58 protein-coding genes (1 of these 58 running past the window's edge) are annotated in these 57671 nt (G+C 49.4%); 12 read left to right on the top strand and 46 right to left on the bottom strand.

Going from position 1 to position 57671, the window contains the following annotated elements:
* From ACE41H_RS18080 to ACE41H_RS18055, 6 genes are all read right to left on the bottom strand, one after another.
* Window positions 1-1127, bottom strand: partial view of a glycoside-pentoside-hexuronide (GPH):cation symporter gene (locus ACE41H_RS18080; RefSeq protein WP_375356926.1) — the 5' portion only. 286 nt of this gene lie to the left of the window's left edge; 1127 of the gene's 1413 nt are visible here — the first part of the coding sequence; it begins with the start codon at window positions 1125-1127; its stop codon lies beyond the left edge, outside the window.
* Window positions 1128-1357: 230 nt separating this feature from the next.
* Window positions 1358-2344, bottom strand: coding sequence for an AraC family transcriptional regulator (locus ACE41H_RS18075; protein WP_375356925.1), 987 nt, complete (start codon window positions 2342-2344; stop codon window positions 1358-1360).
* A gap of 144 nt (window positions 2345-2488) precedes the next feature.
* Window positions 2489-3178 carry an ABC transporter permease gene (locus ACE41H_RS18070; RefSeq protein WP_375356923.1) on the bottom strand — a complete coding sequence of 230 codons (690 nt, stop codon included), beginning with the start codon at window positions 3176-3178 and terminating at the stop codon, window positions 2489-2491.
* Complete coding sequence (locus tag ACE41H_RS18065; RefSeq protein WP_375356922.1) at window positions 3162-4094, bottom strand: ATP-binding cassette domain-containing protein; 933 nt, start codon at window positions 4092-4094, stop codon at window positions 3162-3164. Before ACE41H_RS18065 ends, ACE41H_RS18070 begins: the two co-directional genes overlap by 17 nt.
* A gap of 86 nt (window positions 4095-4180) precedes the next feature.
* On the bottom strand, window positions 4181-5116 hold the full coding sequence (locus tag ACE41H_RS18060; protein WP_375356920.1) for a sensor histidine kinase: 936 nt from the start codon (window positions 5114-5116) through the stop codon (window positions 4181-4183).
* Window position 5117: 1 nt separating this feature from the next.
* Entirely contained in the window at window positions 5118-5828 is a 711-nt protein-coding gene (locus ACE41H_RS18055; RefSeq protein WP_375356919.1) for a response regulator transcription factor, read from the bottom strand.
* A gap of 197 nt (window positions 5829-6025) precedes the next feature.
* Here ACE41H_RS18055 and ACE41H_RS18050 point away from each other — a divergent pair, with 197 nt between their 5' ends.
* Window positions 6026-6346, top strand: coding sequence for a type II toxin-antitoxin system Phd/YefM family antitoxin (locus ACE41H_RS18050; protein WP_375356917.1), 321 nt, complete (start codon window positions 6026-6028; stop codon window positions 6344-6346).
* A 183-nt stretch (window positions 6347-6529) separates the two neighbouring features.
* Here ACE41H_RS18050 and ACE41H_RS18045 read toward each other — a convergent pair whose 3' ends face one another.
* The 10 genes from ACE41H_RS18045 to ACE41H_RS18000 all read right to left on the bottom strand — a co-directional run bounded on the left by ACE41H_RS18045 (window position 6530) and on the right by ACE41H_RS18000 (window position 17649).
* Window positions 6530-6973, bottom strand: coding sequence for an NUDIX hydrolase (locus ACE41H_RS18045; protein WP_375356916.1), 444 nt, complete (start codon window positions 6971-6973; stop codon window positions 6530-6532).
* A 9-nt stretch (window positions 6974-6982) separates the two neighbouring features.
* Entirely contained in the window at window positions 6983-8188 is a 1206-nt protein-coding gene (locus ACE41H_RS18040) for an MFS transporter (protein WP_375356915.1), read from the bottom strand.
* Window positions 8189-9226, bottom strand: coding sequence for a radical SAM protein (locus ACE41H_RS18035; RefSeq protein WP_375356914.1), 1038 nt, complete (start codon window positions 9224-9226; stop codon window positions 8189-8191).
* A gap of 607 nt (window positions 9227-9833) precedes the next feature.
* Window positions 9834-11714, bottom strand: a complete 1881-nt coding sequence (htpG, locus tag ACE41H_RS18030; protein WP_375356913.1) for a molecular chaperone HtpG — start codon at window positions 11712-11714, stop codon at window positions 9834-9836.
* Between the two features lie 174 nt (window positions 11715-11888).
* The gene (locus ACE41H_RS18025) at window positions 11889-12200 is read right to left on the bottom strand and encodes a DMT family transporter (RefSeq protein WP_375356912.1); all 312 of its coding nucleotides are present in this window, start codon (window positions 12198-12200) and stop codon (window positions 11889-11891) included.
* Between the two features lie 55 nt (window positions 12201-12255).
* The gene (locus tag ACE41H_RS18020; protein ID WP_375356911.1) at window positions 12256-13029 is read right to left on the bottom strand and encodes an HAD family hydrolase; all 774 of its coding nucleotides are present in this window, start codon (window positions 13027-13029) and stop codon (window positions 12256-12258) included.
* Between the two features lie 42 nt (window positions 13030-13071).
* A complete protein-coding gene (locus tag ACE41H_RS18015) occupies window positions 13072-14583 on the bottom strand; it encodes a CehA/McbA family metallohydrolase (RefSeq protein WP_375356910.1) in 1512 nt (503 codons plus the stop codon).
* 6 nt (window positions 14584-14589) lie between these two features.
* Window positions 14590-15927 carry an ABC transporter substrate-binding protein gene (locus tag ACE41H_RS18010; RefSeq protein WP_375356908.1) on the bottom strand — a complete coding sequence of 446 codons (1338 nt, stop codon included), beginning with the start codon at window positions 15925-15927 and terminating at the stop codon, window positions 14590-14592.
* Between the two features lie 39 nt (window positions 15928-15966).
* Complete coding sequence (locus ACE41H_RS18005; protein WP_375356907.1) at window positions 15967-16809, bottom strand: carbohydrate ABC transporter permease; 843 nt, start codon at window positions 16807-16809, stop codon at window positions 15967-15969.
* A gap of 12 nt (window positions 16810-16821) precedes the next feature.
* Entirely contained in the window at window positions 16822-17649 is an 828-nt protein-coding gene (locus ACE41H_RS18000; RefSeq protein ID WP_375356963.1) for a carbohydrate ABC transporter permease, read from the bottom strand.
* Window positions 17650-17990: 341 nt separating this feature from the next.
* On the opposite strand from ACE41H_RS18000, the gene ACE41H_RS17995 reads away from it, so the two are divergent.
* A complete protein-coding gene (locus ACE41H_RS17995) occupies window positions 17991-18581 on the top strand; it encodes a GbsR/MarR family transcriptional regulator (RefSeq protein ID WP_375356906.1) in 591 nt (196 codons plus the stop codon).
* A 39-nt stretch (window positions 18582-18620) separates the two neighbouring features.
* On the opposite strand, the gene ACE41H_RS17990 is transcribed toward ACE41H_RS17995, so the two are convergent.
* The 7 genes from ACE41H_RS17990 to ACE41H_RS17960 all read right to left on the bottom strand — a co-directional run bounded on the left by ACE41H_RS17990 (window position 18621) and on the right by ACE41H_RS17960 (window position 25762).
* Window positions 18621-19523, bottom strand: coding sequence for a putative RNA methyltransferase (locus ACE41H_RS17990; protein WP_375356904.1), 903 nt, complete (start codon window positions 19521-19523; stop codon window positions 18621-18623).
* Window positions 19524-19793: 270 nt separating this feature from the next.
* A complete protein-coding gene (locus ACE41H_RS17985) occupies window positions 19794-20585 on the bottom strand; it encodes a sulfite exporter TauE/SafE family protein (RefSeq protein ID WP_375356902.1) in 792 nt (263 codons plus the stop codon).
* Window positions 20586-20607: 22 nt separating this feature from the next.
* Entirely contained in the window at window positions 20608-21351 is a 744-nt protein-coding gene (locus ACE41H_RS17980; RefSeq protein ID WP_375356901.1) for a spermidine synthase, read from the bottom strand.
* 90 nt (window positions 21352-21441) lie between these two features.
* Window positions 21442-22230 (bottom strand): class I SAM-dependent methyltransferase, encoded by a 789-nt coding sequence (locus tag ACE41H_RS17975; protein ID WP_375356900.1) that lies wholly within the window; start codon window positions 22228-22230, stop codon window positions 21442-21444.
* 173 nt (window positions 22231-22403) lie between these two features.
* Window positions 22404-22748 (bottom strand): hypothetical protein, encoded by a 345-nt coding sequence (locus ACE41H_RS17970; protein ID WP_375356899.1) that lies wholly within the window; start codon window positions 22746-22748, stop codon window positions 22404-22406.
* Between the two features lie 17 nt (window positions 22749-22765).
* Window positions 22766-23185 carry a hypothetical protein gene (locus tag ACE41H_RS17965; RefSeq protein WP_375356898.1) on the bottom strand — a complete coding sequence of 140 codons (420 nt, stop codon included), beginning with the start codon at window positions 23183-23185 and terminating at the stop codon, window positions 22766-22768.
* A gap of 291 nt (window positions 23186-23476) precedes the next feature.
* Entirely contained in the window at window positions 23477-25762 is a 2286-nt protein-coding gene (locus tag ACE41H_RS17960; RefSeq protein ID WP_375356897.1) for a stalk domain-containing protein, read from the bottom strand.
* A 378-nt stretch (window positions 25763-26140) separates the two neighbouring features.
* Here ACE41H_RS17960 and sstT point away from each other — a divergent pair, with 378 nt between their 5' ends.
* On the top strand, window positions 26141-27370 hold the full coding sequence (gene sstT, locus ACE41H_RS17955; protein WP_375356895.1) for a serine/threonine transporter SstT: 1230 nt from the start codon (window positions 26141-26143) through the stop codon (window positions 27368-27370).
* A 247-nt stretch (window positions 27371-27617) separates the two neighbouring features.
* On the opposite strand, the gene ACE41H_RS17950 is transcribed toward sstT, so the two are convergent.
* Entirely contained in the window at window positions 27618-27914 is a 297-nt protein-coding gene (locus ACE41H_RS17950; protein WP_375356893.1) for a PhzF family protein, read from the bottom strand.
* A 293-nt stretch (window positions 27915-28207) separates the two neighbouring features.
* Here ACE41H_RS17950 and ACE41H_RS17945 point away from each other — a divergent pair, with 293 nt between their 5' ends.
* Window positions 28208-28594 (top strand): hypothetical protein, encoded by a 387-nt coding sequence (locus tag ACE41H_RS17945; RefSeq protein ID WP_375356891.1) that lies wholly within the window; start codon window positions 28208-28210, stop codon window positions 28592-28594.
* A 216-nt stretch (window positions 28595-28810) separates the two neighbouring features.
* On the opposite strand, the gene ACE41H_RS17940 is transcribed toward ACE41H_RS17945, so the two are convergent.
* The 5 genes from ACE41H_RS17940 to ACE41H_RS17920 form a co-directional block, all read right to left on the bottom strand.
* The gene (locus ACE41H_RS17940; protein ID WP_375356889.1) at window positions 28811-29518 is read right to left on the bottom strand and encodes a stalk domain-containing protein; all 708 of its coding nucleotides are present in this window, start codon (window positions 29516-29518) and stop codon (window positions 28811-28813) included.
* 39 nt (window positions 29519-29557) lie between these two features.
* On the bottom strand, window positions 29558-30775 hold the full coding sequence (locus tag ACE41H_RS17935; RefSeq protein ID WP_375356888.1) for a WD40 repeat domain-containing protein: 1218 nt from the start codon (window positions 30773-30775) through the stop codon (window positions 29558-29560).
* 242 nt (window positions 30776-31017) lie between these two features.
* Window positions 31018-32556, bottom strand: a complete 1539-nt coding sequence (locus ACE41H_RS17930; protein WP_375356886.1) for a sensor histidine kinase — start codon at window positions 32554-32556, stop codon at window positions 31018-31020.
* Window positions 32553-33236 (bottom strand): response regulator transcription factor, encoded by a 684-nt coding sequence (locus ACE41H_RS17925; protein ID WP_375356885.1) that lies wholly within the window; start codon window positions 33234-33236, stop codon window positions 32553-32555. Before ACE41H_RS17925 ends, ACE41H_RS17930 begins: the two co-directional genes overlap by 4 nt.
* Window positions 33237-33314: 78 nt before the next feature.
* A complete protein-coding gene (locus ACE41H_RS17920) occupies window positions 33315-33683 on the bottom strand; it encodes a DUF1304 domain-containing protein (RefSeq protein WP_375356884.1) in 369 nt (122 codons plus the stop codon).
* A gap of 151 nt (window positions 33684-33834) precedes the next feature.
* Here ACE41H_RS17920 and ACE41H_RS17915 point away from each other — a divergent pair, with 151 nt between their 5' ends.
* Entirely contained in the window at window positions 33835-34329 is a 495-nt protein-coding gene (locus tag ACE41H_RS17915; protein WP_375356883.1) for an RNA polymerase sigma factor, read from the top strand.
* Window positions 34326-35309, top strand: coding sequence for a hypothetical protein (locus tag ACE41H_RS17910; RefSeq protein ID WP_375356881.1), 984 nt, complete (start codon window positions 34326-34328; stop codon window positions 35307-35309). The genes ACE41H_RS17915 and ACE41H_RS17910 overlap by 4 nt, the downstream gene beginning before the upstream one ends.
* Window positions 35310-35437: 128 nt before the next feature.
* Here the strand turns inward: ACE41H_RS17910 and ACE41H_RS17905 are convergent, their stop codons facing one another.
* The 4 genes from ACE41H_RS17905 to ACE41H_RS17890 form a co-directional block, all read right to left on the bottom strand.
* Complete coding sequence (locus ACE41H_RS17905) at window positions 35438-35755, bottom strand: type II toxin-antitoxin system RelE/ParE family toxin (RefSeq protein ID WP_375356880.1); 318 nt, start codon at window positions 35753-35755, stop codon at window positions 35438-35440.
* A complete protein-coding gene (locus ACE41H_RS17900) occupies window positions 35733-36026 on the bottom strand; it encodes a type II toxin-antitoxin system Phd/YefM family antitoxin (RefSeq protein WP_375356879.1) in 294 nt (97 codons plus the stop codon). The genes ACE41H_RS17905 and ACE41H_RS17900 overlap by 23 nt, the downstream gene beginning before the upstream one ends.
* A gap of 295 nt (window positions 36027-36321) precedes the next feature.
* A complete protein-coding gene (locus ACE41H_RS17895; protein WP_375356877.1) occupies window positions 36322-36621 on the bottom strand; it encodes a putative quinol monooxygenase in 300 nt (99 codons plus the stop codon).
* Window positions 36622-36760: 139 nt separating this feature from the next.
* Window positions 36761-37771 (bottom strand): NADP-dependent oxidoreductase, encoded by a 1011-nt coding sequence (locus ACE41H_RS17890; protein ID WP_375356875.1) that lies wholly within the window; start codon window positions 37769-37771, stop codon window positions 36761-36763.
* A gap of 121 nt (window positions 37772-37892) precedes the next feature.
* Here ACE41H_RS17890 and ACE41H_RS17885 point away from each other — a divergent pair, with 121 nt between their 5' ends.
* Together ACE41H_RS17885 and ACE41H_RS17880 are read left to right on the top strand one after the other, a co-directional pair.
* Window positions 37893-38474: a TetR/AcrR family transcriptional regulator gene (locus ACE41H_RS17885; RefSeq protein ID WP_375356874.1), complete on the top strand. Its 582-nt coding sequence runs from the start codon at window positions 37893-37895 to the stop codon at window positions 38472-38474.
* 14 nt (window positions 38475-38488) lie between these two features.
* Entirely contained in the window at window positions 38489-38653 is a 165-nt protein-coding gene (locus ACE41H_RS17880) for a hypothetical protein (RefSeq protein ID WP_375356873.1), read from the top strand.
* Window positions 38654-38675: 22 nt separating this feature from the next.
* Here the strand turns inward: ACE41H_RS17880 and ACE41H_RS17875 are convergent, their stop codons facing one another.
* The 10 genes from ACE41H_RS17875 to ACE41H_RS17830 all read right to left on the bottom strand — a co-directional run bounded on the left by ACE41H_RS17875 (window position 38676) and on the right by ACE41H_RS17830 (window position 52512).
* Window positions 38676-40205, bottom strand: coding sequence for an InlB B-repeat-containing protein (locus ACE41H_RS17875; protein ID WP_375356872.1), 1530 nt, complete (start codon window positions 40203-40205; stop codon window positions 38676-38678).
* Between the two features lie 94 nt (window positions 40206-40299).
* Entirely contained in the window at window positions 40300-43662 is a 3363-nt protein-coding gene (locus ACE41H_RS17870) for an S-layer homology domain-containing protein (protein WP_375356871.1), read from the bottom strand.
* A gap of 4 nt (window positions 43663-43666) precedes the next feature.
* Window positions 43667-45457, bottom strand: coding sequence for an InlB B-repeat-containing protein (locus ACE41H_RS17865; RefSeq protein WP_375356870.1), 1791 nt, complete (start codon window positions 45455-45457; stop codon window positions 43667-43669).
* A gap of 381 nt (window positions 45458-45838) precedes the next feature.
* Window positions 45839-48889, bottom strand: a complete 3051-nt coding sequence (locus tag ACE41H_RS17860) for an ATP-binding protein (RefSeq protein ID WP_375356869.1) — start codon at window positions 48887-48889, stop codon at window positions 45839-45841.
* Window positions 48886-50046: a response regulator gene (locus ACE41H_RS17855; protein ID WP_375356868.1), complete on the bottom strand. Its 1161-nt coding sequence runs from the start codon at window positions 50044-50046 to the stop codon at window positions 48886-48888. Before ACE41H_RS17855 ends, ACE41H_RS17860 begins: the two co-directional genes overlap by 4 nt.
* Window positions 50047-50438: 392 nt before the next feature.
* Entirely contained in the window at window positions 50439-51407 is a 969-nt protein-coding gene (locus ACE41H_RS17850) for an ROK family protein (protein WP_375356867.1), read from the bottom strand.
* Window positions 51400-51633 carry a hypothetical protein gene (locus ACE41H_RS17845; RefSeq protein WP_375356866.1) on the bottom strand — a complete coding sequence of 78 codons (234 nt, stop codon included), beginning with the start codon at window positions 51631-51633 and terminating at the stop codon, window positions 51400-51402. Before ACE41H_RS17845 ends, ACE41H_RS17850 begins: the two co-directional genes overlap by 8 nt.
* 27 nt (window positions 51634-51660) lie before the next feature.
* Complete coding sequence (locus ACE41H_RS17840; RefSeq protein ID WP_375356864.1) at window positions 51661-51801, bottom strand: hypothetical protein; 141 nt, start codon at window positions 51799-51801, stop codon at window positions 51661-51663.
* 206 nt (window positions 51802-52007) lie between these two features.
* Window positions 52008-52310, bottom strand: a complete 303-nt coding sequence (locus tag ACE41H_RS17835; RefSeq protein ID WP_375356862.1) for a hypothetical protein — start codon at window positions 52308-52310, stop codon at window positions 52008-52010.
* Entirely contained in the window at window positions 52288-52512 is a 225-nt protein-coding gene (locus ACE41H_RS17830; RefSeq protein ID WP_375356861.1) for an aspartyl-phosphate phosphatase Spo0E family protein, read from the bottom strand. The genes ACE41H_RS17835 and ACE41H_RS17830 overlap by 23 nt, the downstream gene beginning before the upstream one ends.
* 1080 nt (window positions 52513-53592) lie before the next feature.
* On the opposite strand from ACE41H_RS17830, the gene ACE41H_RS17825 reads away from it, so the two are divergent.
* On the top strand, window positions 53593-54018 hold the full coding sequence (locus ACE41H_RS17825) for a hypothetical protein (RefSeq protein ID WP_375356860.1): 426 nt from the start codon (window positions 53593-53595) through the stop codon (window positions 54016-54018).
* Between the two features lie 97 nt (window positions 54019-54115).
* Here the strand turns inward: ACE41H_RS17825 and ACE41H_RS17820 are convergent, their stop codons facing one another.
* The 3 genes from ACE41H_RS17820 to ACE41H_RS17810 form a co-directional block, all read right to left on the bottom strand.
* Window positions 54116-54742: a DUF3238 domain-containing protein gene (locus ACE41H_RS17820; protein WP_375356859.1), complete on the bottom strand. Its 627-nt coding sequence runs from the start codon at window positions 54740-54742 to the stop codon at window positions 54116-54118.
* Between the two features lie 406 nt (window positions 54743-55148).
* Window positions 55149-55631 (bottom strand): hypothetical protein, encoded by a 483-nt coding sequence (locus ACE41H_RS17815; protein ID WP_375356858.1) that lies wholly within the window; start codon window positions 55629-55631, stop codon window positions 55149-55151.
* Window positions 55632-55988: 357 nt separating this feature from the next.
* Window positions 55989-56168 carry a hypothetical protein gene (locus tag ACE41H_RS17810; protein WP_375356857.1) on the bottom strand — a complete coding sequence of 60 codons (180 nt, stop codon included), beginning with the start codon at window positions 56166-56168 and terminating at the stop codon, window positions 55989-55991.
* Window positions 56169-56258: 90 nt separating this feature from the next.
* On the opposite strand from ACE41H_RS17810, the gene ACE41H_RS17805 reads away from it, so the two are divergent.
* The 3 genes from ACE41H_RS17805 (at window position 56259) to ACE41H_RS17795 (ending at window position 57623) form a co-directional block, all read left to right on the top strand.
* A complete protein-coding gene (locus ACE41H_RS17805) occupies window positions 56259-56681 on the top strand; it encodes a sigma-70 family RNA polymerase sigma factor (protein WP_375356856.1) in 423 nt (140 codons plus the stop codon).
* Window positions 56636-56896: a hypothetical protein gene (locus ACE41H_RS17800; protein ID WP_375356855.1), complete on the top strand. Its 261-nt coding sequence runs from the start codon at window positions 56636-56638 to the stop codon at window positions 56894-56896. The genes ACE41H_RS17805 and ACE41H_RS17800 overlap by 46 nt, the downstream gene beginning before the upstream one ends.
* A gap of 115 nt (window positions 56897-57011) precedes the next feature.
* A complete protein-coding gene (locus tag ACE41H_RS17795; RefSeq protein WP_375356854.1) occupies window positions 57012-57623 on the top strand; it encodes a hypothetical protein in 612 nt (203 codons plus the stop codon).
* Window positions 57624-57671: the final 48 nt, after the last annotated feature.

Here is a 57671-nt window from a genome sequence, read left to right as displayed (position 1 = left end):
GCAAGAGCCATCGCCACTTTACCGATGAACCCGTTGAGTGCGGAAATCAGGCCGGCTGCGCTGATACCTGTCTTCCATTCCCCGTAATCCACCGGGTCCGCCTGCATGGAGAAGTAAATACTTTGGCGGAGCCCGCCGCCGATCGCAGCAATCACTACACCTGTCATCAGCAGCGGAATGTGCACGCCGGCCATCCACATGACCAATATACCGGCAAGGTTGATGGCGCTGCCAATCATGAACAGCGTTCTTTTATACATGAACCTTGCGATAAAAGGAGTGGCGAACACCCCGGCCAACGGAACGAACGAGGTCAAGCCTGCCGCCAGCGCGCCCAGGCTGGTGTCCCCCACGTAATAAGTAAAGTAGTAAATAAGCGCTCCGGACTGAAAGAAGACACCGCCAAACATGAACACGATATTTAGGCCGAAAATATGCCAGGGGCGATTTTGCCTCAAACTGCCGAAGGATTGCTTGACTGAAATTTTGCGCTGCCGGATTTTCACCTTTTCTTCAACATTTTTGAACGTAACAAAGAACATCATTGTGCCGACAACGGCGAAAATCAGAATCGTCAGGAAGTAACCCCTGCTGACTGAGCCTCCACCAAGGATCTGCACCAAAGGAAATGTTAATACACTGACTACCGTGGCCCCTATACAGGAGAAAATAATGCGGAAGGTGGCAAGCACCGTACGCTCCTGGGCGTCGCTGGTCAGACTGGGCAGAATGGAGGCCAGTGGAATGTTGACCATCGTATAGGCAATGGACAATCCCATATAGGTAATATAGGCGTATATCAGCTGCCCGGCCGGCCCCACATCCGGAATATAGAAGGTAAGAATGGAGAGCAGGCCAAAAGGAATGGCACCGATCAGAAAATACGGTCTGGATTTTCCCCACCGGGTTTTGGTTTTATCGATAATGACACCCATCAGGGCATCCGCTACACCGTCCACAATACGGGTAACGAGAAACAGGATACTCACCTGTGCCGCTGCCAGACCGACCACATCCGTATAGAAAATCATCAAATAAAGCGTGATCATTTGCCAGATCAGATTGCAGGCGAAATCTGCCGCTCCATAACCGAAGCGTTGTCTCCACTTGAATGAAACCGCATTCATTTTTATCACCCCAGCTCCCACAAAATAACGATAACGTGCGCACTATTATCTGTTTTTCTGTGCGTTTATGTTTGTTAGTTTCCGCATTTCCATTAAAGCGCTTTATTTGTGAGGGGACAATGATCGGATTACGGGTAAACTTGCCCGTTTTACATATGGTTCGTTCCCGGCGTTTCAAAACATACAAAAAGGTCGTCCAGGCTGGTCAAATGGACCTTTTGGACGCCCCCTTACTGCTGTTCCTGTTTGCGATATTGTCCTGGCGTTACGCCGTAGTGCTCTTTAAATTTCCGGTTGAAGAAGCTGATCCCCTCATAACCGACCTCAGCAGCCACCACGTGGATTTGTTTGTCTGTGAGCCGGAGAAGCTCGCTCGCCCGGATCATCCGCTGCGACTGTAGCAACTCCAGAAACGTCCTGCCCGTTCTTTCCTTGATCATGTTTCCCAAATAATTGGGATTAAAATTAAAGCGCTGCGCCAGTTCCGTCAAAGTACAATCGTTATAATGGGCTTCGATATATTCCAAAATATCAACAATGCTTCCTCTGCAGGTTTGCTGTTCGAGCTCAAAGTTTTTATCGTGCTGATATACCCGCATCAATTCCGTAAACACGAGCGGGATATAGTGCCTTAACATCTCCTGCGAGTACTCCTGGTAGTCCATAAATTCACAGATCATATTTTTAATCAGATACTGCAGATTCTCATTATCCTCGGAATGGAACAGGATATACCTGTCATGCCGCCTGTTCTCCGCCACCGCATTCGCCAGAAAATCATACACAAGCCCGTGCTGATGAAGACGGCTGAAGAAAAGCTGTGAAACGGTCTCATGCTTCATGATGATGTTAATAATGATATCGTTTTGCTCAAGCGGCGCAATGCTGTGCGGCACGTCTACATCCAGAAGGCAGCACTGGCCCTGGACGAGCTTCACTTCCCGGCCATTGATCACCTGACGGCATTCGCCGGAATACACGTAATTGATTTCGATGAAATCATGATTATGAAGCGGCATATCGGCAAAGCGATGGTGCTTGCTGATGAATACCGGATTTTTTTTGAAAAAGAACTCGCCCTTCATGCGGAAAACTCCGGTGTCAGACTGGGGCAGCATGTCTACACCAATATCGTTAATATTTTGCCGGGTAACCACCTGGATTCTCTCTATCTCATCGAGCTGGCGTAAATGGCTGTCCAACTGCTTGTGATTCATGATTGTCCTTCTCCTTCGGAAGCTTAATTTCACATCCGTAACATCTTATTATGTTATATCACAAAAGAAGACAAACCTCCCGTCTGAAAGCTTGTCTCCTGATTTTCTATACTATTTCGCTTGCTATCAGCCCGGCGACTCAGCTTAGGAAATATCGGCATGATCAATGTTGCGAAAAGAGAGATAGGTCACAAACACCCCCAGCGCTGCTAAAACCACAGGTATCGCAATAATGGAGCTTAGACTGAATCCCATATTATTTGACGATACCACCGTGACAATGAGAATGGATGAAACGATGGTCGCGGCCTCCGATTTCCTGCGAATCCCGAACACCAGCGGCAGCAGACTCATGCCGGTTGCCGCTACAGCCTGAATCACCGACTTCAGATAATACTGGTATAAGCCTTCCGGAGTCATCACCATAGGGAACGTTCCAGTCATTTTGTTGGCCGACAGCATGATCGTACTGATGAGCAGGTTGGAAAGCACAATATTGATAAATGTCCATAACGCGACAATCATCAGCTTTGCAAAAATAAGCTTTTTCCGGCTTACAGGATAAGTAAACAGGAGCTCCATCGTTCTATCCTTGTATTCACGGATGATCAACCTGGATAAGAGCACCGAAGCATAGATGACAAAGGTCACGCGGGTCAGAATATCAATCATTGTGAGCATTTCCGCATCATTGCGAAAAACCTCCTCGATGTTTGTATCGACCAAAAATACGAGCAGCATTAACCCGGCAATGATAGCATAGGAGATGATCGCTCCCCAGAGAAAGCTTCTCTTTCGTCCCTTCATCAGCTCCAGCTTAATGAGATGCAGCATGTTCCTCACCTCCCCGAGTAGCCTGTAAAAAGTATTCCTCCAATGACCGGTTGCGGCGGTTAATCGCCTCAATCGACACTTCATGGGTAACCAGCTGTCTGGACAGCTCACTCTGGGAAAGCTTCATATCATAGATTTTCAGCAGTTTCTCCCCCGAAACCTTAAAATTGCGGATATTCAGTACATACTCCAGCACGTAAGCTACCCGATTGATGCTCGGCGTGATCACTTCCACATACTCAGTTTGTGTGCTGCGAATTTGTTCCATGGATAGCTCCTCGATAAGCCGACCGCTGTTGATCACACCAATCGTGTCTGCAATCTGCTCAATTTCCCCCAGAATATGGCTGGATATAAGCAGGGTAATTCTATATTCATCACGCAGCCGCTTAAACAAGCTTCTCATTTCCAGGATTCCGTTCGGGTCCAGGCCATTGATCGGCTCATCCAGAATGAGCAGCTCGGGCTTGGTCGACACGGCGCGCGCGATGCCCAGGCGCTGCTTCATGCCCAGTGAATATTGATGAACCGGCTTGTTACGCGCACTGCCTAATTGGACCAGCTCAAGCGCCTCTTGAATCATCTTGGGATTATACATTCCCATGTATTCACAGTGCAGCTCAAGATTGCGCTGTCCCGTCAGGTTTTCGTAAAAAACCGGAGTCTCAATGATGTTGCCGATACGTTTGAACGGCTTCGTGGCTCCAACCGTCAGCCGTTCCCCAAACAGCTCAATCTCGCCTTCTGTCGGTTTAATCAGATTCAGCAGCATGCGCATCACCGTTGTTTTGCCGGCGCCGTTCGAGCCCAGAAACCCGTAGATCTCCCGTTCCTTTACAGTCATGTTCACACCTGAAATGACAGTGCTGCCGCCGAATTGCTTCGTTAAATTACGTGTCCTGATCATGTCACTCATTCGCCTCATTCCTCATTTTGTCCTTGAGATGATCATACTGCGGCAAATGTTCTTTTTTATTAATCAATCCTTACAAAACTCTTACTTTATGCGCGGGCGGAGGGAAGCTTTACCGTGAAAACGGTACGTATACCCGGGCGGCTCTCCAGCTCAATGCTGCCTCCCATCCGTTCCGCCAGACGCTTCGTGATCGTCAAGCCCAGGCCGCTGCCCTGTACCTCCCGATTGCGGGAATCCTCAAGTGTATACAAGCGCTCAAATACGCGGCTCTTCTCTGTTTCCTGTATTCCCCTGCCCTTGTCCGAGACCTCAATCAGAATGAATTCTCCTTCTGCCCGCAGCGTCAGCCCAAGGAATTCACCGTCCGCTCCGTAGCGGACTGCGTTCGATATAAGGTTATCCAGAATGCGCTGAAGCGCTTCGGCATTGGCATAGATCCACACCGGCCTGTCCGGTATATCAATCGCCACCTCAAAGCCACGATGTGTCAAAATATCATAATAGGCCAATATGCTTTGACGGCAAAGATCTGCCGCATCGAACCGTTCGAAGGCAAGGTGATCATCGCCCGATTCCAGCCTGGCCAAATCAAAAAATTTGTTCATCAGCTCCAGCACATCCAGCGACTTTTGATGAATTTTGCCCAACAGTCGCTCCCGTTCTTCCTCCGACATATCGTTATCCCTTGAGAGCGCTTCGGCATATCCCAGCACCACGGTTAGCGGCGTTTTCAGATCATGGGAGATATTAGCCAGCATTTTGCGCATGGCCAGCTCGGTCCTGACATAGTCATCAGCCGACCTGCGCGCGTAATCCAGCAGTTCATTCGTCCCTTGCAGCACACTCCGCAGCTCGGGAGAGCCGGTCACGACTTGAATATACCCGCGATCCTCTTCATGAACAAGCTGTTCCAGACGCCTTGCGATATAGGCCAGCTCTCTGCGGTAAGCACGGTTTTTCAAATATGACATCAAGAGCAGCACCAGCAATACAAAAATGAGAATCAGCAGCACCCAGATCACGTTACATCTCTCCCAGCTTGTAGCCGATTCCCCATAAGGTGCAAATGATTCTCGGATTGGACGGGTCATCCTCGATCTTCTCACGCAGCCGCCGCATATGGACATTGATGACATTTTCGTCGCCGTAATACTCCTCGCCCCACACCGAGTGGTAAATCTGGGCTTTCGTATACACCCGTTTCGGGTGCTGGACAAACAGCTTGAGGATCTGAAATTCCTTGGCTGTCAGCTTCAGCGGCTCGCCGGATTTGGTCACGACAAAGTTGTCCGGGTCCATGCTCAAAGGCCCAACCGTGATAACTCCCTGCGCCTGCCCGACAGCTCCAGAGGCTGAATTCGCCGCATACTCTGTAGCCCGGCGAATCGCTGCCTGCACCCGCGCGGACAGCTCAATCAGGGAAAATGGCTTCGCTATGTAGTCATCGGCACCGAATCTCAACCCGAGCGCTTTATCTACCTCTCCGTCTTTGGCAGACAGCATTACAATCGGTACACGACTCAGGGAACGAAACCTCTGCAGCAAATCAAGCCCATTCCCGCCTGGCAGCATAATATCGAGCAGAACCAAATCAAACCTGCCTGCCTCAAACCGCGCTGCCGCTTCCCCGGCATCCTTGGCGGTTTCCACCCGATAGCCTTCTTTTGTCAAATAATCCACAACCATCTCGCTGATCGAAGCATCATCCTCAACCAGCAGCAATTCGCCAAGCATTCTGTTGGCCTCCTCTGGTGAAACATCTTAATAATTCCAAAAAATGATCAAATGATGTACATTACATTTCCACTGGTTCAAGTATACTGAGCCGGTGTCGTTGAGGCAATGCAATACACACTAAAGTGATGGATATGTTGTATATAATAATGATAAAATAAAGTCAAAAAAAAGCTATATAAAGGGAGTGTGTGGCAATGCAAATCAAGCCCTCAAGTACGATACGTCAGGATTACAACGGATTTTCAAAATTTTGCCACGAAATAGATGAACCTGTTGTTTTAACCCGTAACGGAGAAGCAGACCTGGTTGTCATGAGTCACGATGCTTATCGACGCATGGAGGCACGGATTAAATTGCAATCGAAGCTCCTTGTTGCTGAAAAGCAAATTGCCGATGGCGGGGAGCTATTAGACCATGACGAGGTCATGGCACGAATGCGGAGGAAAATAAAGGTTGGGAACAGATTAACTTACTCCTGTTCCCAACCTTTTGGACAAATTAGGGGTCGCGGCTAATATGAGCCGTGACTCTTTTTGCTTCACCCAAGTAGGTTAAGCACGCATCAGCGGAGAGAACTAAGCAATTCCGGAAAAGCGCAGCGGTCGCCTTTTGCCCGAAGGGTCAACAGCGATTGCAGGAATGCTTCGTTCTCGGATCGGTCGTCTCTACAACAGTCGGTTCGCACCGCTGCACTCCCATCACCTTTCGTTGTCCCATCCAAATTCAAGGTAGTTCATGCCACTCAGGTAATTTCCAAGGACATGATAAACGAGTGGCATAGTGTTTTTTGGTAAATCGTATGCAGGGAACCATGCATAATGGAGATGTTTATGTAGCTCATTATTTCTTAACTCTCCTTCCCAGGTATCCGTCTTGAAAAATAGATCAATATACTCACAGTGATCAAGCATTCGATGAACGGTAACTACCAGTTTTAAATCCTGAGGTTGTACTTGTATATTGATTTCTTCCTGTGTTTCTCGGATCAATGCAGAGGTCGCCGATTCTCCCCCGTCAAGATGACCGCCTACTACCCCGAACATCCCGTCTGCAAAGCCTGTGTTGTTACGTAGGAGCAATAAAATATCTTGCTTGTGGAACAGCAATAAATTTACTCCACAATGAAGTGAAAAACGCTCCATGATGCATGTTCACATCCCTATCGTATATTCGCTGTTTTTTTTCTTTTTTAGTTTTGATCGAACCACAGCCTGAATGAGCATAGCGATGATGACCAAGATAATGTTGTAATAAAACGGAGCTGTAATATTGATTTGTTCAATTAAAATACCGGCAATAAGTGGCGAGATGATGGCCCCCAATTCGGATAGAGAAGCCAGGTTCCCCATAAATATGCTTCGCTGCGCATTGGGAATAACGTCTCCAATGTGGGAAAAAAATGAATCAAGATAGCTCGCTCCGCCAATTCCACCAATTAGCATTCCTAAATAAACGACCCATTTTTCGTTAAAGAATAAAAAGAGGATTATTTCCACCATGATTAAAAATAGCCCTATAATGCAAAGGAGTAACCTGTCTTTAAGAATGTCGGATATCTTACCAATAAAAGGGGCAGACAAAAATGTAGATATTCCGACAATGGCAAATGCAAGACTTATGTCAAAGGTATCCCAGCCTAATTTGTACTTTGCATACACGGAGAAATAGGTTAAAAAAATGGCGTATGCACTCATTTCAATAAAATGGACACTTGAATATAAAAAGAGTTTCCTGTTTAAATTTCTTAGTGGACTCGCTATTCCTTCTTGGTCATCGGTTTGTAAATTAGCCGATTCTTTTGGGAAAATCATTTTAGATACAGCGATCAGAGAAATAAAGGCAAAAAATGCAACAAAATAGAAAGGGAGCGAGAGCGAGAAATATAGAACAATGATGCCGCTCATAACGGGACCAAGGATCATTCCGGCTCCCTCACTACTGCTCATGTAACCGTTCAATGTTCCACGATTTTCATTAGAACTTAAATTATTAATGGTAATTCGTACAAATACACTCAAGCCAACTGCTACCAAACCTTGGATAAGTCTTAGAACGGCAAGTACCCAGAAATTTGTGGCTAATGGAAAACTAACCATACATACAATTTCCGCGCACAATAAGCCTATTCCGATACGTTTAGCTCCAATTTTATTATAAAGTTTTCCTGTAATGCCTCCACCCAGGAACCTCCCTACATAAAAAAGTGCAAATAGCACACTCATACTAAAGGCGGTAATTCCATATTTCTCTACATAAATAGCGAAGAGTGGAAGTATCATACTCCCACTCATGTTAGCAATTAGACTTATGACAACCATACAAAGAACATTACGGCTCAAATGGTGTTTCTTTCCCATTCAGAAAACACCCTCCTCCAAAAATATATCGGGCATTGGTTCACCTTTCATAAATGCGCCGATCCATAAAGGAATGAACGATTCCAAGTCACCTTCTTTTTGTAGATGAGGCTTCAAGTCCACCCGAAGATCAGTACGTAACAGACATGGTTGGGCATAGCCTTCGGGATCCACTCGAATGGACCAGAACCCCTCTATGCAGGCCGAACGTAACGAACAAGTTTGACAAGTTCCTACATACGAGCTTCCTAGCGAATTATCCATGAGTTTAACGGAACTATTTTCAAACTCAATGATTTTTAGATTGACTCCAATACCTGGCGTACTTAACTTTTCATTTCCGCCAAGGAGTACAAGCTCAGAAGCTAAATCATTTGTACTCAACCTTTTGTCCGTATAGGTGGGTCTATTGTAGTCCGTCCATACTAATTCTAATATTTCTATATCTATTTTAAGTTCCCGGGCAAACTGAATGATATCCAATATTTCATGCTGGTTTTCAGGCATGAGCAGAGTGTTTATTTCGACTTCGGGAAAAATAGACCTGGCCGTTCTAATACTCTCTTTTACTTCCTCAATGCATGATAGCCGTTCAACATTCCACATACTTTCATCACTGAATGCGTGTAACGAAATCTTAACCTTATCAATAGGCTTGTTTTTCAACTCATGTATTTTCTTGTTCAAGAGTACGCCATTCGTAGCTAATATTACTTTGAAACTCTCAGGATCATGGGGAGGAATGGTGGCCAAAATCGGCTCCAGTTTTGGGGAAATGAGTGGTTCTCCTCCGGTAAAATATAGTCTGCTGATTCCAAGACGTATAAGTCCCTTCACAAGCATAATATATTCTTCCGCAGAGCAAATATGCTTCTTGTGTTGCAGTTCCTTGTTGTTCTCCACTTCAATTGGAGGTACAGCTCCTTCATTATGACAGAACCAGCAACGGGCATTACAGGTACTTGTTAGCGAAATTCTAAATCGTCCATCGCGCACTTTAAAAAAATCAAATTCCTTCAGTAGTTCTGCATGATTCACAATCATCTCCCCATTCTCAACTTAGGATAGAAATCAATAAGTGAGTTCTGGCTGCATAAAAATTTCTGTAAGGAATATTATGTAATAAAATTATATACTACATCTCTGTATAAAGTCTATCCCTTGACAGGAATTATCGGAAGAAAAGAAATCTATCGTACAGGATCGATCTCCGTCTTCTTTTATTGCATAGATCAGGAGAATTCTGGATTTCTCCTAGAGGAAATCATTGAAATGTGGTGATGTCCGAATACTATACAGGCTCAAGCACTCTGATAGAGAATATCCTTCACAGTATCCATATCATCGGTTGAACCAAAGGAGTCCTTGCTATCTTAGAATCTTTGCTTCGAGATTTGCATTTTTTTAGATCTTAAAAAGACCGGGAACAGGTTAACTTACTCCTGTTTCCGGTCTTTTGGGCAAATCAGGAATCGCGGCTAATTTGAGCCGTGACCCTGTTTACTTCACTCAAGTAGGCATAAGCACGCAGCAGCGGAGAGGACGAAGCAATTCCGGAAAAGCGGAGCGTTCGCCTTTGGCCCGAAGGGTCAACAGCGATTGTAGGAATGCTTCGTTCTCGGAGCGGACAAACGTCGCTCTATACCTACACCATCACCTTACAGATATCATTCGTAAACTCCACAGGATCCTGAATTGGCAGTCCCTCAATCAGCAGTGCCTGATTGTACAACAGACTTGTATACAGGCTCAGCTTCTCCTTGTCATGCTCGAAGGCATCCTGTAAGGATTTGAACACATCATGATTTACGTTGATTTCCAGCACCTTGTCGGCCTGGATGTTCTGGCTGTCAGGCATCGCCTGCAGGATTTTTTCCATCTCGATAGACAGATCGCCGTCTGCGGTCAAGCATACCGGATGGCTTTTCAGACGCTTGGAAGCGCGCACGCCCGTCACTTTACCGTCCAGCAGCTTTTTCATTTCCTCAAAAAGCTCCTTATGCCCGTTCTCTTCCTCCTCCGACGCCTTATCTTCGTTGTCGGCTTCAATGCCCAAATCCCCGCTGGATACCGATTTGAAGGCTTTTTCCTTATAAGTGCCGATCACCTTGATGGCGAATTCGTCAATATCGTCGGTGAAATACAGAATTTCATAGCCTTTATCGGCCACAAGCTCGGTTTGCGGCAGCTTTTCAATCCGTTCGACAGAAGTGCCGGCGGCATAATAGATATACTTCTGATCCTCAGGCATTCTGGAAATATACTCATCCAGGCCAACCAGTTTCTTCTCTTTGGAGGAGTAGAACATCAGCAGGTCCTGCAGCAGGTCTTTGTTCATGCCATAATCGTTATAAACCCCGAATTTAAGCTGTCTGCCAAAGGAAGTGTAGAACTTCTCGTACTTCTCCCGCTCATCCTTCAGCAGGCTGAGCAACTGGCTTTTGATCTTGTTCTTGATATTTTTGGCGATCAGGCTCAGTTGGCGGTCATGCTGCAGCATTTCCCTGGAAATGTTGAGCGACAGATCCTCGGAGTCCACCATGCCTTTAACAAAGCTGAAGTAGTCTGGCAGCAGATCCGCGCATTTATCCATAATCAGGACGCCGTTGGAATACAGCTCCAGCCCTTTTTCATACTCCTTGGTGTAATAATCAAACGGCGTGTTCTCCGGAATAAACAAAATGGCGTTGTAGACGACCGCGCCGTCCGCACTGATATGGATATGCTTGATCGGCTTGTCGAAGCCATAGCGTTTTTCGGCATAGAAGTTTTCATAGTCCTCATCCGTCAGCTCGCTTTTATTTTTCCGCCAGATGGGAACCATGCTGTTCACCGTCTGTTCTTCAACCGCTTCCTCAAGCTCGGTCTCGCTGCCTTCAACCGGCTTGCTGATCTTCACATCCATCTTGATCGGGTAGCGGATGAAGTCGGAATATTTCTTGATGATCGCCTTCAGGCGGTATTCTTCAAGAAACTCGTCGTAATTGTCCTCTTCCGTATTGTCTTTGATTTTCAAAACGATATCCGTACCGACAGTCTCTTTCTCGTCAGCCACAACGGTATATCCGTCCGCGCCTGTGGATTCCCACTTGAACGCTTCATCGCTGCCCAAGGCTCTGGTAATGACTGTAACCTGATCCGCGACCATGAAGGCGGAATAAAAGCCAACCCCGAACTGGCCGATGATGTTATGACCGTCCTTCAGCTCATTTTCATTCTTGAAGGCCAAAGAGCCGCTCTTCGCAATGACGCCCAGATTGTTCTCCAGTTCTTCCTTGTTCATACCGATCCCGGTATCGGAAATGGTCAAAGTCCGGTTCGTTTTGTCGGCCGTGATCTTGATATAATAATCCTCTTTGTTGAATACCAGATTCTCATCCGTCAGCGCTTTGTAATAAATTTTGTCAATCGCATCGCTGGCGTTGGAAATCAGCTCACGCAGAAAAATCTCACGCTGCGTATAGATCGAGTTAATCATCATTTCCAGCAGGCGCTTGGACTCGGCTTGAAATTGCTTTTTGGCCATAAAATTGGATCCCCTCTCCCAAATCAAAGTATATGTCGTGCAGAATTGTTATCCGCTGTATCGCAGCCAATTAGCACTCATCCATCATGAGTGCTAATCCTTCTTCTTATATAACATATACTAATTTTGGATGTCAATTGGGGACGGCCAGTTCGCTTCCGCCGCAGTAAGAGCTTAATTCACTTTAAGTCCAATGACGCCTGCCACAATAATGGCGATACAAATCCACTGCCGCAGCGAGATCGCCTCATGAAACAAGTAATACCCTGCCAGAGTGATCAAAAGCGTGCCTAACCCGGACCACATCGCATAAGCCAGACTCAGATTCAGTGTACGCACCGCCAGGTTCAATGAAGCAAAGCTGAGCCCGTAAAAGAAAAACATCAGCACAGACGGCAGCAGCCTTGTAAAACCGGCCGAATATTTCATAATGATGGTTCCTGTCAGTTCCAAAGCGATCGCCATGGATAAATAGATCCAGCCCACATGTTTTCATTCCTTTTTGCCGGACAGATTATGTTCGTGATTAGCAATACCAAAATCAGGCATCATGGAGCACGGAATGCCCGATCCGCAGCTTATCATACGACCGGATCATGACGTCGGCTCCCGCCAGCGCTTCTCCGCCGATGCCAATGGTCAGACCGACGCCTGCAAGCCGCCCTGTCTGCATGTCCCCTGCCGTATCTCCAATCAGCACCGTCCTTGCGGGCAGGACGCCGAGCAGCTCACAGGCTTTGTATACAATCTCGGGCGAAGGCTTGCCGTTGATTACCCGGTCCCGGCCCATGACTGCCTTGAAGCAGTCTGCCACTCCAAGCCATTGCAGATGCTTGACCGCTTCCGCTGTCTGATCCGCCGTCACAACGGCCAGCGACAGGCCAGCTTCCATACATCGTGACAGAAAAGGCAGCAGTCCGGGAAGCGGCATGGTCGGCCGTTCCCGCTCCACCTCCTCATCAGCCGCGGCCCGGATTTCTCTTACACGCTGCAGAGCCTGATTCCAGGGCACGCCCCGGGTGTACAACTGCCACGCCAATGCGCCTTCGATTTCCGGTATGGAAGCAATCGACAAGGGGCCGCCCAGGTCATATGCGACCACCCGCTTTTGCTCATCCAGCTCTACCCCGAGCAGTGATTCTGGCGCAATATCCGCGCCTTTTCCCAATGCCTGAATGGATTCCGCCATAAGAGAGGTCATGATTCCGGCCCACGTTCCCCACAAGGGCAAAAATTGAAGCAGTGTGCCGTCTTTGTCAAAGAGGATCGCATCGATCTCCATCTCGCGGTTATTCACCTGCAGTACTGCTGTCACTTCGCCAACTCCCTCTCCTTACAGACAGATCAGCACGACAGATCAACGCGCTGCTGCGGCAGGCTCCAGCTTCTTTTTCAGATCGCCCCATGTCGCAAGCGACGGCACAGGCTCCCCTTTGTACACCGGATTCGTAAACGCCAGCAGCCTTCCCTCGCCATCCCGAACCTCGGCGCGCACCCAGTGCAGGCCTTCATCCGGCCAGTTAACTTCGTGGCTGAACCGCAGAAAATCCTCCGAATTGTCATGGTCACTCTCCACCTTGGACTCGGACACAGTTAGGCCGTCCACAATCCAGCGGATAGAAGCACTGGCAGGAACGCCCCGCAGACCCAAATGACAGACAACAGTTTCCGCCGCCTCCACCACTTCAGCCGGAATGCGTTCCCCCGGCCGGAACACGCGCTCCCCCGCCGCAGCATAGGGATCAAGCTCAGGCCCGCGTGTTACATAAACCTGTCCCTGTCTGATGGCACTCATAATTCCCTGCACAGACAGTTCTCCGCTCCAGACACATGTCCTCGGGTCGCCCACCACCGATGGAGGCCCGCCCGGCTCATAGCTTTCATGAGGCAGATTATGTGTATCGCTGCCACCAATGCCCCAGAGGATTACGCCATGGGCCCACAGGACATCCCACAGCTGCAAGGCCTTTTCCGTTGCGGCGGTATTGTCCGGATAAGTCGGATCATTCCAGATTTCAATCGTATCAAAGGCATCCAGACGCACATCATGCTGCCATTGCCATGGAACCAGCTCCGGATGATTCATGCTGCATACCGCCCCCTGCTCCCTCGCTTCCTGCAGGATGACCGCCATGCCTTCCACGGTTTCAAACACCGGCTGACTTTCGCTGCCGAACCATTCAATCCATTCGCGGATGCCGAGGATGTTAAAATGCCCCTTGGAGGACGTCACCTCCACGCCCGGTATCACGAGCAGCTCCGTCTCCGGCCAGCCTGTCGTCAGAAAATTGTGTTCCGTAATCACCATGAAATCCAGCCCCTGCCCTGCAGCCTGGGCGGTCAACTCTGCCGGAGTCTGCTTGCCGTCCGTCAGGCGGGTATGCATGTGAAAGTCTCCGCTGTACCAGCGCGGTTCAACAGCAGCAACACGGTCCCATGGATAATTCTGATAGGACATTGCCGTCCCGGGGGTAACAGGCCCTGTCCACTGGTACTTGCCCACCGGCGGCAGCGTCCCTTCGCTGTCGGGAGCCCCCAACCCTGTCTGAATGGTCAAAGTGTAGGTGGCGGTCGCTTCGGGCTTCATCCCGTAGACCTGCACGGTCCACTCCCCCTGCGGAAGCGGCCCTGGAACGGACCCGCAGGTGGAACGCCCCGGATCGGCGCACAGCACCAGCGTCTGCTCCAGGCCTTTGGTCAAGTACTGCATCCGGATCCGGCCCTCCGCATCCCTGACCACCAGCTGCAGCCAGATGTTCTCCGGATGCTCTGCGTGCAAAATCAGCCATTCGGCTGGGTCATTCAACCTGAAGGAATGCACAGCAAGTGAATGTCCTGGCTGAAGCCCGTTCGAAGTCATCGTTATCATGCGTCTTTATCCTCCTGTCACCTGATCCAATGCGCGCTGTGCAGCTTCCTTGGCTTCCTTCAGCGCCTGCTCGGCAGGCATGTTGGAGATCTGCACTTTATCAGCTGCTACCTTGAGCGCATCCGTAATTTTGCCGCCCGTCGGATCGATGAAAGGCTCCGAAGCGTGCTGCGCCTGCAGCAGAGGCTGCCTGCTGTGCGGATTTTGCTCGCTGTACTTCTTGAACTCCGGCACTTCCAGTGCGGATTGGCGTACGGCGATATAACCGGTATTCATCGACCATTTCGCGGTATTTTCCGCCTTGGTGAAGAAGGTCAGCCATTTATAAGCCGCTTTCTGCTCCTCTGGGGAAGCTTTGGCCAGGATGCCTGCCTGAAGGGCCGATGCGACCGGTGCTGGATCATGACCTTCCCAGCCCGGCTGCGGTGCCGCAGCAAGCTTGGTGAAATCGAGATCGCCCTGGTCTCCGCTGGAGCCTGTATACCCTGCTGCTTTATCCTGCAGCACATCGTCAATCGTCTTGTACCAGTATTCCCAGCCCTGTCCGCCGGAGTGAATCGCCATGATCTGATCCTCGAAAATCCATTTGCGGAAAGCATCCCATGTTTCAATCCATTCAGGGCTGTCAAACATGACGGTCTTGCCGTCCTCACTGAGAATACGGCCGCCCCGGCTCAGTGTCGCGTCAATCATATTATCCGCGCCCCACATCGGCTCCCAGCCATATACGGTCGTCTTCCCGTTTTCCTTGACGGCGAGCTTTTTTGCCGCTTCCGCCATCCCTTCCCAAGTCTTGATATCCTCTTCCGTAATGCCAGCCTTCGCAAACATGTCCTTGTTGTAATACAGCAGTTGGGTTGTTCCATACATTGGCATGAAATACTGCTTGCCGTCCACTTTGCCCTGGTTCAAAAATGCCGGAATAAAGTCGTCGGCCTTGAACGTATCATCCGCTGCAATGAAATCATCCAGGGAAGCAAAATATCCATTCTTTGCCCAAGCTACGTCAGAGGCAAGCGCCACCGCCGGCACCTTGCCGGAAGCAATGGCAGCCTGCAGCTTCTGCTTCGTTTCATCATAATTGCCCTGCACGACTGGCTTGACGATCACTTCATCCTGGGATGCATTAAATTCATCAATCAGACTCTTCATCTCATCCCCGAGCTTCCCGCCCAGGCCGTACCAGAACTCGATTTCAACCGGCTTTCCGTCGGCTTCACCAGCACTGCGGTTCTCCGTGGCTTCCGCCCCTGTGCTCTGATTGCCACCGCAGGCGGTCAGAACGATAAAGGACAGAATAAGTAGTCCTGACAAAATGCCTTTCATCTTCGCCATCTTGAACATGTTCAGTAATCCCTCCATTTTTTTGTAATACCCGACGCTTTACCCCTTGTTCACGCTGAACGCGTTGTTCACCCCCTTAATAATCCACTTCTGGGCGATCACGAACAGCACGAGCAGCGGCACAATGGTAAACGTGCTGCCTGCCATAATGAGCGGCCATTTCATGCCATAACCCCCGCCCTCCACGAAGAAGGAACGCAGCCCGGCGGACACCAGGTTGAGCTCAGGCGATTTGGTAATGAGCATCGGCCAGAAATAATTGTTGTAATTCGAGATAAAGCTGAGCAGCGCAAGCACGATGAAGGAGGAGCGTGCCAGCGGAAACAGCAATGTAAACAAAATACGCATGTGGCCTGCTCCGTCGATTTTCCCGGCTTCGACCAGTTCCTTCGGCAGCTGCATGAAGGCCTGACGGATCAGGAAAATGGAAAATACGCTGACCGCATTCGAGACAATGAGACCTGTATAGGTATCAATCAGGTTCAGCCTCGACAGAATGATATAGCTTGGCAGATAAGTGGCGGATACCGGCAGCATATACATCGTCAGGATGAGACCAAGCAGCACATTTTTGAACGGAAAATGCATATGGGTCAGCGCATAGGCCATCAGGGCCGACAGGATGATCTGGCAAATGACAATCATGCCTGCCACAAAGACACTGTTCAGCAAATACTGCCCGAATGGCGCAGCGTTCCACGTTTCCACAAAGTTGCTCCAGAGCGGCACCTCAGGCAGCAGGACAGGCGGAAAGGCCCTGATCTCATCATTGGATTTCAGCGAGCTGGTGACCATCCACAGGAAAGGAAAAGCCATGGCCAGACTGATCAGAATGAGCGCCGCATGCCTGATGATCTGAGTCAGGATGGATGAACGAAACATAACGTGCCTCCTCTAAGAGAGATAGTGTACATTTTTGCGTGACACCAGAAAAGAAGTGACTGCAAACAGCCCGATAAATACAACCAGCATAAGCGCAACCGCCGAAGCCTGTCCTACATTGAACTGGTCGAAGGCCGCCTGATAATACAGATAAAGCATGGTGCGAGTAGAGCCTGCAGGCCCGCCCTGAGTCAGAATATTGATCTGGTCATACGCCTGAAACGCATCAATCATCTGGATAATGAACAGGAAAAAGGTCGTCGGTGAAATGAGCGGCAGCGTTACCGCGAAAAAGATCCGCAAAGGACCGGCGCCGTCGATAGCCGCCGCTTCCTTCAGACTTTCGGGTACCGACTGCAAAGCTACCAGGTAGAAAACCATCACCCAGCCGAGCCCTTTCCAAATGGTGACGATGAGAATAGCAACCATTGCCCACGCTCCGTCCTGCAGCCACGGAATCGCTTCAACCCCAAACCCGCTCAGTACCGCATTCGCAAGGCCCGATCTCGCTTCGAAAATCCAGGCCCACACGATGGATACCGCGACGGTCGGCGTCACCCAGGGGGAAAATATGATCGCCCGGTATATGCCCGACCCGGCAAGCTTGCCGTGCAGAAGCAGAGCGAGCAGCAGCCCGACCGTCATCGTCGGAACAACACTCCCGGCCGCAAAGATGAGCGTCGCCCGGATCGTGGCATAAAATTCAGGGTCCTGGAACAGGTATTTGTAGTTGTCCAAACCGACGAAGGTTTTCACCGGACTCATAAAATCCCAGCTCGTGAAGCTTAAATAAGTAATGTAGATCATCGGAATAATCCAGAACACAACCAGGGGGACCATGGCCGGAAGTATAAAAGCGTATGCCTGCGGTTCACCCCATCTTTTTCTCCAATTCAATGCATAACAGCCCCATTCTTGTGTACAATTTTTTTTGAATATTATCTCTTACAGCACTTTAAACATCTTAATTTTCGCTATCGTATAGTTATTATTGTACTTTCATTTTTTCAGACTGGGTTATCTCTATGTAATTTTAAAGGTCAATCTTCGTAAAATTTGTTGAATTCCCCTACATTTATTGGAATTCGACTTACATCCTTGTTAACTGCGGGGTATAATGATGAATATTCAAGAAATTTTGTATCCATTAAGTACATACCGGTATTATGGAGGCTGCCATAGTGAATCAGACGGGAAAAGAGACCCTAGCGCTTGCTCAATGGGAGCAGCTGCGGGAAAAGGTTGTTGAGGCCATCGGAGCCACGATGGATTTGTACGGTGTCACACACTCGGCGGGGCTATTGTATGGAAGAATGTTTTTCGAGGACAGACCGCTGACGCTTGAGGAAATGAAAGACAAGATGCAGATGAGCAAAAGCAATATGAGCTATGCGGCCAGGTCACTGCTGGATAACAGCATGATTGAGAAGCTGGATATCAAGCTTGAGCGCAAGGACCTGTATCAGGCTCAAAGCGATTTTTATACCTTTTTCCGCAATTTCTTCTCCACCAAGCTACAGCGTGAGCATGATGTGATGACGGCGTCTATTGCTCAGGTAACGCCTGAGCTTAAAGAGCTGATTTTGCATCCAGATACCCCTGCCGATGTGCGACAGGCGGCCTTAAAGGATCTGCACAAGCTGTACCATGCGGTTGAATTTTACGAGTGGCTGCAAACCTTCGTTGATTTGCTTAAGGAAGGCGAGCTGGAGAAGTTCATCCACGATGCCCGCCAGCAGCGGCACCAAGACAAAGACCCCGTCTCCGGTTAACACCAGGCGGGGTCTTCGCTTATTTTATTGTTGTTGAAATTATTTCTGTTTTCCGGTCAAAACTGTCAGGTCTACCGTAATATCCATCTGCTCCTGCTTCAGCACCCGCCGAACATCCTCGGCAGACGCTTGCCACGACAAGGGCGTCATCTTCAGCAAATGTTCCAGTTGCGGCCCTTCAAGGGATAGTTTATAACTTACCCGCCGCCTGTCGGTGAGCTGGAAATGGCTTTCGAACAGCTCCAGCGTAGCTTGATTCGAATAGCTGTGCGTCCCGCCCCCATGCAGCGCCTCTCTCAATTCCTGCAAATATCCGCTTTCCGGCACCACCTTGATCACCATTCCCCCATTCGCCAGAAGCCGCTTGAACTCCCCATAGCTGGAAGGTGACAGGATGTTCAGAATGCAGTGGAACTGGCCGTCTGCAAATGGGGCTTTGGCGAGGTCAGCAGCGCACCAAATGGCCGAGGCGGCTGCCTTGGCCGCCATACGGATGCCTTCTTTGGAAATGTCCACACCTGCGCCCAGCAGTTCATATGCCGTCTTGTTGCCCATGCCGTTCAGAACATCCACCAAATGCGAGCCTTCGCCGCATCCGGCATCCATTATTTTTATAAGCCTTCCGGTTTCGGAGGCTTTAGAGATTCTGGAGGTTTCGGAATCCATATGCTCTATTATTGCTTCAACGATGCACTCCGTCAGCGGCGCAAAAAAGCCATGCCGATGCAGGCTGTAACGCGCTGTAAACAAGGATTGGTCATATTTCGTTTTGGGCGTATGTGAAAGCCAGTTCACGTACCCCTGTCTTGCGATATCATAGCAATGCCCCTTCTTACACACCAGGCTCGTTTGATTGGTCACATGCAGCGGCGTTGAGCAAAGCGGACAAGCAAAAATATTTACATGTTCAGTCAAGAGGCGGATTTTCCCGTTTTTGGACACAAAAAAACACCCTTTCATTCATTAATCGGGAATGAAAAAGGCACAGAAAAATAAACCCTGGCATCATACGAAAAAAATAGCCGGGCCTATAGGTCTGTACCTCTCATTAACGATAACGAATGAATTGGATGATCATAACGGTCCGTTCCTCCTGTGGTTGTCAGCAATAGTTGTGCAATGCTCAGGGTTGTCCCTAAAGTCATTGATGAGCACTAAGCTCCTCCTCCCATTTTATCGGTACAGAACACCTGCTGCAACCCATGATTTCGTTCAACCTTTAAACATCAGCCGGACGGCCACAATAAACAGACATACCGACAGGATGCGGATAATGACCTTTGCCGGGATTTTGGATGCAATTTTCGCACCGATCTGCCCTCCGACAAGTGCCCCTATGGCAAGCCATATGAACGTTCCCCACATAACATGGCCTAAAGCTACATGGGATACGGTTCCCACCAAAGAGGAAAGCAAGATGGAGAACATGGACGTCGCCGTCGCAATATGAGGCGGAAACGCCAGAAACAGAATCATCGTGGGCACCATGACCGAGCCGCCGCCGATGCCAAACAGGCTGGAAATGAACCCGACAAAAAACGCCACCGTCGCGCCGAACCACATGTTAAACGAGTAGCTATGCTTCAGCCCGGATGCATCCGTAATCGCCCGCGACACCGTCGGACGCAGGAAGCCACCCCGGCTGCGGGTAGGCTTGAAATTAATCACCACAGCCATCAGCATCAGAAACAGCCCCAGCGCAATAAAGAAGACTCGACTGCCAACAACGCCTGTAGTCCAGGCGCCAAGTACAGAACCCGGAACCATGGCTATTGAAAAGGCGAGGCCGCTGCGGTAATCGATTCTTTTTTGTCTTGCATAAGCCAGCGTGCTTGAGATCGCACTTACGAATAGGACAGCCATCGACGTTCCTGAAATGTTGGATACCGGGATGGTGTACATGAACGCCAGCACCGGCACGATAATAAATCCGCCGCCCAAACCGGCAATAGCTCCGCTAATCGCAGCGAGCATGCCAACCAGGATCAGTAAAAGACTTTCCATATGTAGTCCATCCCTTTCCTGTTCAATCTGAAATGATATGCCCCCTGCCAAGCTTCGTTTCCCGAAACCCGGCCATATTGCGTTCCAGATACAGAATAGGCCGGGCACTGCCCATGAGAATCACATTCCGGATAATCGTACCTCCCTCCTCTGACATCGAGAAGGCTTTCGTATATGGAAACACCGAACTGAGCGTGGTATGGATGGTCTGAATATGCTTGTCACGGGCACCTCTGCCAATCAGATTCATAATGACCGCCCCTGCAGGCTGCAGCTTCTCTGCCGCCAGCCGGAAAAATTCCCGGGAGATCAGATGCTGGGGCGTTCCCCTCTCCGTAAAGGCATCCACAATGACATAATCAAAACGGTTTGGCTCCTCCCGGCTCAGCAGCTCACGACCATCGCCAATCAGAACCTGATCCGCGGCACTGCCAAAATAGGTACGGCTCAGTTCCACCACCTGCCTGTCCAGCTCGGCTACCTTGAAGCGTTTATCTGCAAAATGCCCTGCAATCGTCCCGATGCCATGCCCGATCAGGAATGCGTCCTCAAAGCCGGGGTTGTTGCACTCTATCAGGTGAATAATGGCTCTCGGATATTCAAACAGAATGCGATCCGGATGCTCCAGATCAAGCGCCCCCTGCACAGCCTGGTTGGAGAACTCCAACACGCGAAAGTGGCCCTTTTCACCATATAATTCAGCCGTATCATAAACCTTGATTTCATGGTTATCACTTGTTTGATGGAATAATAAACGCAAAGACATGCTCTCCTTCTGCTTTGTTGATCCGACGTGGTATATCCTGTATGGTTGAGCTATCTTATTTTACACCATTCCCGACACTCGCCCCTTAAATTAAATAACCCCTCGAACAATATACCGTTCAAAGGCCACAGGTAAACCTGAATCTGATGCATTCTTCCAAAAAATTGTTGTGATGTCGTTCATGGACTCTTGAATCACGGCTTCAAAGACGGACCGCTTCTGGCCAAAGCAGGCCATTTTTATCACATCAACCGGTTCATGCAAGTATTCAAAACTCCTGACCGTCTCCACCTCAGCATGACCGAGCTCTCCATCCACTAGCCTCCGCTTAATTTGGTTAAGAATTGGTGTTCCTTCCGACGTCGGCTCAAATAACCCGGGAAACCATGTGGACAGCTCAACATTTACATTATCACCAGGATGCAAGCCTAATATTTTTCCGCCCTTTCGAACGACTCTCTTGACATCGAGATAAGCTGAAGTCGGTCCCCTGCGATTATATGCACAATCAAATGCTCTGTCAGCAAAAGGAAGCCTGCTCTTCGTATTGGCTATTACAAAAGAAACGTTGTTATGGATGGTTTCATTCGCTTGTTTTATGAACTCTGCTGTGACATCCAGGCCTGTTATATGCTGCGCTGCAGCACTCCATTGCAGCGTGTACTCTCCATGACCGCAGCCTATATCCAGAACTTTCTTGCCTGGAACCATCTGCGACACTTCCCGGGTAAACATGGTTTCTCCGTCGGGTTCCATTATGGTCGATTGCCAGGAATATGAATAACTTCCTTCAAGTCTGCCCAACTGTGCATACCACGCAAGCGAATGCGGTTGCACCCAATCCGTATGCAGTCTCGGGTTAAATATTTTTCGACTCACCGAACACCTCCAAACACCGTCCTATTACATTTTTCACGTGTCCGCTAGTAAATTGCCCGTCAAAGTGTGGGCAATTGCACCTATGTCCACCAAGAGTGAAAGTAGGCGCTGCTCATGAATTCCAACGGAAAAAGCCGGGAACCATTAAACGCATGATTCACGGCTTTTTTTGTTTACCAGCTTGTACGCGGCTTTTGGATCGAATCCGTTTCTCTGTCGATATCTGTCATCATATCTTTGATGCGGTCCAGAGCTTGTTGAAACTGCTTCTGGTGAGCATCCAGACGATGAGCAATCGCTCTGATTTGTTCTTGAGTAGGCGGGTTGGGAGCATGCGAGAGCTCAATTAACTCTTTCTCAATGGCATCGATGCCGATCAGACCCGATCCCAGCATTTCGATGCCAAATTTGGCTTTATCCGCGATATGATCAATCTTGGAAGCTGTTTCTTTAGCCTGATTGTTCCCCCATCCGGATATATAATTGGGCTGTCCTACAGGCGGTGTATAGTCACTCATGAAGACAGGCCTCCTTATTATTTCTGATATTTGTCCGTGATTTCGTCGATTTTATTGGTCAACTTATCAATTTCATCCGTCAAGCTGTCGATTTCGTTGGTTAATTTGTCGACATCCTTAATATTCTTTTGAACCTCATCAATGTTTCCGCTTGCAGCAATCACTTTGGACATGACTTCCTGTGCAATAGATGTTACAAGAACTTGCACATGATCTGGAGCATTTTGTCCAACTTGCGCAACCAGTCGATCGATAAGAGGCTTGATTTGAGACAAAGTAGTCGCAGCATTCGTTAACTCACGACCACAAGAATTCAACTCAGAATCAATTTTATCGGACACACGGTCAATTTTGGACTGAGTAATCTGGTCAATCTCTCTTACAACTTTGTCGATATCGTTCGACATTTCACGTACTGCGCCTTTACCTACTAACATTGTCTTTTCCCCCAATTGGTTACAAATTCTAGGACCACGTTTTGATTATAAGGGAGAACCTTATACTCTTCAATGAGAACCAGCAAAATATTCCTTTCTCTTTCGAGCTTGAAATAAGCCATATTGATGTAGGCAGTACAAAGGTTATATGAAAAATACTGCGTCCGAAGAAGACCCCAAGCTGCTTGATCGCCTGAATCGGGAGTATGCTTGGGTAGTGGAGCATTTGGATAACAATGAAGAGTAAAAGGAGCCTTGAAAGGGCTTCCTTTTACTCTTCACTACCAAAGCTTACTTTTTGATCTGCAGCACAGAAGCATCCTCAATATCGTACAGCTTGCCCTTGCCGGCATCAACAAGCCGGGTCATTTGTTTGTAGGCAGTTCCGCTTGTTGGAGCGATGGCATCAAGAGCAACATTTTCCTTTTTCAGCTCATCTGTAATCTGCTCAATGGAATAGCTGCTTTTTCCTCGAGAGGTGCCTTTGTCGTGAACAGGGGCATCTGTGATGAAAATAATTCTTTTGACGTTCTTGCTGCCAGACAGCTTGCCAACCGCCATATGAATGGCTTCCAAGCCGGATTCTGTCGTATCCCCGCCGCCGGAATCCTTCAGTGCCGCCAAATTGGCCCTCAGCACATTTTTATCGCCCGTGAATTCAAAAAACTGCAGATCTTTATGGGAAGAAGTCACATGATTAATATCCCGGTAAGCAACGATGGCAAAATTGGAACCGGATGGCACGGAAGCAACAAAGCTTTTCACCGTTTCTTTTACATAATCCAGCGCCTCTCCCATACTACCTGTTACATCAATGACAAACACAATATCGGAGGAGCTGTTAATGCTTTGCGATATGTTCTCGAAAATAGGCGAGGAACCGGACGAATCCGTTTCTTCTGCCCGCTCGCTTTCCTCGGTTGTAGGAATGGAAGGTTCATTTTGGAAAATAATCACCGAGCTATAAGCATTGTTCCACTCCACCATTCCGCCAAAAGCCTCGCCAATGAATCGGATCGGCACCATCGTTACTCCATTGATCAATTGTGGTGCCGCACTCAATTTAATAGCTTTGCCGTTAACGTATGCAACCTTGGAGCCAATCGTTAATTTAAGGGTGGTTCCGCCTCTGGTGGCCGTGATCGTTTTGGTGGCACCGTCCCATTTGACCTTTGCACCAAGCGCTTCAAAAAGAGCCCGGAACGGAACGAGCACACTTCCCTTTACTTTAACAGGCGGCTGCACATAAGCTTGTCTCTGCCCTTCAATAAGCACTTGAATCAGTGAGGATTCGTTGTTAATGGGCACAAATTGCGGGATAGATGCCGCCAGGCCGCCTGACTGGTTGATCGTTTTCAAATAAAAGTAATATCCGCCTGAAGGCAGTCCAAGCTGTTTCATGGAATAGGTTGTAGACGAGCTGTTTATTCGGATTCGTTTCACTACATTGCCTTTTGCATTCTTGATGATCAGATAGGAAATGTAGGTCGGCCGGAACGCCGAAGCTTTAATACTGACGGTAAACGTAAAATTCGACTTGAGCGTAATACGGCCCGGGTATTTCTCACCAGCAGGCACATTAAATTCTACTTCTTCCTCATGATCAGGAGATTCAGCTCCAGCAGGTAGAGTATTCTCCGTTGTTTCACCGGAAGATGCCTGGGGATCGTCTTGTTCGCCAACAGATGTATCCGTGTCCTCTGTTCCATCAATCGGTGCTTTCGTATCTCCAGCCTTGTCATCAGCGGTTTCCGGTTCCTCTGCTTCACCGTCAGATGCTGGAGTCCCCTCTGTCTCATCCGTAGACCCTTGATTTTCTCCTTCACCGGTATTCTCTGTTTGATCGACGGGTTCTTGAGGACCTTCTGTTTCTTCTATGAGCGTTGGAGTCTCTTCTGCTTCACCTGCAGACGTTTGCGTACCGATAATAGAGCTAACAGGGAGGTAAAAGTAAATTTCCGAGCCAGACATCGGAGCATCATATTTTTCCGATATCGCTATCGTGCCGGTTTTGTAATTAAAAGTAAATTCGGATGCAGGGACTTTCGTAAAACTACCTATATATAAAATGACATTTTTATTTGAATTCAGAATATAGTTAGTCGTTAAATGGAAAACCCTACTTGAACCGTCCCACTTACCAAGTAAAATTCCGATATGTTCTACGTTTGAGAGAGATGTTTTCCACTCAAAATTCGGAAAAATCAAGTACGTAAAATAAAGCTCCGCTCCGGAGTAGGGCGCTTCATTCAGCGTTATGGTGTAGTTGCTATAGTCAACTTTAAACTCCGTTGGATCAACTTCGGCTCCGTTGTTATACAAACGAAGCTTGTTTTCGGGCGTAATTCTATTTTTCGTCTCGAACTTAAAGACACGCGACTGTCCATCTCCATCCGGAAGGACATAGATCATATAGTCGCCTTCCATCATTTCATGTGTATCGGGGAATTCTAGATAATCTTTCATTTTTTTGACTAATGTAGCCACTTCAGCTTTTGCAGTTCCTGCGGGAAGCTCCAGACTGCCCACCAAGAAAATCGCAAGAATGAACCAAATCAGCATTTTCCTGTACTTCATAACCTCTTCACTCCGTTTTCATTGATAAGTCTATGATCCTCTGTTCATTCCTATATGTGGAAATCACAGCCGACAACTTACTTTACCACAGAAAACAATACTTTTATACTAAAAAATTCCGTTATAGAGGTATATAGACCTATTTTATTGATCCTTCACATATAAGTCTTTCATATCACATTCCTTTCCAATTGTATTACAATTCAAAAAAACGGTTGCCGAGTCGTGCAAAATTTAATACAGGGGAAATTCCGCGAATTTATGCAATTATACACAATCGATATTTTTCATGGTAAACTAACATCTAACTAACTTGCCTTGTTACGAAATGGCGGCTGGTGCGAGTTCTATTTCATATTTTAGTATCGGAGGGAAATCATGAAATCATTGCTGCTCAAGTGGAACCAAGTGAGCTTGGTCAAACGAATACTAGTGGGGATTATAGTAGGTATCATCCTGGCTTTATCCGTGCCCATGGCAACAGGCATCAGCATTTTCGGTTCTCTGTTTGTATCCGCCTTAAAGGCGGTTGCGCCCCTGCTGGTTCTGCTCATCGTCATGTCCGCCATCTCTCATCACAAAAAAGGCCAGCACACAAATATGAAAGCGATTCTTGCCCTTTATGGTTTGAGCACGTTTCTGGCGGGACTTATTGCCGTAATTGCAAGCTTTATATTCCCGGTAACCTTATCGCTCGTCAAGGGCTCCGAAGACCTGACTCCGCCCGATGGAATTGTAGAAGTGCTTAAGGCTTTGCTGTTTAATGTGGTGGATAATCCGGTAAATGCCCTTATGAATGGTAATTATATCGGTATTCTGGCTTGGGCGATCGTGCTTGGCATTGTTTTAAGAAATGCCTCTGACAGTACAAAAACCTTGCTTGTTAACTTTTCAGACGCCGTATCCCAAATCGTCAAGTGGGTCATCCATTTTGCACCACTTGGCATCATGGGACTTGTTTTTGATTCCATTACAGCCAACGGTCTGTCTTCCTTGCTCGACTACGGCAAGCTATTGCTCGTGCTCATTGGATGTATGCTGTTTATTGCGCTTGTTGTCAATCCGTTCATTGTTTATCTGAATATTCGCAGAAATCCTTATCCGCTCGTGTTCAGCTGCCTGAAGGAAAGCGGCATTACCGCCTTCTTCACACGCAGTTCAGCTGCGAACATTCCCATCAACATGAAGTTATGCGAAAAGCTGAAGCTGGACCCGGACACGTATGCGGTATCCATTCCATTGGGGGCTACGATCAATATGGCGGGCGCGGCGGTGACGATTTCTGTCTTGACACTCGCAACGGTGCATACGCTGGGTATTGAAGTAGATTTTGGCACGGCGCTCATTCTTTCTGTAGTATCCGCCGTATCTGCGGCGGGCGCTTCAGGTGTGGCTGGCGGCTCACTTTTGCTCATTCCGCTGGCATGCAGCCTGTTCGGCATCCCGAACGAGATTGCGATCCAGGTGGTTGGTGTAGGATTCATCATCGGAGTTCTGCAAGACTCGTTTGAAACGGCCCTGAACTCTTCCTCCGACGTCCTGTTTACTGCAACCGCCGAATATGCGAAGAAGCGTAAAGAAGGCAAGGGATATACGGTGGGGGCATAATACAGCCGAATAGACACTTTTAAACAGCAGCCATTTCCTGGCTTTTCACCGGGGAACGGCTGCTTATTTTTTCTCCAGCTCGCGACTTCTTATACAGTCAATAATACAGTCCATCCCTTATATCTTTACTTCTTGAATCTGTATGTTAGCAGCCGTACCTCCGACTTCTATCTTCATTATGTTCCCTGCTTCGTTCACCGACAGATTTGCCCGAATTTCTGAAGGGGAATTCATCGTATAGCCCTGTTCAATAATGAGCTGACCTGCTTCCGCTGCGGATCAATTTTCCGGACATCAGCAGATAAAAGGTTGCAATCGTAGCATGTCCACACAAATCAACTTCATCGGTAGGAACAAAATAACGGACCTTAAAATCAGCATGCTGCGACCTTTCCACAAAAGCCGTCTCCGAAAAGCCCACGATACGTGCTACCTGCTGCATTTCTTCTGCAGACATCGAATCGGCGTTCAGGACAACCCCGGCCGGATTGCCTCCAAGCTGCCCTTTGGCAAAAGCGTTTAATGTATAGACTTGAACATTCACTTGAATCCCCCTCTTGTATCTAAACATGTTAGGAAAATATTCTACAGGTTCTGCTGCCAAAGTAAATATATGGCCTTTGCTGGACAGGTCGCCTTTTTATCCCCGTTTTATCAAGTATATGGCTAATCTAACGGGCCCGCGGTTGGGCTTTGTGGAAAGCACTGATCACCTACGATTGGAATGAAAAAGGTTTGGTGGGGCAGTTTGAGCGTTTAGTACCTTGTTTTACTTAGGGCCATCCGAGAAAATGGAAGAAAGACTGTTTTCACACCTATTTATTTCGGGAGGTTGACATGAACAGCACAACATTCATTATCCTGCTCATCATTTTCGGGCTGATTACCGGTTCAATTACGCTGATTGTCGTCTTGAAATCACTTCGTACCAATCTGAAAGCCCAGCAGAGCCGCCAAGAGATCTTGGCCGACGGAACCCAGGCAAAGGCGCTCATTCATTCCGTTCAACAAACCTCATCCACCATGGATGGACGGCCGGGCATCCAACTCGATTTAACGGTCACCCAAGAGGACGGCCAAACCTTTCGGACCACGGTGGAAACCTTTATTTCCGTCGTTGACATTCCCCAATACCAAAATGGTGCTGTCATCGATGTCAGATACAAAATGATTGGGAATGAACGAAAGGTCGAAGTGGAGAATGCTTATATTCCGTCCGCGTAAACCGGGCATGTACACTTCCCAATACTCTAAGCAATATTGCTTCCAGGTTCTTTCCTTAAACCATGTGGGTAGACTGAAAACATATCCAGACCTCATCATAACCAAAAAGCCTACCTGAGCATGTGCATGCTCCAGCAGGCTTTTTCAAATCGTCCATTCCTCTTTTTCAAATTCCGATTACGCTCGAGCGCGCTCCCGTTCTTTTTGACCTGTGTATTATTTCAGCTTGGCCACGGTTACGGCCACTTGTTCGAGCTGTGTCTGGTTCAATGTATGGTCCGGCGAGCTTAGGGTAACAAAACGATCATCCAGCGCGAAGCTTAACATCGGCGTTTTATCCGGCGTATACCATTTGGCTTTAACCCCGTTCGACAGCTTGACCGTCTTGCCATCGTACAGATAGGCAGAGTCCCGTGGCGATACGTTTACCGTCATGTGCTTAAAGAGCAGATTTACTCCATCCTCCGAGGCGCCAACCTTATTGAAGGCATCTCCTTTGACCATTTGTGCCGGAGCATAAGCGGTTTCAAAGGATTCAAATTTCGCATAGGCCTTGGTGATTTCCTTCAACTGAGTCTGGGTAAAATTCACCGCAACCAAGCCCGTGTTAGCGCCGTTATCCCCGCCTTTTCCGCCGCCGATCTGCACCTGCTGCTCCTTGGCATCATAGCTGACCGGCACATTCAGCACATCGCCAACCGCCCGCACCGGCAAATATGTCGTACCGTTATAGGTGATCGGTGTTAATGGATTGCCTTCCTGGTCCGCCAGGGAATAAGCTTCCCCGTTTACCTGAATGCCGATCTGGTGATTGAGATAAGCGGTGATTTTCTGCAATTGTGTGCCTGCATACACTCCGGCTGCGCCTGTTAAGGTCATGCCGGCTACGGCGATGGTGATGATCGATTTTTTCATATTGTTCATGGGATTCGTTCCTCTCTGTTCAATGGAATGGGAATGCGTTTATTTAAAATCTATAACGTGCGTGACGAGCAGCGATTTCGGGTCATCCAGCGTGAACCCCAGCCGGTTGCCGGATGGACTCCAGTTGAACGGGTACACGGGATGAGGCATCGGATCGGCGGCGGCGTAATACTGCGCGAGCGGTATTACCCGGCCCGAGCGGGTGTCGAAAATATACACCCCGTTCATGCCCGTTTTATCCTCGGTATAGACGTCAAACGCCAGCTTCGCGGAATCCGGGGACCACGAGATATAGGAAATCAGGTCACCCTTGCCGATCAGCGAGCCTTGAAGGCTCCCGGCGGCATCGTAAATCAGCAGCTTGCTTCCTTTAAAATCACCGGATTGCGTGACCGTGGACACCGCGATATATTGGCTGTCAGGCGAAATTTCGAAGCTCCAGACATCCTGAATCAGGCTAACCGGCTTCGCTTGCCCGGGTTCGAACACCTTCAATACATGTTGATCGTCAGTATAATAAATCCGCCCGTGGCTGGCGCCAAACTGCCCGAACATCTCCGCATCAGGGTCATCCAGCGTTACAGCCGTCGCCTTCCCGTCCGCAGCCGAGATTTGGCGAATTTCTCCACGCCCGCTCTTGGAGCCTGCGGCCAGAATATATGTGTCCGCATTCAGCCAGCCGCCCCGCTCCAAATAGTTATCGCCCTTGATCTGAATCGTTTGGCCGGTATGGCGGTTTTTTACGAAATTGTCCGCGATATATTTGTCCTTCCATTTCTGTATGAAGCTGTAGCCGCCATCTGGCGAGATGGTCTCTTTGACGAGCATATATCCGTCCACCTGCTGTCCTCCCTCTCTGGTGTTTGCTCTGTTTTGACCAGTGTTGACATTCACTATGGAAGACGTGTACTCGTACTCGGGCTCCTCCGTCGCGGTTCCGGCTTTCACCAGCTTGGTCGTCTCGATGCTAACCTCGTCCTCCGATAGCCAGGACTGAATACTCGCAGCCTCAATCCGGTGCGTGCGGGCAATCGCAAGTTCCCGGCCAGCCTGCTGGGCCGGCTGCTTAACGACGGTCAGCTTCCGTTCACCACCCGGAGCAGGCTCCGGGCTCTGATCTGTCTGCTGCCCGGTTCGGCTGACATCCGGGTTAACCACTGTAAGCCGGTCGCCGGACGATTGGCAGGCCGTCACGACCAATGACAATATTGCAACTGTTAAGAGCTTGATACCGTACATTCCAGCATTTTGTTTCATCAGGCACCTCCAACGCTGTCACAGGAGCGCAGTCTCAGGCGGCCGACTTCTTGGCATCGTTCGCTTCAGCATCCCCTGTTGACCTTAGTATAGAAAAGGAATATCCCGAAAACATATCCGACTTGTAACGTTCTTGTAACATCAACGCCTCCTATGCAAATAACCCCACAAAGTGGGGCCTTGCTCCGGAGTCCATTCAGAACCATTACGGGAACCCGGAAACTTGTAAATTCAATCAGACCTTATTCCAAGTCTGGACCATTACCAGAGAAAATAGTCTCTGGGAGTTCCGGCCGCTGCAGGGGCAGTGTAATGACAAACACCGAGCCTTCCGGCCCCGAAGCAGTAAGCTCAACCGTTCCGCCCTGCTTCTCCGCCAGGCCCTTCACAAGCGACAAGCCGAGTCCAGTCCCGCCGTGGGCTCTGGAGCGGTCGCCGCTGACGGTATAAAAAGGATCGAAGATTTTAGCCCTCGCCTCCTCCGGAATACCGATGCCGGTATCCCGGACTGTGATGTTCATCCAGCCTTGTCCATCCCGATCCCGCACCGCCTCGTTGGATAACAGCACCTTCCCGCCCGGCTTGTTATATTTAATCGCATTATCCAGCAGATTCAGCACCATATGCATAAGATTTTCCGGATCGGCCCATACGGAGCCTCCCTCCAGCATCGTGACGAGCTCGATCCCATACCTCTCCGCCTTCGCCTGCAGGCGAGCCGCCGCCTCCTGAAGCAGCGGCAGCAGGCTGACGGATGTCGCATGCGTCTCGAACTCATATACGTCCATGGAGGAGAGCTTCAGCGCCTTCTCCACGAGCCCGTACAGCCGCTCCGCCTCCTTGCCGATTTGCTTGCCCGCCTCATCCAGGAGCACGGGGTCATCCCGGTACATGTCCAGCAAGTCGGCATAAGCGAGAATAGAGGTTAGTGGCGTTTTGAGCTCATGGCTGATATTGCCGATAAACTGCTTCTGCTGCTGCTCCAGCTCCTGCAGGCGGGCAACAGCCTCCAGCAGCTTGCTTTTTTCTTCCGTCAACTGGGTAAGAGACGAGGAGATTCTCCCGCTCATCTCATAAATGCCCTGCGCCAGCTCGCCCAGCTCATCAGCCCGGCGCACAATAGGTTCGGAGAGATACTCCCCTTCCCCGATGCGCTGGGCAGCCTGGTTCAGCCTGCCGATAACATGGGCCTGCCGCCATACATAGAGGAAGCCGAGCAGGAAACCCGCCGCCAGCACCAACACGCCGGCAACCCAAAACAAGCGCTGTATCCGTGCGTAAAAAGCATGCTGCTCAGCAAGCGAAACGTGAAGCTGAATCGTGCCCACCTGCTGATCATCGGCATTGTAAAGTGGCGCCAAATACAGCAGCCGGTCCCCTTCCGTAATATAGGCCGATTGCCCTTGTGCCGTATGGGTGAGCGCATCCTTCACGCCCGCCTTCGGCTGAAACGGCAGCGAGGTGCCCGCAAGCGTGCCGTCCGGCTTATACAGTGTGACGGGCAGACCACTTTGCGCACCAAGATCGACGGCGAGCCGCTGGCCGCTTCGCTCCATGAAATCGTCCGGGGAAAGCGAACCGCTCGTCATCGCCTCCTGGCGAATCCTTAAATTGGCAGCCTCTGCCTCCCGCGCCAGCGTTTGCTCCAGCCGGTCGCGTTGATCGTCCCGGATGCCGGCAAGCACGAGGAAGCTGAGCACTGCGATCACGGCCGCCAGCAGTAGTGCCAGCAACACGGCGGCCTTCCACTTGAGGCCAAACCGCCAGGTCCGCCGTCTCATGACTGCGACTCCGTGCTTTTATAGCCGATGCCGTACACGGTTTGAATCACGTTTTGCCATTTGCCCAGCTTCTTGCGCAGCCGCTGTACATGGATATCCACCGTTCGTGTCCCGCCGACAAAGTCCATGTCCCACACCTGCTCAAGCAGTGACTCCCGCGAGAAGACCCGTTCCGGGTTCCGCGCGAACAGTGCCAGCAAATCAAACTCCTTGGGCGTCAAATCAATCACGGAGCCCTCCGCGTGAACCGTACGGTTCGGCAGATTGATCGACAAACCGGCAAGCTGAATCAGCTCCTGCGCCTCTACGGACGTGTGGGGTCTGCGGCGGGACAAGGCTTTGACCCGGGCGATGATTTCCCGCATGTCAAACGGCTTCGTCATGTAATCGTCCGCTCCCAGCTCCAGGCCCAGCACCTTGTCAACGATATCGTTCTTGACCGTCAACAGCAAAATCGCCGGCCTCTGCGGCCGCCCTTCCAGCTTGCGGCACACGTCGTAACCGCTCATACGCGGCATCATCACATCAAGCACCATGACCTCCGGCTTGAACGTATCAACACGGTCCAGCGCTTCCTGCCCGTCCGCCGCCGTCTCTACAATATAACCCTCTCGCCTCAGCGCATAAGCCACCGCGCCGGAAATGCTCGCTTCATCATCCACTACAAGTACCTTTGTCATGCAAAGACTCCTTTGTCCGTTACCCCATCTCCAAGAATGAACTTCTCCCTCTTCATTTTCCAAGTAAAAACACTGTCATTACGATACGTTAATAAGCACAAATATAAACGCTATACATGCCGGGAGACCTTGTGTAATCAGGATGGACTTCTTCGCCGTCAGACTGCCGTAAATCGCAGCCACAAGAACACAAACAAGAAAGAAAATCTGAATTTGCAGACCAAACCCGCCATTAGGATGTACAAGCCCCCATACCAGGCCTGCCGCTAAAAAACCGTTGTACAGCCCCTGATTCGCAGCCAAGGCTTTCGTCTCTTCCGCAAACTGCCGTGTTGTTCCAAACACCCTCCTGCCTCTCGATCTCGTCCACAAGAACATCTCCAAGATCAGGATATAAATATGTTCAATGGCAACAATGGCGACAAGTATAGCGCTAATCCAGGCCATCAGGCTTCCACTTCCTCTACATTAAAGGTATCTGCAGCTTACTCGTAATTACTATCATAACCATTTTACAGGAAATTACCAATGCTCTAAAACAAAATGTGACCGATTGCCGTCCATAACTGTGTTATCGGTAAAGGAGGCAGAAACAACCATGCAGCGATCCATGACCCGGCCGGGAAATCATGTGATGAAGAGCTATGAAACTTACGCCAGCATGCTGTTCCGGATTGCCATGGTTCATCTGGGCAGCCGCGAGGATGCGGAAGAAGCCATTCAAGATACCTTCATCAAACTAATGGAAAAAGCACCTGAGTTCAAGGATGCCGAGCATCAAAAAGCCTGGTTGATCCGGGTGATCACCAATCATTGCAAAACTATGCTGGGCAGGGGCTGGCGCAAGCGGGAGATCAAGCTGGAGGGGGCTGAGCCGGTTACGGTTGACGCTTCTGAGGATTGGGAGCTGCTTCAGCTTGTAATGGCACTGCCTGTCAAGTATAAGACGGTTATTCATCTGTATTATTACGAAGACTACCGCATCCAGGAGATCAGCAAAATCTTGCGCATCAGCGAGTCTGCGGTGAAGATGAGACTCCAACGGGGACGACAGCTGCTAAAACTGAATCTGAAAGGAGCAGAACCGCAATGAATGAAGAGCAATTCCGGATAAAATATAAGAAAGCGGTGGATACGACGATGACAACAAATGAAGCGATGAAACAACGAATGGAAGACAAATTGCACAAGGTGCAGCAAGAACGGAAGCGTCCACGCAGGACGGTCTATATCGCTGCCAGTATCGTACTCGCTGCCGGTATCGGTGTGGCTGCGTCCAGCTTCTGGAAGCAAGGGGGCACTCCGACATCACCGGGCACCGAGGTAGCCAAGGTGACCCCGAACACACCTGCCGCAAGCTCACCCGACAGTGTCGTCATTCCCAAGCTGGAGCTGCCGGATAAGAACTCCGGTGTCAAAACGAGTATGGTCCCCCTGGTCGTCTATCAAGGCAATATCTATACCCAGGCGGCAACCCGCATCGACGCAGCCGATGCTACTGCACTGCGCGGCGACAAGCTCGGACGGACAACAGGAGGCATTGATGAACTGAGTGGAAATGACAAGTACACCGAGCTTGCCTCCAACATCGGCGAAACGGACATCTATGCCGTAAAGGGATATGATTCGGATTTCCGCATCATGTCCTACACCGAGATCGACGGCCAAGTCTATGCCGAGCTGTTCGAGCATACCAACGGCATTACCGTAAGCAGCGGAGCCGACCTGCTCGGTAAGCTGCATCTGGAAGGCCGAATCGCCTCGGCCGAGTGGGAAAGCTTCGAAAGCTGGAACAACGGTCAGCAGCAATATGAACCGCTGGCCAACGACGAGTCGCTCGCTGGTTTCTTGGCATCCCTTCAGGATGCCAAACCGTTGGCGGCTGACCCGCTGATCGATCAAGGCATTTACGATGACGAAAACCGCAAGGTCATCTACCTGAAGCTTGAGGACCATACGCGAGTAGAACTGACGCTGTTCGGTAAAGGGCTGGTGCGCTATGGCAATGACCCGGTATTTTTCGAGGTCGAGTCCGGTGCGTTCCAGGCGCTTTGGAAGAGTATGACTCCGTAGTGGTCTTTTGAAGCGATTCGTCAGGCTAGTAAATACCAAAGGAAGGGGAACAAATACTGTCCCCTCCCTTTCTATTTGTTACTGAAGACGCCAATTCGTTCAACGCCCACTTCCGATTTATAGAGTTGCTATCGTACCAACCAGCGATAATCTTGTCTGCAATCTACAATGTGATCCACATACACCATCTCATCCTGTATCTGATACAACACCAGATACCACTTCTCCACAAACATCTTGTGGTACTTGTTTGGAGGTATAAACTCTGCATCCAGAAAAGGATAGCGTTCCGGCATCCGTGTCAATGAGCGCATCGTCTGAAGCAATTCGTTTTTCGTGTTGCGTGCAGCTTCAGGGCTCTTCTCGGCAAGAAAGCGTATATGACTCGCCAGCATTTGACGGGCTCGATCGGAAACGACTACCTTATAATGAGGTGCTTTTTCCATGCTCAGCCTCATCAATAATGCTATCCAAATACGTATCCAATTCGTCCAGCGTTACGCCAGCGCGTCCCGCTATGCGATCCTCTTGAACAGCCAGCAATTCTTCACGCAGCTTCAGCATCTTCTCACGGCGGGAGAATGCTTCCAGGTCCATCACGACAAGATCTCCTTCACCGTTCTTGGTCAAGTAAACCGGCTCCCCGGAAGTTTTACATAAATCAGCGATTTCATTATAGTTTTGCCGAATACTGGCTGACGGCTTAATTATCATCATGCCCAACCCCTTGCATAGACATATTTTAATCTTATTATAACCATTTTGTGCTATGCATTCAATGTACTTCAGTGTTCCCAGGTTGGGTTTATATTTTCGGATAAATAGTCTTTTAGAGTAATCGGCAAATTCACTGCTGGAAGAAGGCCGATGCTGAGCAGCCCTAATCTCTTTTACCAAGGGCAAATAGGGCTACTGCTCGCGATTGGATAACAAGAGCTGAATGAAGGGAGACCTTCACGTTCTGCTCTGTGAGAGACTGGGGGGGAAAATCCCCCCGGTCTACTCGACTTCTTTACTCCATGAACGAGCGTTCGTTCGAGGCATCGTATTTTAGAACGTCGATTTCCATCCTGTTTCCCCACTTCTGTAAAAACGGCGACGTCTTTTCTCTTTCAAGATGGGCCGTCAGTGATTCTTGATCTTGCCACCGCTCGACGATCAGCATGCGTCCGGCGCGCGCATCTTCCCAGGCAACGGCATAAAAGAGGCACCCCTTTTCAGCTCTCGTGCTGGAAGCAACGGCCTGAACATCTGCAGTGAACTCATTCACATCAGACGGATTCAGGTGAAGGTAACCTAAGAGTACAATCATTTTTATTCATCCTTTTTTGTTTGATTAAATTGGCAAACTTATCAAAGCTCATTCGCAGTCCGCGCTCGTCGGCTCGTGGAACGCCGCAAGGTCTTGCGGCGTTCCACGAGGACTGCGATGATCATTCAAGCTGTCATCCTCACACGACCGTGAGCACGATCTTGCCTTGGATATGCCCATGGGCGGCTCGTTCGTGCGCCTTGCGAGCATCGGCAAGTGGAAACGTGCTGTCGATGGCGACACGAACCGTCCCGGCATCAAGCAAGCGCCCGAATTCCGCCAGCTGCAGGCCGTTCGAGCGTACCTGGGTCAGCGAGACCGTGACGCCCAGCTTCGCGGCCTCCTCGGCGTCGGAGAAGCCTAAGAACACCGGGAACAAAGCGCCGCCACGCTTGAGCGTACGCAAGAAACGACCGGTGCTGGGACCGCCGAGGGTATCGAGGACGAGATCAACGTCATGCACGACGTCCTCGGGAGAGCTTTTGGTGTAGTCGATGAATTCGTCGGCACCGAGCTCGCGCAGGAACGACTCATGCTTGCCTGATGCCACCGCGATGACGTGCGCACCCTTCCATTTGGCCAGTTGCACGGCTAAGTGCCCCACGCCGCCCGCGGCACCATTGACGAGCACCGTCTTGCCGCCCAGCGGCACCGGGCGATGCGACTCCGGTTGAAACGGATTCGGTTCATTGTGCCCCAGCTCAATCAGGTACTGCCAGCCGGTGAGACCTGCCATCGGCGCCCCTGCGGCTTGTACGTGATCGATGCCAGCCGGCTTGAGTGCAAGGTCTGACGCTGGCGCGGCAACGTACTCGGCATAAGCAGCGCTCTCCCCCATGCTAGGAAAGCGAACCATGCCGAACACTTCATCGCCGATGGAGAAGCCCTGCACATCCGTGGCTACCGCCTCGACGACGCCCGACACGTCCGACCCCAGAATGAAGGGAAAGGACACCGCTGGCTGCCACTCAGGAGGAAGATCCTTATACCCGGCGCGCAGGTACCAGTCAGGGGGATTGATGCCAACCGCGTGCACGCGGACAAGCACCTCACCCGGTTTCAGTTCGGGAAGCGGTGCCTCCTCGTAACGCAGTACCTCAGGGCCGCCAAATTCGTGCTGCCGAATCGCCTTCATTGTGTTTGTAGACATATATCGTTTTCTCCTTTCACGCAGATGTGTTATTATAACTAGAGCAGTGCTCCACATAAATGGACCACCGTTCCGTTTATAACTATACGGAGCATCGCTCCGTTTGTCAAGGAGGAAACATATGAGAGCCGATGCGAAGAAAAACTATGATCACATCCTCGCAGTCGCGAGCGTCGTTGTAACCGAACACGGCACCGATGCATCGCTGCGCGAAATCGCTCGCAGGGCTGGTGTCGGGCTCGGCACACTGTATCGTCATTTCCCGACGAGAGAGGCTCTGCTCGAGGCTTTGCTCCGCGCAAGCTTCGACGAGTTTACGACAAAGGCACGTGAGCTCGAAACTGCGAATTCACCCGCTGATGCACTTGTGTCGTGGTTACGCGACGTCGTTGCATTCACGGGTAACTATCAAGGTGTCGTGGACGTGATGATGGAAGCCAAGGAAGACCCGGAGTCCGCACTCCACGCTTCATGCATCACAATGCGCACGGCAGGCACGCGACTTCTCACTCGCGCTCAGGCCGAGGGTCTGGCGCGTACCGATATGGATGGCGATGACCTGTTCTCGCTAGCTGCTGCGCTTGCCTGGCTCAGCAACCAGCCCTCGTCCGCACCACGAGCTGAATATCTCTTCAGTATTATCGCGGGCGCGATTTTGACGAATCGAGCGAGCAGCGATTTCAGGGCGCAACCGCTACCCTAGAGCAGGTCACACGCGTGGCGAAGGTCGGCATCGGCACTCTCTACCGTCACTTCCCGATGCGCGACACACGGATCGAGACGGCATATCGACAGGAGACCGATGCGCTGATGGATGCGGGCACACAACTGATAATGGAGCAAGAGCCGCTGGCGTGCTCCTGCTCCTCATATCGGATGTGACCTGTCCTCTCCTTTGAACCGCTTATCCCTTTCCAGTGAACATTGCCAAAATCGCCTGCACATCTGCTTCATTCACGACTCCGTCACTATTGACGTCCGCCGCCTCCAGCTCCGCTGGTCCAAATTCGAATCCAATATCCTCGCCCCTCAGATACTTCTTCAGCAAAAGCGCATCCGCCGGGGACACACCATCCTTGCCGTTGATATCTCCCTTGACGATCTGACTGTAGTACGCCGTATAGGTGGTCGCCTCCATAACAACGGTTGCTCTTAGCTTTTCGCTGCTCAGCAGCGTCACACCTCCGTCGCTGCTCCAGCCCGTGAAGTGGTAGCCGCTATCCGGCGTGACATTCGGCACCGCGGTCGGGAAGCCGCCGACCTCCACCATCTCGCTATCAACGCTAATCGTTCCGTGATCGCCAGACACATAGCTCACCTTTACCTCAGGGGTGCTGACAACTACTTCATAAAGGCCATTATTACCGCCGACAAGCAGCTTTCCGTTGCCATATTCCATTGCGCCAAAATAAGTAGAAGTATTCTCACTGTCTGCGACAACGAGGGTTGACCAGGTTGCCCCGTCATCAGATGACATAAGCACCGTTCCATCCATACGCAAACTATACACATTATTATTTTCATCAACAGCTACAGCACGATAATTGCTGCCAGAGGGCAACAGTCGGGTTACCGTAGTCCCTTTCAACTTCCATACACCATCTCCCCCGGAAATATAAGTTGTTCCTCCAACCTGCACAAGGTCGGATATGGCTGACGCGGAATCCAGCACCAGCTTTTTCCATGCATTTCCTCCATCCGTGCTGTAAACCACATTTCCTTCATCATCAGCTAATATGAATCTCTTGTTAACACCATCATAGACTGCATTTTCAAAACGAGAGCCATTGGTGATATTTCTGCTGCTGGTCCATACCTTCTCCTCAATTCCATTGGAAGAGGAAGACTGTTGGTAAATAACATTGTCGTTACCGACCCCTATCACATAATGGCTTCCGTCGGTAGCAATGGGCCCCAGCAGCAAGTTACCAGTGGGAAAAGAGGACCGTGTCCAACTAGAGCTGCTATTAGATGTATTGTTCATGTAGCCCAAAAATGAAGAATTGGTGTAATTCAGCATATCACCAGTCTGAGTATAACCTGTCGCATAGACTCTGCCACCAATGAAGGAGAGTGAGTGCAAGTCGAATGTTGTACTTGAACCAAAGGTATCTGGGCTAATAATTTTAGTCCATGTTTTTAGATCCGTCGATTGGTGCGCAAGGTTTCTTCCAAACAACTGCGACTTGTAATAAAAGGTTCCATCATTGTAATAGAGCTTCATTGCAGTACCAAAACCGCCTCTGAGCGGCTTGTATTTATACTGCAGCGACGCTGTTGAATTATCTGCCTGCACCTCAATCTTGGGAGATAAAAAGCTATTGAGCACGATCGAGATCAGTGCCAGATATAGAGTGAATCTTCCTGCTTTTTTGAGCATAATTCTCTTCATTCTCCTCTCTGGAATTTGAAAGCAATACACGCCTTTGGGCATGTGTATGAATCCCCCTCTTTGCGAAAACAACACAGGGACGAATAACGCCCCTGTGTACATCATCTTTTTGAGACAGCTTGAGTCAACCTCCTGGTCAAATCAGCCCGGATTGCTGCAGCAGCCTTTGAATAATCGCCGCTACCTCTGCACGGGTCATGTGCTGCTTTGGCGCCAGTGCAGCAGCGCTGCGGCCGGATACGATGCCAGCCTGCACGCTGTCCGCTACCCCGCTTTGCGCCCATGCGGCTACCTCTGACGCATCCTGGAAGGAGCGGAGTACAGCGGCCGCAGATGCAGCCGGCTGCTTGTCCTTCAGTCCGGTCGTCTTCATCGCTTGGGCGAGCATCACCATCGCCTGCTCGCGTGTAATCTTGTCATTCGGACGGAAGGTTCCGTCTTCATAGCCGCCAATCAACTGGTAGGCATGAGCCGTGTTGACCGCCTGGCTGTACCAAGCCGATGACTTCACGTCCAGGAAGGCGGACTCTCCTTGCTCCGGTGCCAGCCCCAATCCCCGCACCAGGATGGCGGCGAACTCCGCACGAGTGATGTCGCGGTCCGGGCTGAACTGGCCGCTGCCCGTTCCTTCAATGACCATCCGCGACCCCATGTCGTTCACAGCCGCCTTCGACCAATGAGCCGACACATCCTGGAACGCTGCCGGATGCCATACTACGGCATACGTGCTATTCGTCAGGCTGTTGATTTGCGCGTAGTAGGTCTCGCCAAGCTTCACGACCTTGGTCGGTACATGTCGAACAGCTCCGCCCGGGTCAACCACGACACCCGTCGTAATCTTGTTCGGATCAACTCCGCCCGGCAGCACAATGCTGCGCTCCACATAGGCGTTGAACTTCAACACTTCAACCGTGGTATCTCCGTATACGGCGCTGATCGTAAAATCAAGCGGCGGCACGGCAAGGGTGAACGAGCCATTCGCAGCTGCTCTCTCCACCACCTGGAGCGTATCCGTTGTCGCTGCGGCAATCTCGATGCGCACCTTGATATCTTCCAGAGCGACCGATTTGCCCACCTTGTCCGCGATCGCATCAATTTGAATTTGCTGTGCAGGGAGCCTATATGTCGCTTGGTCTGTCTTGAGCTCCACAACCGCTTGCTTGCTCTCCATGCTTTTCACCATTTGCCCGTTCAATTCGCCAATGACCACATCGGATGCTCCGCTGACCGGAATCGTGACCACAGCGCCTTGACCTTCGGCCGCCAGCTTCTCCTCCAGCTTTTGCTGGTCCACATAAATAGTGATCACCTTCTGGCTGCCTCGCTCGCTTGTGGCAGACGTCCCCGCCTGTTCAACCTTGCCGTTCACCAGAATGTTCACACCGCTGGTGGTCTGAGGTGTCGTAGCCATTGTGGTTGAAGACGTACCGCCGCCACCGCCTGAACTGCTGCCGTTGCTTCCACTGCTGTTACCGCCACTGCCGCCGCTGGAAGAGGCTCTTGGCACAACGGCGTTGGAGGCGGCAGAGGCAGCGCTGGCACCTATCGCATTGATCGCCTTCACAGTAAAGGTGTAGCTTGTACCGTTGCTCAATCCCGTCACGACGATCGGGCTGGACGTTCCCGTCGCTACCACGCCTCCCGGCTCAGCCGTCACCTCATACCCGGTAATCGCGCTGCCGCCATGATCACCTGGCGCTGTGAAGCTGACCGTAGCCCGTCCGTTCCCCGCAACGGCTGTCACATTCACAGGCGCTCCCGGAACGGTCGCAGGAACTGCGGTGTCTGGCGTTGCGCTGGCTTGCTTCGAGGCATCACTCAAGCCTAGTGAATTACCCGCCTTCACGATAAAGTAGTAGGTCGTACCATTGGTCAGACCTTGCACGCGATAGGTCGAATCCGTCACACTGGCAATGTTGGAATCACTGAAGGAACCTGCATTTGTGGACATATAGATGTTGTAATAGGTCGCTCCCGTTACCGTGTTCCAGCTCAAGTCCACCCGCCCGTCTCCTCCGTTTGCTGTCAGCCCTTGAGGAGCATTAGGCACACCAGGCTCGCCTGGATCAGGAAGCGTCGGCAGGACCACTAATGTCGCTGTGCCTTGCTTGCTGGTATCCGCCGTTGAGGCGGCTGTAATGGTATACACTCCCGGAGCCGCATCTGTTGCCACGGTGACATAGCCTGTATTGTCTATGGATACCTTGCCGCTCGTGTCGCTGATGGACCAGGTCACCGTCTCAGCCGCACCCCCTGATGCATCGACCACAGCTGTGAACTGCTCGCTCCCTCCGGGTTGCACATGAATATTGGGAGGACTTACGCTGACACTGTGGACGACCGTTCCCGAGCTGACCGTAACCTTCCATGGTGTAAGAGCCTTGTCCATCTCAACTGCAGACGGATCTGTTACGGAGAAATGATTCAAGTCAGCCGTCTGTACGGTCAGCTCCTTGTCTCCCGTTGTCGCTCCGCTCTTGATGAGGAAGGTCACCGTGAACAGCTTGTCACCCGCCGCAACCGGCGTATCTCCTCCGTCGCTATCCGCCCAGGCCGTCCTCAGCCAGCCTGCTGTATTATTGTAGTTGGAGTCGAAATAATCGCCCGCTTCACCCGCGATATCCGTCACTTCCAGCGCTGCGGGGTCAAAATCAATCTGCATTCCGTAGGAGCCGATGTCATCCGTCGCGCTGGCTGCCATGACCGGCACCTGTACCGTCGCTCCCGAAGCCCCTGGCACGCTGCCGATGCTGATTACTGCGGCATGCCGCTGCCACTGGGCATATAGCGTCGTATCGGCCGTGACCACTGTTGAAGAGAAGTCCCATGCAGCAGTCCCTGCCGGGTCCATGTACCAGCCCGCGAAGCGGTAGCCCGCTCTCTTCGGCGCAGGCGGCTCGCTAATTGCAGTTCCGCTGGTCAAGCCACCAACGCTTGCCACCGCACTTCCGCCTTGCGAGTCGAAGGTCACGGTATACTGCGAAGCCTTGACGGTAATCGTGCCATCTATGCCGTAGGAGGGGGCTGCAGTTTCCTCTCCCTCATAGAGCTCATGCTGAACGACACTCACTGTTGAATTTCCAGGCTGTGCGCTAGTCTTGATTTTGAAGTGGAGCGTAGCTACCTTGGTTTTTTCAGATACATATGAATACGGAATGATCGCATTCAAATTGACGGTTCCCGCAGTGCCTGTATCTATGGTGTAGCTATCCTGATCCGTTACATTTAAATCCTTCGCCGCTGACACCAGCTCCAGGACCTGTGCATCATAGCTGAGTGAAATATTGTATTTATAAATCAAGATATCAGGTGTGACATACACCGCCACACTCGCCGTCTCCCCCGGATAACCCTCCGCAGCCGTCACCTCTACTGAATCCACAGGTGAGGTATCGGCCTGGACAACCGGACTGATCGACAGCACCATACTGACCACCAGCAATATTGACATCAGTCTTCTCCAGGCGGCTGCTTGCTTCTTCATCGCATATTTATACATTTTCTCATCCCTTTCCCGTGACCATTGCTAAAATTGCCCTGACATCATTTTGATCCAGAACACCATCGCCATTGATATCCGCCGCCTCCAGTTCAGCCGGCCCGAATCCACCGCTGCCATCCTTCAGATAGCTCAACAGCAGCAGCGCGTCCGCTGAAGTCACGCCACCTTCGCCGTTAATATCTCCCTTGACAATGCGGGCAAAATACGCCGTATACGTGATCGGCCCGGTAATGACGGTAGTCGTTAGCTTGTCGCTCTTCAGCAGCGTCACGCCCCCATCGCTGCTCCAGCCTGTGAAGCGGTAGCCGCTGTCCGGCGTAACGCTTGGCACCGCAGCCGGGTGACCGCCAATCGCAACTGTCTCGCTCACTGCGCTGATCTTTCCGTGTTCACCTGGCGCATAGCTCACCACCACGTTCAATGATGTCCACTTCGCATACAGCGTGACATTGGAATTCCCGATCGTGAAGGTGTCTCCTCCCATATAATCCGTCCCGCTGCCATCTGCGGCAGTATTCCAGCCGGCAAAGGCATAGCCGGGTCTCTCCAGATTCCCTGTATTGCCCGCTACCGTCACGTTGGCCTGATCATCATACCCATTGCTGTCCACGGGCACGCTGCCGGCGGATGCGCCATTGCCGTCGTAGGACACCGTGCTGGCTTTGGCAAATTTCATCACCGTTATTTTTTGATCATATACACTATCCTGATAAGCAAGGTAAGGAGTACCCTGATCTATCGCAAGCGAGGTGTTGTTGATCAGCCCTGCTGAAAACCCCGCATTGCCCACCAATTCCCATACGCCGTCCTTGTTATATTTCATCACAGTAGCTTTTGCAGAATTGGCATTGTCACGGAAAGCCACAAAAGGCGTGCCACCCTCATCAAAAGCCAGCGATGTGTAATAAGCAAAGCCGGGTGTAAAGCCCTCATTCCCTACAGGAGCCCAGCCATCCGGCTCATGATATGTAATGACGGTTGCCTTGAGTCCATGATTTTTGTCCCCATAAGCGAGGTAAGGCTGGCCATTATACACTGCAAATGAAGGCAGGTCATTGCCATTGTTGTTAAAATTCGCTGATCCTAATTGCTTCCAGTTCGTGGTTTCCGTATATTTCATCACGACAGTCTTGTAGCCGTTAAAATTAAATTGATAGGCGAGAAAGGGAATGCCATTAGCCACCTCCAGATATATATCCGAAGGGCTGTCTTGAGCGTATATGGTGCTGCCCACGAACTTCCAATTGCCATCAGCCTGATCAAGCTTCATGACGAACACCTTGAAATTGTTTGTAAAAGCGATATAAGGCGTGCCGTTCTGATCTATTGCCAGCGCAGGAGAATAGCCCATTGGCGGTAAGGAATCCGGATTCCCGACAGGTGTCCACCCGTTCCCCTCGCTATACATCATGACGGTTGCCCTGCCATCATGTGCCGAATCAGGATAGACAATATAGGGCACCCCGTTACGAACCAGGATCGGGGTAGTGTAGGCGATCTGCTGTGTGAGCCCGGTGTCGTCAAGTGACTTCCAGCCATCCGTATTCGTGTACTTCATGACATTTAATCTGCTGTTGTTGGTTGAATCCTGAAAAGTTGCATAGACCGTACCATTCTCTACCGCCAGCTTGAGGTAATTCATGTATCCGTTTGAGATGCCCGGGTTGCCCACCGTCGTCCATTTCCCAGACGCTGCATAGGCGCGGTCAGCCTTCCATGTCTGGAATCCAGACATGTAGCCAAGCATCAGCACACAAACGAATAGAATTTTTAAGTTTGTTCTTCTGTTCATTCCTCTCTTCCTTCCTTCTGTTGATCCATGGAAGTATAAGTCACATTCAATCTCCTCTCGCTCCTCCGAATCTGCAATTTTCACAGCTTTTAATACTTTAGTCCCATGTCCTACAACCTAGAATAAAAAATCACACCTTAAAAAAACCTTAAAAATCGACATACCTCTACAGCAGCAAGCCGTTAGCAAAATGTACAAACTCGAAGTTACACGAATAACATCCTCATTCAGCAGAAATTTTTCTTATAAAATACAAAAAAACAGGCCCCACCATCTAACGATGAGAGCCTGTCATGCTATATAGCTTATACTGCTTAACTCAAAGCCTCCCCAGAGAAACTAAGGACACCAGAGCAACCTCAGTATCAGAGAGCCTAGGCGTTAGAGCCGCGAATCAGGGATGCGGACGGTGACCTTCGTTCCATGTCCCGGCTCGCTCTCCAGCTCCAGCGAGACGCCATATTCATAGGTCAACCGCTTGTTGATGTTCAATAAGCCGACCCCTCGCGGCTCATCTGTCCCGTCTCGTTCGAGCAGGGCTTTCAATCGTTCCGGCGCAATCCCAACACCGTCGTCGGCCACGACAAATCGCCACTGCCCTTCCGACTCATTAGCTGTTAAAGTGACTGTGCCGCCCTCAAGACGGTCTCCGATGCCGTGCCGAATCGCATTCTCTACCAGCGGCTGCAGCAGAAGCGGCGGAATTCGCAGGTCAAATGCCGGCTCCGCGATATCGAATTCAAAACGAATACGATCTTTAAAGCGAGCTTGCTCGATGTTGACATACGTTCGGATAAGCTGAAATTCCTCTGCGAAGGCGATTCTCTCCTCCGTATTGCTGAACCGGAAGCTGCCGCGCAAGTAATCGGCCAGATCGACAATCATCTTCCGCGCGCGTTCCACATCCGTGTAGCTTGATGCTACGATACTATTCAACACATTGAACAGAAAATGCGGCTTGATCTGCGATTGCAGAAACGCCACCTCCAGATGGACCGCCCGGCTGAGTAACTCCTTCATGGCCAGCAGGCTGCCGATTCTTGCCTTGAGCTCCTCCAGATCAAATGGCTTCGCCAAGTAATCGTTCGCCCCTGCCTGGAAGGCTGCCACCTTGTCCTGCGGTTGAATAGCCGCCGTCACCATCAGTACAGGCAGCTCCAGCAGCGAGTATCGTTCGCGAATTTCCTGGCACACCTCATACCCCGACATGCCCGGCATCATCAGATCAAGAATGACAAGATCAATCTTGCCCGCCTGCTGGATCTGCTCCAGCGCCTCGTACCCATTCTTGACTGCGATCACGCGATAGTCGAGGACTTGAAGTGCGTCAATCAACACCCTCAGATTCTCGTACTGATCGTCGGCGATGAGCACGGTATGCTTGCCGTCGCGATTCGCATAATAAGGCGTAACGAAGGAATATTTCATTGGCTTGGGCGAGATCTCGGTACTAGGCGGGGGCAAGGCCGCTTCACTGCCCTGATCCACGGCGGGCAGCGTAATCGTAAATGTCGAGCCAACCCCGGGTATGGAAGAGACCGTAAGCGTACCCTGTTGCAGCTCTACCAATTGTTTGGCGATTGACAGACCTAATCCGAAGCCGTTTTGCTGAGCCCCGCCAAGTGATTTGAACGGTTCAAAGATAAGCGCAAGGTCTTGCGGTTCGATGCCTCTTCCTGAATCCTGCACCGCAATTTCGAGCTTGCCGCCTCGTTCCGTCCCCGTTACGATAATACTCCCGTTCTCGGTGTGCTTGATCGCATTATCCAGCAAATTACCGATGACTTGACTCAGCCGGTTCTCATCCGCCAGCACAGAAGGCAAATGCGAAGGGACAAGATTCACCAGTTGAATATGGCGTTCGGCAGCCAGGTAGGAATAGAAGCGTACCTGCATCTCCGCCACCGAACGAACATCGATCGGCGCCGGAGCGATCCGCAGCTCGCCCTGCCTCAGCTTGGACAAGTCCAGAATATCGTACACCAGCTGCGAAAGCCTCCTCGTTATGTTGGTCATCAACTGCAGCTTTTCCCGCTGCTCGGCAGTTGGCGGCTGAGCAGCATCATTCAGCATAGAGCGTGAAATATTCATGACGACATGAAGCGGCGTCTTGAACTCATGCGAGGTTCGCGCCAGAAAATCATCCTTTAATTTGTCCGCTTGCAGCAGTTGCCCTGACAGCTCTTCGATTTTGTGAAAAGCATTCGAGAACCGCAGCGACATCAGCAAGGCCAGCATCAGCAGCACAAGAAAAGGCTCGACTGGAGGAAGTCCATAGATCGGCATCCCGAAGTAGATGTTCATATTCTGCTTAAGCGCCGTTACATTCAGGGCCATTGCCGCCACGGCCAAATACCGGCTGCCCGCGACTTTATGGAGAGCCGCCAATACAAATACATACGTGGCGTACAGCAACGAGAAGGTGGCGTAGTACGTGGTCAATGGGCGAAACGGTCCTGTCGAGAGCTGGGTCGGGAACCCGACATTCAGCAGAACAAGCATGACACCGAAGATAAAGCTGCCTCGGACGAGCCATTTGAAGCAGTAGGGCCGGAAGGCGGTATGGACATAAAGGAAGAATCCAAAGCCAACACCAACCGCCGACACCGCCTGGATGCGAAAATACAGCCAGAACGGCAGCTCGCCAACCGCCCCGAACAATACCCTTTCTCCGCTGACGCTTGTGAATACAGCGATACACACGCACACCATGCCAAATACGGCAAGCGAACGATCATTTTTGCGCTGCGAAAATAATCCGATAAAGTATAACCCCATAATCAGAAAGGCCGTTAACGTGATCCAATCATGAGCCGTTGCCCGATCACGAAGCATAACAATTTGCTCGGCTTGGCCTAAGATTATAGACTCGATGACTCCGCTGCTTGCCTGAAACTCATAGTTGGCCACCTGAAGCAAAATCTCATTCCAGCCTGGATGCAGCATAAAGTAGCTAACATAAGGCTTGTTTAAGGCTGTATAATGCTGCTTCTCAGCCGGGTTTCCACTTGATCCGGCCTCTTGGCCGTTGACGATCAGACGATTGGATATGGGGATAGACGCCGTTTTCAACCCATACACCGTAGCTGCGTCTGCATCATCGATTTTGATGCGCAAGCGATAGGTCGCCGCGCCATTCACAGGCATAAGCTTTGACCATGATCCCGGTACCCGAATCATCACAGGCTTTAATTCCCCAGCAGCGTCAGCAGAGTCATCCCGATGAGTTAACAGCTTGTCCGGATACAGCTCCCACTCACCGTCCAGCGGGATGACGCCATCCTCTGCGAATTCCCAGGAAGTCAGATCCATTGCTCCGCTCACTGCGTGTGGCGCCTGCTTCTTATGTATGGAGAAATAAGTCAGCAAAATTCCGTAGGTTGCAATTAACATAAATAGCGTAATAAGCGCCGCTGCAGCTTTTTTTCTCATGGTGTTTGCCACTGCGTTTTGCCTTTCGTTTGCTGGATTAGCCGTGACGTCTCTTCCTCCAGCTCAGACCCCAACTGATGGCGCACCGCTTCTTCCAGCTGCAAGCCGACACGATACGCCTCATGACGATGGCCCATCTCCAAATGCAGCCAGATCAGCTCACGTCCATCCTGCTCTGAATCGGGAAGGATGGCCAGAATGCGCTGCAGACTATCCACTGCCAGCGCAGCCTGGTCCTGCCGGCGAAAATACATGTGCCATTTGCGAAGGGCACGGATATAACCCGTCGTAATCTCCATCTGCCTTGCTTCCGCCCATCTGAAGTCACAAGCCTCCATATACTCACCTTTATACATCAGGTTCATATGGTCGTATTGCCGCACATCCATCTCCTCTTTGCTCCACATGCTGCCCAGCCATGTGCCTATCCGTTCCTCAAATTCATGCACATCGCTGGACATCCCGTCCCATTCCGCCACAAAGCCCTGATCAGCCTTGTGTATACGGATCGGAACATGATTTTCCGCCAGGCTTCTCCTTAAATAGGACAGGCATGTGTACAAATACGTCTTCGCCTTGTTCAGATCATACCCCGGCCAGATCGCCTCAAGGATCGACGCAGTACTCGAGGATTTTCCTGCATAATGAATCAGATACGCGCAAAGCTCCTTTTCCTTCTTCGTTTTCCACGGCAACACCCTGTTCCCGTTACCCGGGAGCTGAATTTGGAATCCTCCCAAACATTGAATGGCAGGGAAAGGGCTCTCGTTCCGGCTAGCTTGAAATACAGCGTGAGATATAGATTGTGTAATACGGGCAACCGCGTTCTGCAATCTGTCCATCGTAAAGGGCTTCAGCAGATAGTCGATCGATTGAATTTCAAACGCTTCAACTGCGTATTCCGCATAAGCTGTTGTGAAAATGATCGGCATTTGCGGAATCATGCGCCTGATTGCTCTCGCCGCATCCATCCCGTTCATGCCCGGCATCTGATGATCCAGGAACACCGCATCGACAGGAGATTGGCCTAAGGCTTCAATCGCCTGAGCCGGATTAATATGCCTTCCAACAACCTGCACATTCCCTATCTGTCCGAGCAAAATTTCCAACAAATCCAGCGCATCTTCCTCATCATCAATAAGCATCACACGAATCATTTGGACTTGTCCCCTTAACACCTCGTTAGATAAACATCGTTAGCTTTCAATCTTCGCCAAATCAAGACCCGCATTGTTGATCTGACACATCAAACGGCCTGAAATGGTACTGCCACATCTCATTTCGAACCATCGATATTTCCGGCAGCTTATCGCCCCCACATGTGCCGTATATGGTCTTATATCGGGTGTCAGCATATATTTCTACATAAATAATAGGGAATACCCACTTCGCAGCATGAGCCCACATACAATTACAGCGTCCAAACACGCGAGGCAAGATAAAAAAGGTTAAATTGGATAAAAAAGTTACCCTTATGGGGACTTAACCGCTGTCGTAATAGTTCCGTTTTTTCAATACACTCATTTGCACGAAGGTTGTCGCGGGATTTTTAACGATATTCCCATAATTGCAGCGCCGCGCCGATCATGCCGCTGCCGTTGCCGCTTGCCGCCCTTACGATTGGCACGCCCTCCGCGAAGGAGGGCATCGCTCTCGTATAAGCCTCCTTTCGAATACGGGAAAGCAAAGGCTCGCCGATATCTGCCAAACCACCACCGATCACGATTAATTCAGGATTGTACAGATGCATTAAACCCGCAATTGCAGCGCCAAGTGCGCGGAACGCATCATCCATCACCTCAATGGCCGCCGTATCACCTGCCATCCAGCGTCGAACCACCTCACGAGTGTCCGGCGGCGAATCGGCTGTTTCTCCAAATGCAGCCATTCGTTCGTGATACCGGGCGGCAATGGATGTACCTGAAGCATACTGTTCCAAGCAGCCAATGCCCCCACAGATGCAGGGGATGCCCTTGAAGTCGACCGGCATATGTCCGATCTCTCCGGCACCGCCCCACTTCCCGCGGAGAATGACGCCGTTCGCCACGACCACCCCGCCGACACCCGTTCCGAGCGTCAGCCCGACCATATGCTTCACATTCCGGCCCGTCCCCAGCCGCGCTTCGGTGATGGCCATCACATTTACGTCATTGTCCACAATTACCGGCAGTCCGAATGCGCTGGTGATAATCTCCTTTAAGGGTGTACCTGTATAATTCGGAAGCAGCTCGGAGGCATAACGGATGATGCCGGAAGGCCACTCCACCTGTCCGGCCGTTCCGATGCCGATTCCGATGACCTCCGCTTCCGCCATGGCATGCCGCTGCCAGTGCAGTGCTTCTCCAGCAATTCGTTTGATATGCTCAATCAGCGGCATGTCGGTTGTCTGCGTCGGATAGCCAATCATATGAAGAATGGTTCCGTCACGGTCTATAACGCCAGCATGGATCTTCGTGCCGCCAATATCCAGCCCGATGGCGACCTCGGGCGGTTGCTTTTCCCGCCCGAGCCTAGCCATCCGGGAACATCTCCGTCTGAAGCCGAGCGTGAACCGCTGCGGTGAACCTTGCGGCGATCAGTTGGGGGCGCGTGATGGCGTTGCCGACCACAACATAGGTGGTGCCTGCTGACTCCACCGCAACTGCCATTTTCCGCATGGCATCACCGTCGTACAAAGACTCTCCTTCGAGTGCTTGGGCGGATACGATCAAGCCTCGATTTTGCAGAATAGATGTTGTGCTCACTGGCAAGTCTCCTCTCTAATTGGCATTCTATTTGACTGCACCCATCGTCATCCCCTTGACCAGATGCTTCTGTACGAACAGTCCGAAAATCAGCATCAGAAGAATTGAAAAAAAGATTTGATTGCGGATCGAAAAGCGGCTCGTTAGAGCGCCCAATAAGTTATTCACATTTCCTCTATTTCTTGGTGTTCATCCTATCGGAGACCGGAAGGGTAATGCTTGCTTACCTAACAATATATACGAACCTGCAACCTGTAAAGAATTTTACAGCAGCTTACCTGACAATATGTGCAGGAACCTGCATGCTGTAAAAAAATTTTGATGCAGGCCCTGTGATCACTCTCTTGCCGATAAAGTTGAGGAAGAGTAACATACTATTCTTCTTTCTCTTTGTCATCATGAAGCATCATCTCTAATACGGCATATACAAGCTGCATCCCATCCTGCATGCCCTGCCAATACAAATACTCATTTTCCAATGCTTGCTTGTAATGATGCTTATCCTCCCATTCCGAAAACTCAGGTTTATTCACAATATCCATATCCGAAAACAGCTTCTGAAATGCCACATACTCCTCCTCATGTAGTTTACTAATCTCAGGGTGGCGTATGATGCGGGCTGAAACATCATCAAGCCGATGTTGAATAACGCTTTCAAACCATGTCGGAAGCTTCAAAATTGATTCCTCCTTGCACATACTGTCTTTCTGTTTGTCCGAGTTTTGCATGATGCAGATGCATTATTAACTGATCAACCTTCTGACTTAATACCAGCAGCTCTTCATGCACAGACAAAGGGATAGATTGCTCCAGTAAAGCTTGGCCGAGTTCATTCATCCTGCGTCTTTCTTGCTCCATTTCTTCAAGTAAACGAATCATGATTTAGCCTCCTGCTCCCTTCTTTGGGCTACTCATAGCAATTGCACCTCAAATTTACTTGTTAGATTTAATACGAGAATCGGTTGCGTATGGCGATTACGCGACAGCCAATAATGTTTTGTCGCCGGGCGTTTTGTCCAATGCTTCATTAAATATGAACATCTCTTCTTACCCAAATTGTACGGGATGGCATTGCTTTTTTAGTGCGAATATCGAAGTAAGATGAAATTTTCGTACGTAAAGCAAAGGGAATGAAGCAAAAAGAATTTTTAGCCAGATTGCAGACCTTTGGGCTTGATATCAGTCCAACCAGTATCACGCTTGGAAGGACAGTACCGACTTGTTCAAGACTATGAGATCGTAATCATCGCCAAAGCCTTGGAAATTTCCGTTGGTGAATTGTTGGGCGAGCAACCTCAGTGAATGCCCTCGCTTCTACAGCCTAATCATTTCATGAACCACTCTGTCCACCGATCTTCACCATATCAACAACACCGTATATTGAAGATCAACTCACGGATTTACGTCCAAACCATTGTGACTGCGCCCGTGTACTCATCCATTTTCGGTGAGGTATGGTGGGATGTTCCGGCTTCGGATCATAGGAGACGATAACTTTGCCGGAAACGATTGCTAAGGCCATTGAGGAGGGCGGCTTTTAGCCAAGCATTGTTTGTTGCAAAATAAAAGTACTCTGTTTTGCGGCAATAGTTTATGCAGCGAAAAGCAACAGGTTTTATATGGAAGTTTTTACATGATAGGCTTTATAAAGATAAACAATTCTTATACAATATACCTTTATGAACGGATAGTGAACAAGAAAACGGCCAATGCCGTGCCGTTTAGGACTTTTATGAACCCGGAAATCCTTTGGACCACACCGGCAGTTTCTTCAACCGTACATGTTCTCCAAAGAACTGCTCCGATGATCTGGCTATCACCGAAATTGCACTTACGCCCTCCGGATGATTCAAACCAGTGCCCTGACTAAGTAAATTAGAGCCATGAAATTACTTTTTATGGTATTGAAACAATGTTATAATTACGTTATGTATTTAATTAAGAAGGGTGTGGAGACTCATGAAGCTGATCGGCCGTATAGTAGTAGGCATGGTATTTGGTGCAACAGCGTCAATTGTTGTTTCCTTTGTGGTTAATCTTCTCGGAGGAATGGTTGGATATACCAGCCTGAAATTTTTTTCTGCCATCATTCCCGCTGCCATAACATTTGCTGTTATTGGAGCAATAATAACAAAAAAGCATTTTTCCAACGTCTCCCTATGGATCACTAGTGTAATCATAGCTTGGATTTGCGTTTTTCTTATCAATACGGTAGGAACCGTAATCAGAAGCTACCTTGATTTTGGTAGCTGGATAACGGATCCACAATTCTTAATCCCTTATGCTTTACTCATGGCAACGATAATGCTGCCAGTCACAGGACCTCTAACAAGGTACTCCATTTATCTACTTAAGCGATTGTTACACCAGCTTAAAATTGCATAACGAATTGAGTTCGCCAGTTAATTTGAAAAAAACAAAGCCTCTAAAACCACATTATCATGGTCTTAGAGGCTCTATTTATTCTAGATAAACTGAACGTTTAAAGTATGTTCCTTTCTGCGTTAAACTTAACAACCGCACCACCAAGTAAATCTAGTGGCCCCTTACCATGTTCATATGGATCATAAAGATAAATATTTTGCCACGTGCCCCCGTCAACCCTTGCGTAAATTTCCATTGCAGGGAACTCATCGTGTCTGCCTTGAACTGTGATATTCCCTTTTTTAGTAATGTCAACATTAAAATCATAATCAATATAAGCAGCAACTGGTTGTACCTGAGGGTCTTTAATTCGAGAATAGAAGTTAAACATCATATAGTCTGAGTCTCTTCCTTTTGTAAGGGATGCTATAAGTTTGCATTTAATATCATCAACATTTGCATAGGCTGATTCATAATGATCTGGGGCGCCAGGAATATTTTTATAGACCAATCTCAATTGTGATTCTCCAACCCCTCTATAGATGGTTGACGCAGCACCTTCATTATGGAATGTTACCCTTACTTCCTGTTCAGTTCTAAATTCATTACCCGATAGCTTCTTTTTAAACGAACGATTATCACCATTAAGCCAAATTTCTGAGTTAATAGGATCTGGTTGTACAGGTGAGTAAATCCAAGCATCAGGAATGAAGTTTCTAACAACGACATCAATTTCTCTAGACATATTTATTACCTCCACTAATAAGTTTTGAAGGATTGATGGACATATAAATCACGGTACCAATGATTTCATCTCTAACGATCCTCACTTAATAGGGAAAAAAATTGAGAATAAATACAACTGTATGGTAAGAAAAAAATTCAAATCTTAAAATGTACCACTCTACAAGTTGTCCAACGGGCATCGAAGCGATCTGCAGATAATGCTTATGCCGGCTCTTAAGCGGCGTCCCATCCATTAACTAAACTCCCTCTTACCGATCCGGAAAACAACAACTGCGTGCCGACGGGAATCAGAACTGTTGCTCAACTATATCAACCGCTCCTGACATACAGAGTACCTTTTCCGGTCTTCAGGTGGATCGACCAATTTAAAAAGGGTAGCCGTTTCAGCCACCCTTTTTCCCATACTATTTTTCAGAATAAAGTTTATCGATTGAGGCTCTAAATGCTTCATAGTCGAAAGCATTGATCACCTTATAATTCTGCGAATTATTGTTCTTTCTGATTGAGATTGATTCACTATTATTAACCGTGAAGCTGATGACTTCAGAATCATCGCTCTTCTGTCTGATGTATACATCATAATAGTAAGGAGCGTCTGTTTTTTTATCTTTTTCATTCACTTTCTGAAGTTCAATACCCGAAAGTTGGTCTAATGTCGTTTGAACCCCTTCCTTATCCATTACATGCGCATTGATTTCCACTGATTCATTAGAAGGAGCGGTACGAGTACGGACGATCTGCAGATAAACATTATCTACATTCACCTGGTCAAGTACAGTTTTTTGGAATGTCGTATTCAGGGTCATGAAATAATAAATGGCATAGGCAACGGCTGCAACTACGATAACTGCAACCCCAGCAATTAAAGCACGATTCTGATTCTTCATAAGTCACTTCCTTGTCTAATTAGATTGCTGATCAGTAGATTAGTTACGGAGAGCCCTCGAAAAATCACCTCCGCAAGAAGAATCTTCGTTACTCACTAATCTTTTTAGAAATTATTCCTAATTTAATTGTACATAAAAAAGGAGTATATCCAACATTAAACAAATGTATTTGAGACAAAGAAAAAATATGTACCTTTAGATCAATTTCTCGGAATCAATCATTTCATCAGGCACCATATGGATGAGGTGTACAAAAGGAAAAGTTGTCAAAAGCCTAATGGACCGGCTATCCGGTGCATTAGGCTTTTTGACGTAGTGACATTTAGGGTGAATACAGAGTGCTAAAAATTCGTTTAACTATTCCTGTTCACTTTTACGCTGGACCGACTGAATAGCTTCGGCAAGTTGTTTTAATGAGGCATCCAGGTTATCCAACCGCTCTCCTATTGTATCTAGCACGTACCGTATCAAGATAAAGCAAAGCGTAACTGGAAATCCAACATTCGTGATCAGCGACACAATATCAACTACTTCCATATCATCCCCCCCTTCCACAAAAGCCACTATATTTAGGGAAATTTAAGAAGTAAAATCACAACTTAATAAGGAAAAAGCTAGCATAATAATATGAGAACATTTGTTCTTATGATTGTAAAAATATCACTGATTTTTCCCTGTTTATATATAGGAAACTTTCAGAAAGGGGATAAGAAAATGGAAGAAAATCACGAAATTTATGAACATTACAAGCGTGAGATTTATCGTATTGGTTGGCGAATTCAATACAGAGCAAAAAAGATACGAAATCAAGAGGACCCCATCTATGACAGTATTCCATCCTACATAAATTTCACGAATGCATCTGAGAATAAAATATGGATTCGGCAACTGTTAGATTCCCTTCCTCCCCAGGGTCAAACGATTATAGACCAGATATACATCCAAGGCCTCACAGAAGCTGAAGTAGCAAAAAATCTACAAATGAGCCAACAGGCGGTGAACAAATGGAAAAGAAAAATGATCCAACAATTATCCCAGATCGTGAACTAATAAGACTCATTGAAGCAGCCCAACATAAGGACACTGCGGCTATGATGAAGCTAATCGAGCTTTATCAAGAAGATATTATACGTGTCAGCAACTTCATTTATATGCCTACTGAGGACGCCATTTCGGCAATTACATTAGAGTTCCTAGAACTCATCCTTAATCAAGATGAAAATGTAGCGCTGAACAGTCACGAAGCCGAAAAAAACGAAATTTAAAAAAATCTTCTAAAACCGGTTGTTAATGATTCTCTTAAATTTCCCTTATATACGAGAAGCAAAAACGCGCGCGGCTCTCACAACAACAAAAATACTATATTTAGGAGGAAATAAGATGGCAGATACAGTTGAATATGCAAAAGTAGTAAGAATTCCGGTAGCTAATGCAGTGAAAGGGTTTAGCACAGACCTTAAACTACCATCATCTTTTAGTATCGATGCTGGCGGTTTCATTAACTTCCATGTTGGTTTTGGCGATTATGAATGTGGTATTTCAACAGCGAGCGGCCAATCCGGTTGGAGATGGTTTGCCAACAGCGGAGCAGTGAGTGGGACCGATGCTGGAGGTAATTTCGGGGAATTCAAAAATTCAGATAGCGTAAATATTAGACTTGAGTCGGCCGTACACTCTGGATCTGTGTATAAGGTGAAATTTTATGTAAACAATGTCCTCAAGCATACTTTTTCTCCTTCTTATACATCGTCTACAACCTTTACAGGTGGCCGGATAGTTCTTGGAGCAGCACAAGCTACCTATAACGTTGATGCAATACCGAATCCTCTTCCAGCGTGGAAAATTCTCCATGCTCAGGTCATGACATCAAATACCAAATACAAAAACACAAATGGTACATGGGTTACTGTGAATTCTAGTAATTCGGATCCCAAACCGGATCACACGCCTAAAAATCGTACAATGGATCGGCTACACTTAGTTGGACAATAAAAATAAGGGCTTGTAGAATAAACCTATCATGTTAAGGAGCGGATCTCT

The sequence above is a fragment of the Paenibacillus enshidis genome (genome assembly GCF_042136365.1).
Lineage (GTDB): Bacteria > Bacillota > Bacilli > Paenibacillales > Paenibacillaceae > Paenibacillus > Paenibacillus enshidis.
This window is presented reverse-complemented; position numbering and strand designations above follow the sequence as displayed.

Bases quoted from the DNA above. Each gene is read 5' to 3' on its own strand.
- ACE41H_RS18075 (WP_375356925.1), bottom strand. From the start codon at position 2,344: ATGAATCACAAGCAGTTGGACAGCCATTTACGCCAGCTCGATGAGATA.
- ACE41H_RS18070 (WP_375356923.1), bottom strand. From the start codon at position 3,178: ATGCTGCATCTCATTAAGCTGGAGCTGATGAAGGGACGAAAGAGAAGC.
- ACE41H_RS18065 (WP_375356922.1), bottom strand. From the start codon at position 4,094: ATGAGTGACATGATCAGGACACGTAATTTAACGAAGCAATTCGGCGGC.
- ACE41H_RS18055 (WP_375356919.1), bottom strand. From the start codon at position 5,828: ATGCTTGGCGAATTGCTGCTGGTTGAGGATGATGCTTCGATCAGCGAG.
- ACE41H_RS18050 (WP_375356917.1), top strand. From the start codon at position 6,026: ATGCAAATCAAGCCCTCAAGTACGATACGTCAGGATTACAACGGATTT.
- ACE41H_RS18045 (WP_375356916.1), bottom strand. From the start codon at position 6,973: ATGGAGCGTTTTTCACTTCATTGTGGAGTAAATTTATTGCTGTTCCAC.
- ACE41H_RS18040 (WP_375356915.1), bottom strand. From the start codon at position 8,188: ATGGGAAAGAAACACCATTTGAGCCGTAATGTTCTTTGTATGGTTGTC.
- htpG (WP_375356913.1), bottom strand. From the start codon at position 11,714: ATGGCCAAAAAGCAATTTCAAGCCGAGTCCAAGCGCCTGCTGGAAATG.
- ACE41H_RS18015 (WP_375356910.1), bottom strand. From the start codon at position 14,583: ATGATAACGATGACTTCGAACGGGCTTCAGCCAGGACATTCACTTGCT.
- ACE41H_RS18010 (WP_375356908.1), bottom strand. From the start codon at position 15,927: ATGTTCAAGATGGCGAAGATGAAAGGCATTTTGTCAGGACTACTTATT.
- ACE41H_RS18005 (WP_375356907.1), bottom strand. From the start codon at position 16,809: ATGTTTCGTTCATCCATCCTGACTCAGATCATCAGGCATGCGGCGCTC.
- ACE41H_RS18000 (WP_375356963.1), bottom strand. From the start codon at position 17,649: ATGGTCCCCCTGGTTGTGTTCTGGATTATTCCGATGATCTACATTACT.
- ACE41H_RS17985 (WP_375356902.1), bottom strand. From the start codon at position 20,585: ATGGAAAGTCTTTTACTGATCCTGGTTGGCATGCTCGCTGCGATTAGC.
- ACE41H_RS17980 (WP_375356901.1), bottom strand. From the start codon at position 21,351: ATGTCTTTGCGTTTATTATTCCATCAAACAAGTGATAACCATGAAATC.
- ACE41H_RS17970 (WP_375356899.1), bottom strand. From the start codon at position 22,748: ATGAGTGACTATACACCGCCTGTAGGACAGCCCAATTATATATCCGGA.
- ACE41H_RS17965 (WP_375356898.1), bottom strand. From the start codon at position 23,185: ATGTTAGTAGGTAAAGGCGCAGTACGTGAAATGTCGAACGATATCGAC.
- ACE41H_RS17960 (WP_375356897.1), bottom strand. From the start codon at position 25,762: ATGAAGTACAGGAAAATGCTGATTTGGTTCATTCTTGCGATTTTCTTG.
- sstT (WP_375356895.1), top strand. From the start codon at position 26,141: ATGAAATCATTGCTGCTCAAGTGGAACCAAGTGAGCTTGGTCAAACGA.
- ACE41H_RS17945 (WP_375356891.1), top strand. From the start codon at position 28,208: ATGAACAGCACAACATTCATTATCCTGCTCATCATTTTCGGGCTGATT.
- ACE41H_RS17940 (WP_375356889.1), bottom strand. From the start codon at position 29,518: ATGAACAATATGAAAAAATCGATCATCACCATCGCCGTAGCCGGCATG.
- ACE41H_RS17935 (WP_375356888.1), bottom strand. From the start codon at position 30,775: ATGAAACAAAATGCTGGAATGTACGGTATCAAGCTCTTAACAGTTGCA.
- ACE41H_RS17930 (WP_375356886.1), bottom strand. From the start codon at position 32,556: ATGAGACGGCGGACCTGGCGGTTTGGCCTCAAGTGGAAGGCCGCCGTG.
- ACE41H_RS17925 (WP_375356885.1), bottom strand. From the start codon at position 33,236: ATGACAAAGGTACTTGTAGTGGATGATGAAGCGAGCATTTCCGGCGCG.
- ACE41H_RS17920 (WP_375356884.1), bottom strand. From the start codon at position 33,683: ATGGCCTGGATTAGCGCTATACTTGTCGCCATTGTTGCCATTGAACAT.
- ACE41H_RS17915 (WP_375356883.1), top strand. From the start codon at position 33,835: ATGCAGCGATCCATGACCCGGCCGGGAAATCATGTGATGAAGAGCTAT.
- ACE41H_RS17910 (WP_375356881.1), top strand. From the start codon at position 34,326: ATGAATGAAGAGCAATTCCGGATAAAATATAAGAAAGCGGTGGATACG.
- ACE41H_RS17905 (WP_375356880.1), bottom strand. From the start codon at position 35,755: ATGGAAAAAGCACCTCATTATAAGGTAGTCGTTTCCGATCGAGCCCGT.
- ACE41H_RS17900 (WP_375356879.1), bottom strand. From the start codon at position 36,026: ATGATGATAATTAAGCCGTCAGCCAGTATTCGGCAAAACTATAATGAA.
- ACE41H_RS17895 (WP_375356877.1), bottom strand. From the start codon at position 36,621: ATGATTGTACTCTTAGGTTACCTTCACCTGAATCCGTCTGATGTGAAT.
- ACE41H_RS17890 (WP_375356875.1), bottom strand. From the start codon at position 37,771: ATGTCTACAAACACAATGAAGGCGATTCGGCAGCACGAATTTGGCGGC.
- ACE41H_RS17885 (WP_375356874.1), top strand. From the start codon at position 37,893: ATGAGAGCCGATGCGAAGAAAAACTATGATCACATCCTCGCAGTCGCG.
- ACE41H_RS17875 (WP_375356872.1), bottom strand. From the start codon at position 40,205: ATGCCCAAAGGCGTGTATTGCTTTCAAATTCCAGAGAGGAGAATGAAG.
- ACE41H_RS17870 (WP_375356871.1), bottom strand. From the start codon at position 43,662: ATGTATAAATATGCGATGAAGAAGCAAGCAGCCGCCTGGAGAAGACTG.
- ACE41H_RS17865 (WP_375356870.1), bottom strand. From the start codon at position 45,457: ATGAACAGAAGAACAAACTTAAAAATTCTATTCGTTTGTGTGCTGATG.
- ACE41H_RS17860 (WP_375356869.1), bottom strand. From the start codon at position 48,889: ATGAGAAAAAAAGCTGCAGCGGCGCTTATTACGCTATTTATGTTAATT.
- ACE41H_RS17855 (WP_375356868.1), bottom strand. From the start codon at position 50,046: ATGATTCGTGTGATGCTTATTGATGATGAGGAAGATGCGCTGGATTTG.
- ACE41H_RS17850 (WP_375356867.1), bottom strand. From the start codon at position 51,407: ATGGCTAGGCTCGGGCGGGAAAAGCAACCGCCCGAGGTCGCCATCGGG.
- ACE41H_RS17830 (WP_375356861.1), bottom strand. From the start codon at position 52,512: ATGATTCGTTTACTTGAAGAAATGGAGCAAGAAAGACGCAGGATGAAT.
- ACE41H_RS17825 (WP_375356860.1), top strand. From the start codon at position 53,593: ATGAAGCTGATCGGCCGTATAGTAGTAGGCATGGTATTTGGTGCAACA.
- ACE41H_RS17820 (WP_375356859.1), bottom strand. From the start codon at position 54,742: ATGTCTAGAGAAATTGATGTCGTTGTTAGAAACTTCATTCCTGATGCT.
- ACE41H_RS17815 (WP_375356858.1), bottom strand. From the start codon at position 55,631: ATGAAGAATCAGAATCGTGCTTTAATTGCTGGGGTTGCAGTTATCGTA.
- ACE41H_RS17810 (WP_375356857.1), bottom strand. From the start codon at position 56,168: ATGGAAGTAGTTGATATTGTGTCGCTGATCACGAATGTTGGATTTCCA.
- ACE41H_RS17805 (WP_375356856.1), top strand. From the start codon at position 56,259: ATGAGAACATTTGTTCTTATGATTGTAAAAATATCACTGATTTTTCCC.
- ACE41H_RS17800 (WP_375356855.1), top strand. From the start codon at position 56,636: ATGGAAAAGAAAAATGATCCAACAATTATCCCAGATCGTGAACTAATA.
- ACE41H_RS17795 (WP_375356854.1), top strand. From the start codon at position 57,012: ATGGCAGATACAGTTGAATATGCAAAAGTAGTAAGAATTCCGGTAGCT.